The sequence below is a fragment of the Pseudundibacterium arcticum genome (assembly GCF_042646465.1).
Lineage (GTDB): Bacteria > Pseudomonadota > Gammaproteobacteria > Burkholderiales > Burkholderiaceae_D > Undibacterium_A > Undibacterium_A arcticum.
The window spans coordinates 57672-113756 of record NZ_JBHRTP010000054.1; the positions used below are offsets into that span (position 1 = coordinate 57672).

The window sequence follows — 56085 nt, forward strand, 5'->3', positions numbered from 1 at the left end:
AAAACCTGGGTGGGCAGCAATGAGTGAGAACGGAATTCAGAAGGCCGCGATCCTGATGCTCGCACTGGGCGAGGATGAGGCAGCCGAAGTAATGAAGTTCCTCGGCCCGCGCGAAGTACAAAAGCTCGGCTCGGCGATGGCCGGCATGAAGTCGATCCCGAACGAGCATGTCGAATCGGTGCTCGACAGTTTCCGTATCGAGGCGGCGAAGAGTTCCTCGGTCGGTCTCGATTCGGATGCCTATATACGTCAAGTGTTGACCAAGGCGCTGGGCGACGACAAGGCGGCGTCGCTGCTGAACCGCATCCTGGGTGGGCGCGATGCCAGTGGAATCGAGAGTCTGAAATGGATGGATTCGCAGTCGGTGGCCGAACTGATCCGCAATGAACATCCGCAAATCATTGCGACCATCCTGGTCCACCTGGAGCGCGACCAGGCCTGTGAAATTCTCGGCCACTTTACCGAACGCATGCGCAACGACGCGGTGTTGCGCATCGCCACGCTGGACGGTGTGCAGCCGGCCGCCTTGCGCGAATTGAACGATGTGTTGACCAAGCTGCTGTCGGGCAACGAGAGCCTCAAGAAACAGTCGATGGGCGGCATCCGCGCGGCTGCGGAAATCCTGAACTTCATGACCGGTGAACACGAGACCGCGATCATGGACAACCTGAAGAATTATGACGGTGAAATGGCCCAGAAGATCATGGACGAGATGTTCGTGTTCGACAATCTGCTCGAGATCGATGACCGGGGCATCCAGTTGCTGTTGCGAGAAGTGCAGTCAGAGATGCTGATCATTGCGCTCAAAGGCGCCGGTCAGGATCTGCGCGAAAAAATCTTCAAGAACATGTCTCAGCGCGCCGGTGAAATGATGCGCGAGGACCTCGATTCCAAGGGGCCGGTGCGCTTGTCGGAAGTCGAAGCCCAGCAAAAACAAATTCTACTGGTCGTGCGCCGTCTGGCCGATGAAGGCCAGATCATGTTGGGCGCAAAAGGCGAGGATGCCTATGTCTAACGCGGTGATCCCGAAGGAACGGCAGTCCGCTTACCAGCGCTGGGAAATGGCCTCGTTCGGCGACGACCAACGCTCGAGATCTGACATGGCAACACAGTCAGCACAGATGCTGAGCAACGAAGCGCTGGCCCAGATCCGCGAACAGGCGCGGCAGGAAGGCTACGCCGCCGGTTTCGCCGAGGGGCAAGCCGCCGGCCATGCAAGCGGATTGATCGAGGGCCAACACGAGATCGCTGCGGAAATTGCGCGGCTGAACGATATTGCACAAAATTTTTCTGCAGAAACGGCGCGCGCCGATGAATTAATCGCGCATGACATGCTGGACCTGTCGCTCGATTTGGCCAAGGCCATGCTCAAAACGGCGTTAGCGGTACGGCCGGAACTGGTGCTACCGATCGTCAGCGAAGCAATACGCTACCTGCCCAATGTGCAGCAGGCGACGTTGACGCTCAATCCGGATGACGCGCAGTTGGTACACAAGCATATGGGTGACGTGCTCGGCAAGGCCGACTGGCGCGTATCGGAAGACCCTCGTCTGGAACGCGGGGGCTGCCGCATCGACACCGCCAGTAACCAGATCGACGCATCGGCCACCAGCCAGTGGCAGCGACTGGCCAATGCCCTGGGCAAAGAATCGGATTGGCTGGCGCCATAATGAGCCCAACGCCCGCCGGCCAAGCGCACAGCACCCGCTGGCGCGCCTATCTGAAAGATTGCCGCGCGCTGGCGGCGATCGTCGAACCAATGCAGATATCGGGTCGCGTAACCCGTGTCGCCGGCCTCGTGATGGAAGCGGTTGGCCTGAAAATTCCGGTCGGCAGCGCCTGTACCATTCCGTTGCACAACGGTGCGCGCATTGAAGCCGAAGTGGTCGGCTTTGAAAACGATCGGCTATTCCTGATGCCGCAAAGCGATGTCGAAGGGATCACGCCCGGTACCCGCGTATTTCCGGTCGAAGTAGTGCACACCCTGCCCCGCCCCGGTCAGGTAGCACATCCGCGCCGCCGACCGAGCGACCGCGCCCGTCACCTACCGGTTGGCCACGAATTGCTGGGACGGGTACTCGATGGTGCCGGCCGTCCGCTCGACAAACTGGGGCCGCTGCACACCCAGCATTCCGCACCGATCAGCGTACGTCCATCCAATCCGTTATCGCGTGCGCCGATCACCGATACGCTCGACGTTGGCGTGCGTGCCATCAACAGCATGCTGACCGTCGGCCGCGGCCAGCGCATGGGCCTGTTCGCCGGTTCTGGCGTCGGTAAAAGCGTCTTGCTCGGCATGATGGCACGCTACACCAGCGCCGACGTGATCGTGGTCGGCCTGATCGGCGAACGAGGCCGCGAGGTCAAGGAATTCATCGAACAAATTCTCGGTACGGTCGGCCTGGCACGCGCGGTCGTCGTCGCGGCACCGGCCGATACCCCGCCGCTGATGCGTTTGCAAGGCGCCGCCTATGCCACCGCGATCGCCGAACATTTCCGCGATCAGGGAAAAAACGTTTTGTTGATCATGGATTCGCTGACCCGCTATGCAATGGCGCAACGCGAAATCGCGCTGGCGATCGGCGAACCGCCAGCGACCAAGGGCTATCCGCCATCGGTGTTCGCGAAACTGCCGGCCCTGGTCGAACGCGCCGGCAATGGTGAGGTCGGCGGCGGCTCGATCACCGCGTTCTATACAGTATTGACCGAGGGCGACGACCAACAGGATCCGATCGCCGACGCCGCACGCGCCATTCTGGACGGCCACATCGTGCTCGACCGCACCCTGGCCGAGTCGGGGCACTACCCAGCCATCGATATCGAACAGTCCATCAGCCGCGCGATGCACGGCATTACCACACCCGAACATCAGAAACTGACGCGTCGCCTGAAGCAGTTGTACTCGCGTTATGAACGCAGCCGCGACCTGATCAGCGTCGGCGCCTATAGCGCCGGTAGCGATCCCGTGTTGGACGAGGCAATCGCGTTGCACGCCAGGATCGAGGCATTTTTGCAACAGGATATTCCCGAGCGGGTTGGCATTGACGAAAGCTTGGGGCAACTTGCCGCTCTATTCTCCTGATTGAAGCAGGATTGCTGTTTCTATAATCAGGCCCTATGGCTAACCGCGCGCCCTTTGAAACCCTGATCGAACTTGCCGAAAAGGCGACGGATGACGCTGCCAAACGCCTGGGTGCTGCGATCCGGGCCGGCGCCGAAACTGAACAAAAGCTGAGTCTGTTAAATGAGTACCGCAATGACTATGCCGTTCGCTTCCAGGCAGGTCTGGCGGCCGGATTGACAGCGATCGGCTACCGCAATTTTCAGGCATTTCTGGAAAAGCTCGACAGCGCGGTCGCGGGGCAGGAAAAGATTGTGTTCGAAGCCAAACGCCGCATCGCCATCGAACGTGCCGGCTGGCAGGCGTGTGAACGGAAGCGGCTGTCATACACCACGCTATCGAACCGCGCTCAGCAGGAACTGCTGTTGCGGGAAACAAGGCTAGACCAGAAACAAACCGATGAACGCGCGGCCAGGCAGTTGGCGCATAAACGATAAACAGCATGCACCCACCGATCACATTGAATACTGTCAGCGCCTTGCAAAACCCGGCGCCGGTGCCGAAGCTCGGCAGCGGTGAGCCGCGCGACGGTCAATTTCAGCAATTATTGTCGCGTGAAGTCAGCGATCGGAACAATAACAACAACAGCGACAGCAGCCAGCACGTCAATCAGGGCAGCAATAAAGTCGCGGCCAAAGAAACCGATCGCAGAGCATCGCCGCCACAACCCGCACCTGCCGCGAAAACGGCAGCCAAGTCGTGCGACGGCGAAAAAGCCGGCAAAACGGCCGATGGCACCGACAAGGCCAGCGACGCCAAGGCTGACAAGAATACGAATGACGCCGCGGCAAGCGCTATTCCCCCGAATGCCGCGGCCGAACTGCTGGCGCTAGTGGCCAACCTGAATCAGGCGGCAGCCAGGACCGTGACCGCGGAAGCCAAGCCGGCAGACATGGACAGCACGGTCACGGCCCCCGCTGACGCCACCGCCTTCGCACGCCAAGGCAAAGACGCCCTATCCGACACCGCCGATGCACATGCAGGCGAAACCGATCTGCGCGGCAAAGCGGCAGCGGCCGATATTGCAGATCAGAAGAACAATGCGGCATCGATTGCCGGTCTGGGCGAGCGCAGTGCCGACCAGGTCCAGCAGACAGCTCTGAGCATCGCCGCAGCCGCCAAACACCAGGAAGCATTGCCGGCCGTCTCGTCCACAGCCATGGCTGCGGCACAGGCTGCGCCGTTCAATTTGGCCCAACTGACGCCGGCACTGCCGACAGCAAAACTGACGCCGCCAGTCGGCAGCTCGGCGTGGGATCAGGCACTTGGGCAAAAAATAGTCTGGATGGTCGGTGGATCGCACCAAACCGCATCGTTGACGCTTAATCCTCCCGATCTCGGCCCACTGCAGGTAGTGCTGCACGTTACCAACGAACAGACTAACGCGACTTTCATCGCAGCGCAGCCGGAAGTGCGCCAGGCCATCGAAGCGGCACTGCCGAAACTGCGCGACATGATGAGCGATGCCGGCATTCAGTTGGGCCAGACCAGCGTCAACGCCGGGTCCAGCAATCATGCCGGCAACCAGGCAGGTACGCCAGGCGAGCAGTCACGCCAGGCACAGTCCGCCGGCCACCAACAGGATGGCGCGACAGATATTGCACCGCGCAGCGTGCGCCCGAGAGTCATCACCAGTGGCTTGGGTGTGGTCGACACCTTCGCCTAAAACTACTCCCGGTTGCACTGCGTAGTTGAATCCGCCATTCAAAATCCGAGTCATTCCAGCCGAAGGGCGGGGACGACAAACCAATTAATAGAGATACCCTTAACGGGATATGCACCGATTTCCGCCCTCTTTTCATGGCATCCGATCTGGCGCTTTCGGCCAATAATATCCATCATCGACACACCGCGCCAATGCTGAACCAGAGGAAAAAATGGCGACTTCTGCCCCTAAAGCAAACCTGAAAGCCGCACCCAAGGCAGCCGCCAAGGAAGATGCGCCAGCAAGCCCGAAATCGAAAAAGAAGCTGTTCCTGATCATCGGCGCCGCGGTGCTGGTCGCTGGCGGCGCTGCCGGCGGCGGCTGGTACTACACTCATCAAGGCGACAGTCACAGGGCAGGCAAGGTCGAAGCCGCCAAAGTACCGATTTACATCACGCTCGAACCGTTTACCGTCAATCTGCAACCGGAAAACGGCGATCAATACCTGCAAATTGCGATGACCTTGCTGGTCCATGAGCAGAGCCAGGTCGAGCTGATCAAACTGCAGATGCCGCAGGTGCGCAATCGCCTGTTGATGGTATTGTCCAGCAAAAAGGCATCCGAGATTTCGAGTGTGGAAGGAAAGAACAAACTATCCGCCGACATCGTGACCCAGGCCAATCTGCCATTTGCGCCGCAAACGCCGCCGCAGCATGTGTCCGGCGTGTACTTCACCTCTTTCATCATCCAGTAAGATCATGGCCGATAATTTCCTTTCACAGGAAGAAGTCGATGCCCTTCTGAGGGGCGTCAACGGCGATCAGGACGAGGCGCCGACGCCGCAGGACTCTTCCGCGGTTCGTCCCTACAATCTGGCGACCCAGGAGCGCATCGTCCGCGGCCGGATGCCGACGCTGGAGATCATCAATGAACGCTTTGCCCGTCTGTTGCGGATCGGTCTGTTCAATTTTCTGCGCCGCAGCGCCGAAGTGTCGGTCGGCCCGGTGCGCGTTTCCAAATATAGCGAATTCATCCGCAACCTGGCGGTGCCGACCAATTTGAACCTGGTCCACATGAAGCCGCTGCGTGGTACCGCGCTGATCGTATTCGATCCGGGTCTGGTATTTCTGCTGGTCGACAACCTGTTCGGTGGCGACGGTCGTTTTCATACCCGCGTCGAAGGGCGCGATTTTACCCAGACCGAACAACGCATCATTCAGCGCGTGCTGAACATCGTGTTCGAGACCTACGCCAAGTCTTGGGAGCCGGTCTATCCGGTCGAGTTCGAGTTCATCCGCTCGGAGCTGAACACGCAGTTTGCCAACATTGCGACACCTAACGAAGTGGTGGTGACCACCACTTTCACCGTCGAGCTCGGCTCGGTCAGCGGCGAAATGCACTTCTGTACGCCGTATTCGATGATCGAACCGATCCGCGACACGCTGACCAGCAGCCTGCAGGGCGAAGCATTGGAAGTGGACAAGCGCTGGATCCGGCTGATGACCCAGCAGATCCAGGTGGCCGAAGTCGAAATTGTCACCAATCTCGGTCAAGTGAAGGTCACGCTCGGCGATATTTTGAACATGAAGGAAGGCGACGTGATCCCATTCACGGTGCCCGACAGGGTTTCTGCGACAGTGGACGACGTGCCGGTGATGGAATGCACGTACGGCGTCTTCAACGGCCAGTACGCGTTGCGTGTCGAGAAGCTGCTGACCTACGGAAATGGTGACGCAACGCAAGGAGACAAGCATGGATGACAACGCACAAAGCATCGCCGAGGACGATTGGGGCGCCGCAATTGCCGAACAGGCCAAGGCGGAAGCCGATGCGGCCTCGATGAAAGTGCAGCCGGCACAAACATCGATATTCAAGGAATTCGCCAGCAAGGGCCTGGGCGAAACCCATAACGACATCGATTTCATTCTCGATATTCCGGTGCAGTTGACGGTGGAACTGGGTCGCACCAAGATTGCGATCAAGAATTTGCTGCAGCTGGCACAAGGCTCGGTAGTCGAGCTCGACGGCCTGGCCGGTGAACCGATGGATGTGCTGGTCAACGGTTGTCTGATTGCACAAGGCGAAGTGGTGGTGGTCAATGACAAATTCGGTATCCGCCTGACCGACATCGTCACGCCGGCCGATCGCATCCGCAAATTGAATAAATGAACGGTGTCCGCGCCACCTTTGTGGCACTGCTGACGGCCGCCGCTAGCGGGGCGCAGGCCGCCGCTGCGCCATCACCAGCGGCATCGGCATCGGCTGGCAGCCTGTTCCAGGTGCTGCTCGGCTTGGTCGCAGTGCTGGCACTGATGGCAGGCGCCGCCTGGCTGTTGAAGCGCTTTGGCCTGGCCAAGAACGCCGGCAGCTCGACCGCCAGGATCGTCGGCGGCGTCAGCGTCGGCAGCCGCGAACGGGTCATCGTGGTGGAAGTGGCAGATCAATGGATCGTGGTCGGTGTCGCGCCTGGACGGGTCAATGCACTGGCCACATTGCCACGTCAGGAGAGCGCCGTCACACTGGAAGCCGACGCGCCACCCGCCAAGAACTTCGCGGCATGGCTGAAACAAACGATAGACAAACGCAATGCCGGCTAATTTTTCTTCCCCGCAATCCCATCCTGTCTGCAAGCTATTGGTGCGCCTGCTGCCGCTGACACTGCTGGCATTGCCGCTGATGGCGGCCGCACAGCAGGCCGGGTTGCCGGCGCTGACCAGCACGCCGACCGCCGGTGGTGGTCAGTCGTACTCCTTGAGTCTGCAAACATTGCTGTTGCTGACTTCGCTGTCCTTCCTGCCGGCGGCATTGATGATGATGACCAGTTTCACACGGATCATTATCGTGTTGTCACTGTTGCGGCAGGCGATCGGCACCCAGTCGGCGCCGCCCAATCAGGTAATGACCGGACTCGCGCTGTTTCTGACGCTGTTCGTGATGGGCCCGGTATTCGACAAGATTTACGTCGATGCCTGGCAGCCACTCTCCGAAAACAAGATCACGATGACCGCCGCGCTCGACAAGGGCGTGGCACCGCTCAAGACCTTCATGATGAAGCAGACCAGGCAGTCCGACCTGGCGCTGTATGTGAAGCTGTCCAACTCGCCCGCGCTGCAGGGGCCGGAAGACGTGCCATTGCGGGTGCTGGTGCCAGCCTTCGTCACCAGCGAGTTGAAGACCGCTTTCCAGATCAGCTTCGCGATCTTCATCCCGTTCCTCATCATCGACATGGTGGTGGCGAGCGTGCTGATGTCGATGGGTATGATGATGGTGTCCCCGGCGATCGTCTCGCTGCCGTTTAAGCTGATGCTGTTCGTGCTGGTCGATGGCTGGCAGCTGCTGATCGGCTCGCTGGCGCAAAGCTTTTATTAAGGAATCGCGATGAACCCGGAGAGCGTAATGACATTGGGCCGTCATGCCATGGAAATCACCTTGCTGATCGCGGCGCCCATGCTGCTGACCGCGTTGGCGATTGGTCTTCTGGTCAGCATCTTCCAGGCCGCGACGCAAATCAACGAGGCAACGCTGTCGTTCATCCCGAAGCTGGTCGGCATTTTCGTTGCCCTGGTGATCGCCGGGCCATGGATGTTGTCGGTCATGCTCGATTACATGCGCGAAGTGTTCGGCAGCATTCCCGGCATGGTGGGATAGCATGAACGTTGGAGCTGCCGCATTGAGTTCCCTCCCCCTTGAGCGGGTTAGGGGCGAAGCAGGGAATTCAGGAGGCGAGCCTCCTGCCTGCGTAGCGGTATCCGCTTGCAAGCGGATACGACTGGACGTGGGGGTAGTGCGGTCGATGAATGATGCACGTTGCCGATCGGCCGTCCTACCCCCATCCCAACCTTCCCCCTGCAAGGGGGAAGGGGCTAGAAGCCTTGTTCAGCAACGATCTTCGTGTGATTGTCCTGAACCATCCCTGCCCATCGCTTTCGCATTGAGACGACAAGCGTCGCCATGATCACTGTCACCAGCGCCCAACTCAATATCTGGATCGCAACCCTGATCTGGCCGCTGACGCGCATCCTGGGGTTGATCGCGGTCGCGCCACTATTTGGCAATAGCGCTGTCCCGCTACAGGTCAAAGTCGGACTGAGTATCTTGATTGCACTGATTGTGGCACCGATGGTACCGGCCTTGTCGGCACAGGATCCGATGTCGCTGACCGGCCTGTTAATCCTGGCGCAGCAGTTGGTGATCGGGCTGGCGATGGGATTTGCGATGCGGATGGTATTTGCCGCAGTGGAAATGGCGGGCGAGCTGACCGGCTTGACCATGGGTCTCGGTTTCGCCACTTTTTTCGATCCGCAGTCCCAGGGCAGATCGTCCGCCATCAGCCAGTTTCTGGCGCTGTTGATGACCCTGATTTTTCTGTCGGTGAACGGCCATTTGATGCTGCTGTCGGCGCTGGTGGAAAGCTTCACGACCTTGCCGATTTCCGCCGCGCCGTTCGGCTCTGGCGGACTGAATCAGCTGGTGATGCGGGGCAGCGGGATTTTCAGTGCAGGATTGCAGATCGCGCTTCCGATCATCGCCGCCCTGCTCATCACCAATCTGGCACTCGGCATCTTGACCCGGGCCGCGCCGCAACTCAACCTGTTTGGTATCGGGTTTCCGATTACCTTGACGGTGGGATTCGTGCTGATTGGACTCGCCCTGCCCTATATGACGACACCAATCGAACGGCTGCTGCAGGAAGGAATCGAGCTGGTCCGCAGCATGCCGGGCGCGTCGGTCGCGCCCCCGCTCCGGCAGTAAACCTGCGGGCCTACCCCGACGCAGTTGGCATCTGGCGCAGCATCTTGTGGCCCGCTTAGTCTGCGTTTGTATTACTTCAGGAAGTTGAGCAGCGACAGATTCGATACGCTGGCAAACGCCTTCTGCGCTGCCTGCAGCACGAACGATTGCTGATTGAGCGTGGAGATGGCCTGATTGTAGTCCACGTCCTGCAGCGTCGACAGCGTCTGGCTGTACTGCAGACCCTTGGCGCTGCCTAGGTCGTCCAGCGAATCGAGTTCCTTCAGGCGGCTGCCAACGGAAGAGCGCACCGTCAGCACGGTATCGAGCGACTGATCGACATTGCCATTGGCAAGTGCCAGCCCAGCGGCAAGCGCCGCACTGCTGCCGACAACCGGAGGCGGCGGTGGCGTACCGGCCGCCGCTGCGGCAGCGACCGCCGCTGCCTGCGCGGTGTTGGCGGTAACGGTTACCGGCGTCGACAGCAGGGTAATCATGTCGTTCATGGTTTTGAACAGGTCTTGCCCATTGGCCTGAAAAATGGCCTGGCCGGAATCGCTGGTGGCCATTTTGCGCGTTGAATCGACCTGCAGCATTTGCTGTCCCTGATCGCCGTTGTAGCTCACGGCACCGGTGGCCGGATTGGCGACAAACGGCTGCGTCGCGACCTGGAAACCGCTAAACAGATAATTGCCCGAGCCATCGGCCGCGTTGGCATAGCCCATTAATTCATCCAGGCGGCCGCGCAATTCAGTGGCGATATTGGCCCGCTCGGTATTTGAATAGCTGCCGTTACCGGCGCTAACAGTGCTCTCCTTGACGTCTTGCAGCAAAGTTGTGACGCTGGTCAACACGCTCTCGACCTGATTCAGCGAACTCTTGGCATTCTGACGGTTGGTGCCGTATTGCGTATTGACCGATTGCGATTGCGTCACGTCCAAGACACGGGCCGCCCCCACCGGATCGTCAGCCGGTGTCAGAATCCGGCGCTGGCTGGAGATTTGTTGCATGGTCTTGTCGACCCCGGCTTGCAGATCGGTCAGGCGCGCTGTTCCGCGCTGATAAAGCATGCTGGTGCTAATACGCATAATTAATCCTCACTAAGCCTAACTAAGCCTCAATGGCCCAAGCTAAGCAACACATCGAACATCGTGCTAGCCGTTTGCATCACTTTCGCCGCCGCCTGATATGCCTGCTGGTACCGGATCAGGTTGGCCGTCTCTTCATCGACGTTGACGCCGGATTCCGATTGCTGCGCCTGCGTTACGGTATCCAGGCGCGCGGTCTCGGCATCGCTGCTGACATTGATCTCGCGCGTCTTGTTGCCGACTGCGCTGACCAGTTGCGAATACGCGCCCTGAAACGAAGTGGTGCCATTGGCAACCGTGTTGGCGGTTTGCAGCGCGCCGAGCAACAACGCGTTGCGATTGTCGCCGACGCCATTTGTATTCGGGCCGATATTGAACGTGTCGCCGTCGGCCGGCACACCGCTGACCACAAAACTGGCACTGCCGACGCTGATGGTCGCTCCGGCCGTATAGGTGCCGTCGTAGGGGATTGCGGTCGTGCTGCCCGGGAGCGTCACGGTGGTGCCCGCCGGATATCCGGAAAACTTGTTGGTGGCCGCGCTATACGACAGCGTGACCGGGGACGTGTATGGTGCCGAACTGCTGAAATTCTTGTTGGTCACCGTTCCGCTGCTGATCGTAGCGCTACCCGTGTTACCGCTGCCGTCCGCTCTTGGCCCCGCCGCGGTGCGGATCGGTGCTGCCGCCGCAATGAGCGATGGGTTCTTGATCGCGAGATCGATCTGCGCAGCGCCATTGATGGTCGGGCGGACCAGAAAGCTGTCGCCGGCGGCCATCGCGGGACTACCTGTGGCGAGATCGAAAGTCACGCCATCGACGGTCTGCGGCAGAGTGGCATACGATACCGGTGCACCGTCGGGCAGTTGCGTGATCTTGTAATTGCTGCCGTCGTACTGCAACGTGTAATCACTGGTACTCAGGGCGCCGGCATTGGTGATGCTGGCCGCCAGTTTGGCACTCGACGGGTTCTTGCTGCTGGGGGTGATGAGAGGTGTCGCGACGGTGAAAAAATCGCCGCCTGGCGCGCCGTTCTGATCCTGGCCCAGCTGATGCTGCGCATTGAAACTGGTTGCCAAGACGATGGCAACCCGGCCCAGCGCATTTTGGCTCGGATCCAGCGTCTGTGACCGATAATCGAACAGACCTGACAGCCGGCCACCGGATAGACTGCCCTCTGGAAGGACGACCTTGTTGCCATTGATCTGATACGCAACCTGCAAGCGCTCGGGGTCGGTGACCGACGGCGCGGTCGCCAATTGGTTGACCTGCACGCCCATTACCAGCGGCTGGCCGTTGCCGATGAATACATTGTAGTTGCCGCCGTCTTCCTTGTTGACGGTGACCTTCACTTCCTTGTTCAGTTCGGCAATGACCTGGTCGCGTTGATCGAGCAAGTCGTTGGGCGGATTACCGCTGCCCTGCGCCTGCGAGATCGTCGCATTCAATTTGGCGATCTGCTGCGCATAGGCGTTGATCGCGGTGACGCTGGAACTGATCTGGCTATTGACGCCGGCGCGGCTTTCGCTGAGCTGGTCGTTCAGGCTTTGAAAACGCGCCACCAGCGATTGTGCCGACGACAATGTAGCCTGGCGTGATGCCGCGGCATTTGGATTGGCACTCAAATCCTGCAGGCCGGAAAAGAAATCCTGCAATGCGGGTGAAATGCCGGCGGACGCATCAGCAAGCAAATTGTCGACCTGGTTGATCTGACTGGAGTAGGTTTCCAACGCGCTTTTTGATGTTTGCGCGGCAAGCACCTGGCCGCTGACGAAATCATTGTAGACGCGCTTGATTTCCGTTATCTGGGTACCCTGACCAACAAAACCGTAGCCGAAATTCTGCGCGCCCGCGCTTCCCTGAATCACCAGCTGCCGGTTGTAGCCAGGCGTGGAAGCATTCGCGATGTTGTGTCCGGTCGTGCTCAGTCCCACTTGCGCTGCAATAAGGGCAGATTGACCGATGCCGAGGATGTTGGTGGACATGTTCTCTTTTTTCTATAGCGTGATATACGTTATCAACGGCAGCCGGCGAAAAAACTTTAACCGGCGGGCCGCTGCGCGGGTCCGACTGGCGCTGCGGCCATAGCTATGGTCGGGCCTACGATTGATGCTGGCTTGTCAACCGAGCGCCTTTCACAGCGTGATTTTGCACAATAATCAATCGTTAGACAGACAAGGTTTGCTTAATGATGCGGGTCAGCTTGGCCGCATATTGCGGATCGGTTGCATAGCCGGCCTTTTGCAATCCCTGCGCAAACCCAGTCACATCCTGCGCGTTGGCGATCACGTTCTGATAACGCGGATTATTGCTCAGCATCTTGCCGTAATCGCGAAACGCATCGGCATAATTGTCGTAGGCGCGGAATTTCTCCAGCCGTTTTTGCGGCACGCCGTCCAAGTATTCGGTCGTAACGGCAGTCACCACCCGGCCCTTCCAGCTGCTGTTGGCCTTGATGCCGAACAAGTTGTGGCTGGCGTTGCCGTCGCTGTCTTTGATTTCACGCTTGCCCCAACCACTCTCCAGCGCGGCCTGGCCGAGCATGAATTTGGCCGGGATGCCGGTGCTGCGGCTGGCCTCTTCGGCGTGCGCTTCCATCCGCGCGGTGAATGCACGCACATGCCCCATCTTGCTGCGATCGCCGCTGGCATCAATTTTTGCGTCGGATGGCGTGTGCAATGCGTCGGCACCGAGCGCATAGGCCGCCATGCCTTGCTGATTCAAGACCGTTGGTGCGCCGTCCTTGCCTGGCGAGGCCGCCGGTGCGGTGCCCACCACATTCGATAACTGGCGGATCAGTACATCGGCCAGCCCGACGCCGCGCTTGGCCAGATTCTGGCTCAATTGCTGGTCCATCATGGTCGTGTACATCTTGCTTTGCTCATTGTCGAACGGACCATCCTGCGGGCTGGCCTCGCGCATACTTTTCAGCATCATGTTCATGAACAGCGCCTCGAACTGCTTGGCGGCGGCCTTCAATGCTTCCGGCGAATTCTGCTTGGCCGCCTGGCGCAGGTCATTCAGACCAGTCGCGTCGATCGCAAGTTTTCCGGAGATGTCGGTCGGGCTGTTCATGATGTGACTTAAATGATTTCCAGCTCGGCGCGCAGCGCGCCCGCGGCCTTCATCGCCTGCAGGATCGCCAGCAGGTCTTGCGGTGTGGCGCCGATCGAATTGAGCGCCTTGACTACGTCGGCCAGCGAGACGCCGCTCTTGAGCAGCAGCACCTGGCCGGGTTCCTTGTTGATTTCGATTTGCGAGCGCTGCGCCACCACGGTCTGGCCATTCGACAGCGGCCCCGGCTGGCTGATCACCGGCTGGGTATTGATGACCACCGACAGATTGCCATGTGCCACCGCGCAGGCATCGAGCGTCACGCTCTGGTTCATCACCACCGAACCGGTGCGGGCGTTCATGATCACTTTCGCGGCCAGCTGGGCCGGATTGACGTTCAGGCTTTCCAGCGCACCCAGAAACGCGACCCGGCGGTCGCTGCCTTCCGGCGAACGCACCCGGATCACGCGGCCGTCGAGCGCGGCGGCGGTATCGGCGCCGAAGCGCTGGTTGACCGCATCCACCACCCGGCTGGCGGTCGAAAAATCGGTGTCGTGCAGTTCCAGATTGATGGTATTGCCCTGACCGAGTTGCGACGCCACCGCGCGCTCGACCGTGGCGCCGGCGGAAATGCGGCCGACGCTCAAGTGATTGACCTGTACCTTGCTGCCGCTGGCGGCCGCGCCGACGCCGCCGACCAGCACATTGCCCTGCGCCATCGCGTAGATCTGATTATCTGCGCCTTTTAGCGGCGTCATCAGCAAGGTGCCGCCGCGCAGGCTCTTCGCATTGCCCATCGACGACACGGTGATATCGAGCGTCTGCCCCGGTTGCGCAAATGCCGGCAGCGACGAGGTGACCATCACCGCGGCAACGTTTTTCAGCTGCAGACTAGTGCCGGGCGGCAGATTGACGCCCGAATTCTGCAGCATGCTGACCACGCTTTGCACCGTGAACGGCGTCTGCGTGGTTTGATCGCCACTGCCGTCCAGACCAACCACCAGACCATAGCCGAGCAACTGGTTCTCGCGCACGCCCTGGATGCTGGCCAGGTCCTTCAGCCGCTCGGCATGGCCGGCCGCGGGTGCGAATGCGCCGAGCAGTCCGGCAGCACACAACAGGACCGCAGCGGTCTTGCCGAGTACTGATTTGCCTGCGCTGCCGTTTGTCATTTCCGGACCTTTGAACTGTGGTTTGATAAAAATCATACTGGACGGTGTATTTTTTAAGACCGCCGTGTTATTAGCGGGTAATGGCACATTTATGGCTATACTCCCACTAAAACGTGCCTTACAGCGGCATCACGCTATAAAAAAACCGCGCCAGCCAGTTAAAGGCCTCGGCCTGATCGATCCGGCTATTGGTGCGGTATTCGACTCGCGCATCGGCGACCTGGGTCGACGACACCACATTGCCTTGCGCGATCGTGTCGGGACTGACTACGCCGGAAAAGCGGATGAATTCGGCGCCCTTGTCGAGCGCGACCTGCTTTTCGCCGCTCACCACCAGGTTACCGTTCGACAGCACCTCGACCACGGTGACCCCGATCATGCCGTTGAAATTGTTGCTGGCGCTGCCGTCACCCTTTTCGTCGTACTTGAACGAGGACGAGGCGGTCAGCGCGGTACCCTGCAGCGTCTTGAACGGCAGTCCCATCACGGTCGGGATCGCCACCGTGGCGCCACTGGTCTTGCTGGCCGAATTGCCGCCGCTCTTGGTCGCGCTGGTTTTTTCGTTGATCGCGATGGTCAGGATGTCGCCGACCAGGCGCGCACGGCGGTCTTCAAATAGCGGCCGGTAGGCCGTCGCCTGAAAGATCGCGCCATTGGCCGCTGCAGTAGCCGCCACCGGTTGCGGCCGGATCGAGGTTGGGTGCTGGACAATCGTGCTGGGCACATTGGTGCAGCCGGTCAACAACGCCGCCATGCCAGCCGCCGCAATCCAAGCAATGCACGCAATAATCCTGAATGGTGAAAGCTTCATGTCCGCGCTTACAACTGTGTCAGTTTCTGCAACATCTGATCCGAGGTCGTGATCGCCTTGCTGTTGATCTCGTAGGCGCGCTGGGTCTGGATCATGTTGACCAATTCTTCGACCACGTTGACGTTCGAGGTTTCGACGTAGCCTTGTGCCAGCGTGCCGGCGCCGTTGGTGCCGGGCGTATTGGTGTTGGCGCTGCCGGAAGCGGCGGTTTCCACGTACAAATTCTCGCCCATGCTTTGCAGCCCGGCCGGATTGACGAAGGTCGCCAGATGCAGCGTTCCGACTTGCACCGGAGTTGCGGAGCCTGCCTGTACCACCGAAATCGTGCCATCGCGTCCGACCGTCACGCTTTGTGCGTTGGCCGGGATCGTGATCGCGGGCTGAATCGCAAAACCGCTGGACGTGACCATCTGGCCCTGGCCATCGATCTGGAATGAGCCGTCGCGCGTGTAAGCGGTGGTGCCGTCCGGCATCAACACCTGAAAGAAACCCGTGCCCTGGATCGCGACATCCTTGTCATTGCTGGTCTGCTGCAGATTACCTTGGGAAAAAATCCGCTCGGTCGCGACCGGACGCACGCCGGTACCGAGTTGCAATCCAGACGGCAGTTGCGTCTGCTGCGAGGTCTGGGCACCGGGCTGACGCAAGGTTTGGTACAGCAAGTCCTCGAACACCGCGCGCGAGCGCTTGAAGCCGCTGGTGCTGACGTTGGCCAGGTTATTGGAAATCACGTCCATCTGCGTCTGCTGCGCATCCAGACCGGTTTTTGAAATCCACAAGGAACGAATCATTTTTGTCTCCCGTCACTGCATTCGAGCGATGGATGTTCGATGTCCATCTTCAATTACTTATATTCATATTTTGAAGCGGCCAAGCTTAGAAAGTAGGATGGGTGAAACCCATCTTTCTCCCTTGGCGCTCAATGATGGGTTTCACCCATCCTACGAAATTGTGCATTTTGCGTATGTCCCAACTTACATTGCGTATTCTGACCCGACCAACCCTAGCTCATACTGAGGATCTGGCTGGCTTTACTGGCGTTACTCTCGGCGTTCTTCAGCAAATTCATTTGCATTTCGAACTGGCGGCCGAGGTTGATCATGCTGACCATCGCATCAACCACATTGACGTTGCTGCCTTCCAGCGCGCCGCCAACCACGCTGACGGCGGCATCGGCATCTGCTTCGCCGCCACCCTTGACGCGGAACAGGCCATCGTCGCCGCGTTCCAGGCTAGCCTCTTCCGGGTTGACCAGTTTGATGCGGCCCAGCACATTGACCGCGTTCGACTTGCCGCCGGTCGGGATGGCCGACACGGTGCCGTCGCGGCCGATCGCCAGCGTGACATCGGGCGGCACGCTGATCGGGCCGCCGTCGCCCTGCACGCTGAGGCCGGCCTGGGTCTGCAATATACCGTTTTCGCTCAATTTCAGACTGCCATGGCGGGTGTAGGCTTCCGAACCATCGGCCGCCTGCACCGCGATCCAGCCCGCACCCTGTACCGCCACGTCCAGATCGCGTCCGGTCTGTTGCAATGGCCCCGGCGTAAAGTCGCTGCCGACCGTCGAATCGACCACGAACGCACGCGTTGGCAGGCCTTCTCCGATCACCGGCACCGCGCGGAAACTGTCGAGCTGCGCACGAAAACCGGCCGTGGTTGCATTGGCCAGATTGTGCGAAACCGTGGCCTGTTGTTCCAGGATATGTTTCGCGCCAGTCATGGCGGTATAGATGAGACGGTCCATCGTGTTTTCCCGTGATCAGCGGTTCAAAATCAAACCTGAATTACCGGAGGTTGACCAGCGTTTGCAATACCTGGTCCTGGGTCTTGATGGTCTGCGCATTGGCTTGATAAACCCGTTGCGCCGTAATCATGTTGACCAGTTCCGCGGTCAGGTCGACATTCGATTCTTCCACCGCAGACGATTGCAACAAGCCCAAGCCACCGGTATTTGGCGAGCCGACCAGCGGCGCACCGGAGGTGGCGCTTTCCGACCACAGGTTATTGCCTAACGGCTGCAACCCGTTCGGGTTCGCGAAATTGGCCAACACTACTTGTCCCAGCACCGACGACTGGCCGTTGGTATAGCTGCCTACGATGCTGCCGTCGGCGCCGATGTTGAAACCCGCCAGGCGACCGGATACATAGCCATCCTGAGTTTGCGCATTGACGCTGAAAGTAGAGCCAAACTGGGTGGTGCCGGTATAGTCCAGATTCACGTTGAACGGAGTCGCCGCGCCGGTAGTGACGGCAACCGGTACCGCAAATGGCAACGTGGTGGTGGCGGCATCGATCGAACCATCGGTCTTGAAATTGATACGTCCAACCGGTGCCGCGCCGACCGGCGCGCCGTCGGTCGACGCGAACACGCTCCATGCGCCAGGAGCGGTTTTTACATAAAAGGTCTGCAGCGCGTGGACATTGCCCAGGCTATCGAATACCGACACCGAGGTGGCGTTGTTGTAGGTGGTCGGGACCGTGGCATCGAAGCCGGCCTCCGTCAATGCAGGTGAACGCGAGTCCAGATTGACCAAAGCCCCCACTTTGCTGGTAACTTTGGGCGGGATATCGGCAGTGTTGATCTGCAGGTCGACCGGCGTGGCGGAATTGAGCACGCCGCTGGCATTGGCCGCAAAACCCGTCAGGTGAGCACCGACCGCATTGACGATAAAGCCGGATTTGTCGAGCTGGAACTGGCCGTTGCGACTATAGGTTGCAGCGCCATTTTGGCTCATGCGGAAAAATCCCTGGCCATTGATGGCGATGTCGAGCGGACTATTGGTGGCACTGATGCTGCCTTGCGTGAATTGTTGCTTCACATTGGACACGGTGACGCCGATCCCGACCGCCGATGCGCCGGCGCCATTCATCGAGTTGGCATACACGTCGGCAAATTGCGTTTGCGCCTGCTTGAAGCCGACCGTGCTGGCATTGGCCACATTATTGCCGATCACTTCCAGGCTCTTCGATGCCGCATTCAGACCGCTTAGACCTTGTTGAAAACCCATTTTGTTCTCCCAGTATTCGGTTGTAGTCGCTTGTTATGCAGCCAATTACAGAATTTGACGAATGTCGGCCATCACGACACTACCGATGTTTCGCACATTGAGGCTGACGCCTTGCGCGCCGGTCGACACGCTCAGGACCTGCCCCAGCGCCAGCGCGGTCGCTGCGACCGGGGCACTACCGGCGACGGCCGACACTGCAAAGGTATATTGGCCATCGGCCGCGGCCGCACCGGTGTCGGTAGTGCCGTCCCACACCAGCGGTTGCATGCCGGCCGGTTGGCTGCCGAGATCCATCTTGCGCACCGTATTGCCGGCTGCATCCTTGATCGTCACCGCGACCTTGTCGACAGCTGAGGCCAGATCGACGCCGAACACGCTCTTGCCGGAAGCGAGCTCCAGCCCCGATCCCGGCGCCAGCACGCTATGGCCGATCATGCCGGCCGCCTGCAACGACTGGCCGGACTGCATGCTGCTCATCAGCGACTGCAACGTGGTGTTGACCTTGTCGATGCCGGTCACGGTCGACAATTGCGCCAACTGGCTGGTCACCTGCGCGTTATCGAGCGGATTGAGCGGGTCCTGATTCTTCATCTGCGTGACCAGCAGCTTCATGAAGCGGTCCTGCGTGGCCGCAGTGCTATCGGTCGACGCCGCCGTCGTCGGGTTCATCGTATTTAGCAAGCTGGGGGAGACTGTATTGTTTTGGATGGTGGTCATGGCATTGCCTCTCTTATTGGCCGATCGTGAGTGTTTTCAACAGCAGCGTCTTGGCCGCGTTCATGGTGTCGACATTGGACTGATAGGCCCGGGTCGCGGACAACATATTGACCATTTCCTCGACCGGATTGACGTTCGGCATCGCCACATAGCCCTTGTCGTCGGCCAGCGGATGCTTTGGGTCGTACACCATTTTTGGCGCGCTCTGGTCCTCCACCACCTGCAGCACCTTGACGCCGGTCGCATCGACGCCGTTGACCGGCACCGCACTGAACACCACCTGTTTGGGCCGATACACCTGGCCACTGGAACTGGCGGCACTGTCGGCATTGGCCAGATTGCTGGCGACGGTATTGAGGCGCTGGGCTTGCGCGCTCATCGCGGACCCCGACACATTGAAAATATTAAATAGCGACATGATTACTATCCTCCCTGGATCGCAGCCAGCATGTTCTTGATCTGCGCGCTGATCATGGTCAATCCCGCTTCATAGCGGATCGCGTTATCGGCAAATTGGTTGCGTTCGACATCCATATCGACGCTGTTGCCGTCGATGCTGGCTTGCTGCACGGTGCGGTACAAGGTCTGCGCAGAACCGGCACCCACTGCGGCGTCACCGGACAAATGGCTGTCGGCAGTTTTTACCAGCGTCGCGCTGACCTGAGCACTGCCGGACATCGCGTTTTGCATCGCATTGGAAAAATCGATATCGCGCGCCTTGAAGTTGGGCGTATCGGCATTGGCAATATTGGAGGCGAGCAATTGCTGCCGCTGTGCGCGAAGCGACAGCGAGGTCTCGTGAAAACGTAGATAATCGTCAAGCTTTCCAGTCATGGCCGCCTCCGCAGTTACCGCCCAATACTCGATGTGCAATGTTAGATTTGTTCGGTCACGGCTAAAGTTTTCCCGCCGCAAGCCGATAAGACTTTTGATGACTGCCATCTTACAAATGGAAAAGCAAGCGTCATCGACCAATAAGACCCGGATTCGCAGGCCTTTTCGTCGCTTCAAACGCGCTGGCCTTGCCTAGAATGACTATGGAATTAATCCATCGGTCATCATGAAAATCCTCTTCAAAGCCTCGCTTGCGCTGTGTCTGATGCTGTTGTTACCGGCAGCGATCGCGCAAACATCCGCTTCAAGGCAGGATCCGGCCGCGATCCGACAGAGTGTCGAACAATTTCTGGCGGTCCAAACGGCCGGCTTGCCGGGGCAAGTCAGCGTCGTCGTCGGACCGATCGATAACCGTACCAACCTCGCGTCCTGCGCCGAGCCGCAACCGTTTCTGCCAAACGGTAGCCGCGCCTGGGGCAAAACCACGGTAGGCGTGCGTTGCACGGCACCGACACCGTGGATCATCTACGTCCAGGCCAAGGTGGCGGTCACCGGCGATTACTACGCAACCGCCGCGCCGTTGGCCCAGGGCCAGGTGATCGGCAACAATGACTTGATCAAGCAACGCGGCGAACTTAGCGCTTTGCCAACCGGCATCATTACCGATGCGACGCAGGCGATCGGCAAAAGCATGACGGTGTCACTCGCCGCCGGCACGCCGTTGCGCCTCGATGCGTTGCGCAGCCAACTCGCGATACAACAGGGACAAATGGTACGACTGGTGTCGTCCGGCGCCGGTTTTCAGGTGTCGGCCGAGGTACGGGCACTGACCAGCGCGACCGAAGGCCAGGTGGTACAGGTCAGAACCCAGTCCGGGCAACAAATCAGCGGTGTTGCCCGAAGCGGCGGCGTGGTTGAGGTGGCGTACTAAGCGCTGACGAGCATGACTTATCGACCTGCCACCAGCGACCAACGAGCGCCAAGCCCTCAGACCGCATTCAGCATGACCGAGGTTCTGCAGCAGCGGCAAAGGCGGTTGGAGCCTGAGCCGGAACGCGTCGTCGGACGAAGGTACGGCGAGCACCATCGGATTTCGGCCGGCCCGTGTACTCGCGCAGACGGAGGTCACCTAAAGTTTGTGGCAGAATTGCCGTTAATCTGGCATGACCAAGGGGCTTTATCCCTGACCAGATGAGGATGAATTCATGAAAATCTCTGACAGCATCAAAAAAGCCGCCGGTTTGCCGATCGGACCAGCGCAATCCGCGCCCAGCAAGGCCACCGAAAAGACCAATGCCGGCGCAACCCAGGCCAGCAGCGTCAAACTGTCGTCCCAAGTGCAATCCCTGGGCGGTCAGGCGAGCAGCGGCGCCGTGTTCGACGCCAAGAAAGTCGACGAAATCAAACTCGCCATCTCCGATGGCCAGTTCCAGGTCAATTCCGAAAAAGTCGCCGACGGCCTGCTGCAGACCGTCAAAGACCTGCTGCACCCTGCAAAAAGCTAGTAAAGGCAAACCCATGCGCTCTCCCGTGCCCAGTCCAATCGACCGTCTCGCCGAAGAGCATCAGGCGATTGTCGACCTGAACCAGATCCTGGAACAGGAACAGGCACACCTGATTCAGGCCGACATCGACGGGCTGAATAGTCTGGTCGACGAAAAAAACCGGATCGTCGCGCGGATGACAGCGTTGACAAATGCCCGCCACCAGTCACTCGCTGCTGCCGGATACGCTGCCAGCGATGCCGGAATGCAGAGCTGGCTGGACCACAAGGGGGACCATAGCGACCACTGGAAGACCCTGCTCTCGCTCGCAAAATCCGCCAAAGAAATCAACCGCACCAACGGCCTGCTGATCAACAAGCATATGACGCGCAACCAGCAGGCGCTCAATGTATTGCAAGGCACGGCACCCAGCAGTAACTTCTACGGCCCGAATGGGCAAGCTACTTCACAGGCGTCAACCCGGCGTCTGGTGGTTGGCTAAATCTCCATCGGTGTCGATGCGCTATTCGGCAAATAGAGCGCTCGGTCAGTAGTCCCGCTCTACCCAGTTGACGCCCCGACTAGTGTAGTGTTTCATTCTTGATGGAACAAATAAAAGCGATGGATTTTCGTGCCAGACTAGGCGCAAACCGCAGCGATAGCGAGCTATCGCGAGGATTTGCAACGACGTATGGCGCGAAAAGACGCGCTTTTATGTTACGGCAAGAGTGAAACACTACACTAGGAGCCTGCCGGACTTAGGGGGCGCATTGAGCAGGTAGGATGGGTGTAACCCATCATTGCGAACATGGATGATGGGTTACACCCATCCTACGGTGCTACCCCCAACCTTGCCTTGCCCTCTCCTGCAAGCATGTCCTGAGCTTGTCGAAGGGGGCGTAAGACCTCTTAGCCCGCGCGGCATTATTTCTGCGCCGGCACGCCAGTGGGTACTTCAATCACCGTATCGGGCAGCGCCGACAGGATCGTAATCGTCACGCGCCGGTTGCGGGCGCGTCCTTCCACGGTGTCGTTCTCGCGCACCGGCCGGTTGGGCCCGTTGCCCACTGCGGTCAGGCGGCTTTCAGCAATGCCATTTTCGATGAACAGCCGCACCACGCTGCTGGCGCGCACGGCGGACAGCTCCCAGTTGGATGGGAAGAAAGCGGTATTGATCGGCACATTGTCGGAATATCCCTCGACCTGCATCGCATTCGGCGCCGTCTTCAGGATCTGGGCGACGGCCTTCAGCGCCTGGCTCGATTCCGTCGTGAGTTTGGCGTCGCCCGGCGCGAACAGCACGCTGGCGTTGATTTCCAGGCTGACGCCGCGGCTGTTCTGGGTGACTCTGACCTTGCCTTCGCTGACCAGCGGCGCGAGTACCGTCAACAACTCGCGCGCGACGTTGGTCATGTATGCCCGTTCACGCCGCACCGCTTCCGATGCGCGTTGCTGCTGAGGCGTGATTTGTTTGGTGCGCAGCGCTGCCGGCTGCGGTGTTTCTTCGAGAAAGATCGGCGCGCTCTGACCGAAGGCGCTGCCGAGCGAGTTGGCGAGGATCCGGTATTTGCCTTCGTTCACCGACGAAATCGCGTACATCACCACGAAGAATGCAAACAGCAAGGTGATGAAGTCGGCATAGGAGACCAGCCAGCGCTCGTGATTCTCGTGCTCTTCTTCGTATTTTTTGCGGGCCATGGTGAACCGATAGACGTGGATTGGGTCGACTGCAATTGGCTGCGCCTATCTCAAATAGCCGGCTACGCGCTCTTCGATGATATGGGAATTGTCGCCGGTAGCGATGCCACAGAACACGTCGGCCAGCATTTCGCGCTTGTTTACTTCCCGCGATACGATCGCCTTCAACTTGTTTCCGATCGGCAGCAATACCAGATTGGCCAGACCGACACCGTAGATGGTCGCGACAAATGCGACCGCGATGCCGCCGCCGAGCTTGGCCGGTTCGGCCAGATTCTCCATCACGTGAATCAGTCCCAGCACGGCGCCGAGGATACCGACGGTCGGCGCATAGCCGCCGGCGGATTCCCAGATTTTGACGGCCTGTCGTTCCCTGGTTTCAAACATCGTGATGTCGACGTCGAGGATTTCCCGCAGCTTTTCTGCAGAAACACCGTCGATTATCATCCGCAAACCTTTGACCGTGAAGGGGTCGTTTGCGGCATCCATATGCGATTCGAGGCGCAAGAATCCATCACGCCGTGCGGTCTGGCTCCACAAGCCGATGTCGCGGGCGATCTCCAGACTGTTGTCGGGCGGCGGCGAAAATATCCAGCGGACCATGTCGACCCCGCGCAAAAAACTTTGCATATTGCTCTGCAATAGCACCGCACCGAGTGTGCCGGTCACGACCACCACGAAGGCCGTCGGCTGAATCAAGGACCCAAGATGGCCCCCCTCCAGCAGTTGTCCCAGAAGGACGCCGCCGAGCGCGAGCGCCAAACCTATCAGACTAGCCCAATCCATTCCTAATCCCTCAGTACTGAACGCAACCGGGCGATTGCCTGGCTGTGCAACTGACATACGCGCGACTCCGACACGCCCAGCACGGCACCGATCTCTTTCAGATTCAGCTCCTGCTCGTAATACAGCCCCATCAACAGCTTTTCACGTTCAGGCAGTCCTTCGATCGCATCGATCACCCCTTGACGGAAGTCGCCTTCCAGCAAACCGTGCAGCGGGTCGCCTGCATCATCGGAGCCGTAACGGTCGAGAAAATGCTCGTTGGCGTCGTTGACGTGAAAATCTTCGTAATACACCAGCTGGTGGCCGCCGCCGTCGGTCAGCATCCCCTGATAATCGTCGAGTGACAGCTTGAGCTGCTTGGCGACTTCCGATTCATTCGGTGCGCGGCCAAGGCGTTGCTGAAGAGCGCTCATCGCAACTTCAATCTTGCGCATGTTCTGGCGCACACTGCGCGGCAACCAGTCGCTGCTGCGCAGTTCATCGAGCATCGCGCCGCGAATGCGTAGCACCGCATAGGTTTCAAACTGGGCGCCGTGCTCTTCCTCATAGCGGTTGACCGCATCGAGCAGGCCTATCATGCCGGCCTGCACCAGATCGTCGACCTCGACATTGGGCGGCAGCTTGGCTTTCATGTGATGCGCGAGGCGCTTCACCAAAGGGGCGTGCTGCTCAAGGAGGTGCTCCTTGTCAGATTTTCCTTTGACTGTGTACATGGTCAGATTCCGAGATTGCTGCCGCTGCTGGTGGCCTTGACGCGCAAGCCAACGGTCGACAAGTCGGGCACGGCAAGGCGTCCGGCCAGCTGGCGGAACGCGACCGAGGCGCCAGCCAACGGGAAGGCATCGATCACGGCCCGGCCCAGATGCGCAGCCCGATTCAGGTGTTCATCCGCCGGTACCGAGCCGACCGAAATCAACTGGATCGCCAGATAACGGCTGGCCGCCTGCGCGATGTTGTCGTACACCCGCTTGGCTTCCACCTCACTGGCGCCGGTGACCAGCAAGCTGAAAGGCCGCCGGCCAAGGGTGTTACTGAGACGCTTGATCAGGCTATAAGCCGATTTGATCGATGCCGCACTGGTCGACACCTGGACCACGATCTCGCTGCTTGCCATCGCCGGAATCGGCAGGCTATCGTCGGCGCCAAGCTCCGCGTCGACCACCACGATGCCGGCTTGTTTGGCAAGCAGATCAAACACCTTGGCCAGACGCCGTGTCTCATCCTCGGTCGCCGCGCCGCGCGACTGGCTCTTGCCGCGTGTCAGGCTGACCAAATTGAAGCCTTCCGACATTTGCTGGAGCGCCTGATCCAGCGCGCATTCCTGACGGGCAACGTCCAGCAACGACGGTGCGCCGCTGCGACCAGCCACGCCGCGCGTCGCAGAGCGCGCATCGACCAGCAGCACGTCGCTGCCGGCACCCACCAGCGAGGCGCCGAGATTGACCAGCATGGCGCCCTTGTCGTCGTCCGCCACCGCCGACAGAAATGTGACGATGCGCGGCCGGGGTCCGGCCAGCATGCGCCGCAGACCTTCGGCCTGATCGAAGTCGAAATTAGCCAAGGCTCACCCCGCGCAGGCTGCTGTCGTTCATCGGATTGCCGGCGGCGGCCATCACCAGCGGCAATTCATCGTCCTGAAACTGGAACGGCGCCGTTTCCCGCTTCAGTTTGAATGCGCGGTCAACCAGATACAGCTTGTTGGCGAGATGCAGGTCTTCCGGCACGCGCTGGCCGTTCGACACATAGAATAAATTGAGCTTTTGGCGGATCATCAGGTCGAGCACACTGCCGATGGTGGCCGCCTCGTCCAGTTTGGTCATGATGCAGCCTGCCAGACCCGGACCTTTATATGCACGCACTACTTCATTGAGGGTCTCGCCGGTAGAGGTCGAATTCAGGCACAGCAGGCGCTTTACCTCGGTATCGGTGCCGGACAGCATTGCGATCTGTTCTGCCACCATCTGGTCACGCTGACTGACGCCGACGGTGTCGATCAGTACCGTATGCTTGTTCTTCAGTTCTTTCAGCGCGATCCTCAGATCGGCTTCGTCACGCACGGAATGCACCATGACACCAAGAATCTTGCCGTAGATGCGCAGCTGTTCGTGGCCGCCGATACGATAACCGTCGGTGGTAATCAGCGCCAGCTTGCCGGTGCCGTGCCGCATCACGCAACGCGCAGCCAGCTTGGCCGTGGTGGTGGTTTTGCCGACGCCGGTGGGTCCGACCAGCGCAAACACCCCGCCCTTTTCGAGGATTTCGTTTTCGTTGGTCAAGGTGTTCAGATTGCGTGCCAGGATCGACTTTATCCAGTTCAGGCCGCCTTCTGCGTCGCTTACCGATGGCAGCTTTTCAGTCAGATAACGCGACAGGCTGGCGCTGAAGCCGGCCGCCAGCATTTCACGCAGCACCTCGGCCTTATGCGGCTCGCGCTTTTGCAATGTGCCCCACGAAATTTCCGCCAGCTGACTTTCCATCATGCCGCGCATCGAGCGAATTTCGCTCATCACGGCCTTCAGCTCTTTGGCCGTATTGTCGGGCGCCAGTGTGATATCGCGCGCATTGTTGAGCGCTTCAGCCAGGCCCGAGGCCTGGTCCTTGTTCTGATCCTGATTGCGCGCGTAGTCGTGGTCGTAACGGCGCTGCTGGATAAACAGCGCGCTACCAGGCATGGCCGGCGATGCGACGCCTGGCGCTGGCGCCGACGTCGGCGCCGCTGCTACCTCATGCATGATCGCCGGTTTTTCGACCGCGGGCGCGGCCAAGGATGAAATATCATCGTTCGCCAGCGCCAGAATCTCGACCCCGCCCTCGACCGTGCGATTGGACAGGATGACCGCATCGGGACCGAGCAGCTCGCGCACTTTGCGCAGCGCATCGCGGGAATTCGCTGCGGTGAATTTTTTTACGTTCATACTTGGCCTCCAACCAGGCTGGTCACTCTAATGGTTTTTGAATCGGGAAGTTCGGCGTGCGATAGCACTTTCAGTTGTGGCAGTGCGCGGCGCAGGAAGCGCGCCAGCAACGCGCGCAGCGGCGCCGGCACCAGCAATACCGGAGTCAGGCCCAGCTGTTCCTGCTGACGGGTAGCCTGTTCGGCCTGCGCCACCAGCGTATCGGCCAGCCCCGGCTCGATGCCGGCGCCATCCGGGCCGCTGGCCTGCAGTGCCTGCATCAGCAAGCGCTCAAGACGGTTATCCAGCGTCATCACGGACAGCTCGCTGGTGGATTGGAAAATCTGCTGCACGATCGAGCGGCCCAGCGCAATCCTGACCTGTGCCGTCAACTCGTTGGGCTCCTGCGTCTGCGGTGCGAATTCGGCCAGAATTTCAATCACGGTACGCATGTCGCGGATATGTACGCCTTCGATCAGCAGGTTCTGCAACACCTTCTGCAGGCAGGACAACGAGATCAGTTTTGGCACCAGATCTTCGACCAGTTTGGGCGATTCCTTGCCCAGATGGTCCAGCAGTTGCTGCACTTCCTGCCGCCCCAGCAAGTCGGCCGCATGCATCGTGATCAGATGGTTCAAATGCGTCGCCACCACGGTGCCTGCATCGACCACGGTGTAACCCATGGTCTGCGCCTGTTCGCGCAGCGCCGCATCGATCCACGTGGCTGGCAAGCCGAATGCCGGGTCGCTGGTCACCGGGCCCGGCAGGACGCCGTTGGCCATGCCCGGATTGATCGCCAGGAACTGGCCGGTCAGAGCCTCGCCGCTGCCGACTTCGACACCTTTTAACGTGATGCGATAGGCCGATGGCTTCAGTTCCAGATTGTCGCGGATGTGTACCGGCGGTGCCAGGAAGCCAACCTCCTGTGCGAATTTTTTGCGGATGCCCTTGATCCGGCGCAGCAGCTCTCCGCCCTGCGTTTTGTCGACCAAGGGGATCAGGCGGTGGCCGACTTCCAGACCCAGGGTATCGACCGGCACGATGTCCTGCCAGGTCGCCTCTTCCGATTCCGGCGCTGCCACTGGCGCAGGTGCTTGCGCTTCCAGTGCCGCTGCCTGTTCGGCGCGCTGTGTCAGGACATAAGCTGCACCGCCCAGCACGGCGGCCAGCAACAGAAAGGCGATATGCGGCATGCCGGGAATCAGGCCCATGCCGCCGACGATGCCGGCGGTGATGTACAGCACCTGCGGCTTCGCAAACAGCTGGCCGATCAGCTGCGTGCCGATATCCTGGTCGCTGGCAACGCGGGACACCACGATGCCGGCCGCGGTGGAAATGATCAGTGACGGAATTTGCGCGACCAGGCCATCGCCGATGGCCAGCAGCGTGTAATTCTTGAGCGCGGTCGAGAAATCCAGATCGTGCTGCAACATGCCGACCACCAGACCACCGACGATGTTGATCACGGTGACCATGATGCCGGCCACGGCATCGCCGCGCACATATTTGCTGGCACCGTCCATCGCACCGTAGAACTCGGCTTCCTGCGCGACTTCAGTACGGCGGCGGCGGGCATCCTGCTCACCGATCAGGCCGGCGTTCAGGTCGGCGTCGATCGCCATCTGCTTGCCAGGCATCGCGTCCAGGGCGAAGCGCGCACCGACCTCGGCGATGCGACCAGCACCCTTGGTGACGACGGTGAAATTGATGATGGTCAGGATCACGAACACCACAATACCGACCGTGTAATTACCACCGATCAGGAAGTGGCCGAACGCTTCGATCACCTTGCCGGCCGCATCCGGACCGGTATGGCCTTCGGTCAGCACAACCCGCGTAGACGCCACATTGAGCGACAGGCGCAACATGGTACTCACCAACAGAATCGTCGGAAAAGCCATGAAATCGAGCGGCTTGACCGTGTACAGGCTGGTCAGCAGCACGATGATCGCCAGCGCGATATTGAAACTGAAGAATACGTCCAGCACGAAGGCCGGCAATGGCAGCACCATCATCGCCAGCAGCATGATGATGATGATCGGAGCGACTAGCGAGCGGCTGCCGTCATTACTGAGCCAGGCCGGCAGTTTCAGACTATTCATTGGATCGCACCATTATTCGACTGCGGCGCTCTGGTCGCGTTCGCTGGGTTCGTTGCTTTTGTTGGATTTGCAGCGGGGTTGTGCGGATCGAGTTGCGGCGGCACGTCAAAGTCGGCGGGCGCTTGCGGACGCACGCCGCCATGCTGGCGGTAGGCGCGCAACTGGAACACATAGGCCAGTACTTCGGCTACTGCGGTATACAAGCCTTCCGGAATTTCGTCGCCCAGTTCCGCATGCTGATACAGCGCGCGCGCCAATGGCGGTGCCTCCAGCAACGGCACATTGTTTTCGGAAGCGAGCGCGCGAATTTTGGCGGCAACCTCGTCGGCGCCCTTGGCCACCACTTTCGGTGCGCGCATCTTGCCGTCGGCATATTTGAGCGCGACCGCATAGTGCGTCGGGTTGGTGACCACGACGTCGGCGGTCGGCACTTCGGACATCATGCGGCGTCGTGCCATCTCGCGTTGCTGGGCACGGATTTTTGCCTTGATCTGCGGATTGCCGTCGGATTCTTTGGCCTCTTCCATCAATTCATGGCGGCTCATCTTCAGCTTGTTGGCGTAGTGCCACATCTGATACGGCGCATCGATGCAGGCGACCAGCACAAGCGCGCAGACGATTGCGATGAAGCTGCCCATCAACAGGCTGGCAAGATGGGCGCTGCCGGCCTTCAGCGGCTCGACCGCCAAGCCGAGCACCGCTTCCTTTTGATGCATCATCACCAGCCACGCCACGGTGCCGACCAGGGCCGCCTTGCCGATGGCCTTGCCCAGTTCCACCAAGGCGCGCGAAGAAATCATGTTGCCCAGCCCCTTGATCGGGCTGATCCGGCCAAAATCCGGTTGCAAGGCTTTTGCGCTGAACAGCCAGCCGCCGATCAGCAGCGGCGACAGCACTGCGACCAGCATCAGCATGAGGCCGAACGGTGCGAGCGCGATCAGCACATCGACGAAATTGGCGCTGATACGGTGTAACAGCACATCAAAATCGAACGCCTGTGCCCGGTCAAAGGCCAGGCCCGAGACCAGCGTGCTGGTCAGCTTGCGCACCAAGCCCTCGCCGAAGATCCAGAAGCCGCAGCCGGCCGCCAGCAAGATCGTGCACGTCGCCAGCTCGCGCGAACGTGGAACGTCACCCTCCTCGCGCGCCTTTTCAAGGCGTCGCGCGGAGGCTGGTTCTGTACGTTCCTGATCGCTATCTTCGGCCATCGCCGACTCCCGTTCCGGCGCCACCCACGTTCAAACGACGGGATGGCGCAGCTTACAGAGTCGATTATTGATGCAAAGCAAGAAAGATCATCGGGGGAACAGGTGGCAAAACTGCCCGTATTTCGCGATTGAGGCTGCGGCATGGCGCCAACGATGGCGGAACGTTGGTAGGCGCTTGGTTTGGTCACGCGGCTGGGTCGACGCGACCCGCAGCCTACCTGAGGCGCTCGGCGAGTCTAACCAAGTCGCGCCGCCGCTGCATATACTCGTTAACGAGATGCGCCAACGCCGCAATAAAACCAAGGACAAACAACCCATACTCCGCAGACCGGATCGCCATTGAAGAAGTTATGGTGCAAACAGGGTGATCACTGCAGGCGCTCTCGCCGCCACCTTATGCCTTCATTCGCAACATGGATATCGATCTGCCAACAAGAGCGCCACCCGCTCGGCCAATAATGGCCGGGATGACTGACGCCCTCATCACAGCGATAAATCAGGCCCCGATGTTTTGCGACCAGGCCAGCGCGGCCAGATGCGCTTTGTTGACATCAGACGGACTAATATCGAGCGGAGCGGCCAAGCTGCCGATCAGTGAGGAATTGAGCTCACAGGCCTCGGCCAGCGCCAGATATGGCCCATACATGCCGCCACGCGTCAGCAACGCCTCAGATACCGCCTCGGACAATTGCACCTTGTCCAGCACCTCGGCCATCGGGACGCCGAGCAACCGGTCTAGCAACGAGAACATGCCGGCGACGAACAAATTTTCCGCTTCGCCACGCGGCAGGAAAGCCTGTCCCAGCAATTCGGTCAGGCGCCCGCGGATCACTGCGGTCTCGAGCAGGACGGGAGAATATCCGGTGGTACTGGCGGTCGCCAGCAGCAGCGACAGCCAGCGATACAGCGGCTGATAACCGAGCATGGCGAGGGCCTGACGCAGTGATTGAATCTCGCGACCGAGGCCAAAACCGGCCGAGTTGATATAGCGCAGCAGCCTGTACGACAGGGTCGCATCCCGTTTCAGCACCGCCTCGATCTGCGGCAGGTCGGCATTTTTGCGGACCATGTCCATCAGCTGCAGGATAACGGCCTGCGCCGGATTGATACCCGTGGATTCCTTGCCTGGGCGCGGCGTCAGATGCAGCTTGCCGACGAAGGCGTCGAGGCCGAGCTGCGCACAAGCGTCAAAATCCTGCCAGGTCGTGACTGGCCGGCCAACCATGCGCATCGAGGCCTGCTTTAGCGCCGCATAAGTCCTGGCCTGGGTCGCGAAATCGCTGCCGGAAAAACGGACTTCGACACAGCTGACATCGGACAGCAGTTTGCCCTGGGTCTTCAAATCGGCGCCACGCAACGAAATGCCGAAACCTTCGGCGCGCACGGCACGGACCTGCGCGAGCGTGGCTGGATCGGCGAAATCGTTGACATTGAGCGTTAATACGGTACTCTTGGCCGGCAACAGCGGCAGCATCTCGTTCGACAGCATGGCTGGCGACATTTCCAGAAACAGAATTTTGTCGCCCAGTAGCCAGCCCCCGTCATCATCGTTGAACTGCTGCGCCGCAAGGTGCAGCAGTGCTTCCAGCTCATCTTCGGTCGGCCTTGCGTTATTTTCGACCTGCTGCCAGCTCAGCTCATAGCCCACGACACGCTGTTTTGGGTCCAGCAATGGCTCCCTGACGATGAAATTCATCTGTTCCATGTGCGCCTCAAAAAATACTTAGTATTAAATTTGTGAGCGAATAAGCAACCGGCTGTATCGACCAGACGCGCGCTTTAAAAACCGAGGCTATCAAGCAGATCGTCGACCTGGCCCTGGTCGGCTACCACGTCGCCGTTGCCGACCGGCTTGATCTGGGGACCATTGAGCAAGGCGTTGCCATTGATGCCACCATCAATGCGACGCCGCGCATCGGCTGGTGAGTAATCCAGCAACATCTGCACCAACTGCTGCTCCAGGTTTTGCGCCAGTTCGGTCACCTTTTTGATGACTTGACCGGTCAGATCCTGAAAATCCTGCGCCATCATGATGTCCATCAGTTGCGCCCTGGTCGCGCCTGCATTGCCGCGCGTCTGGTTCAGGTACTGCAGGGTCTGGCCGGCCAGATGCTGGTACTGGGTCGGTGCAAACGGCGCGCCGATCGCAGCCTGCCAGTCCGCGGCGAGCCTGGCTGCGCCGCTGTCGATCTGGTCTTGCAATGGTGCTGCGGCGTCGGTCGCGTTGAGTACGCGCTGCGCCGCCTGCTCGCTCATGCGCGCCACATAATCGAGCCGATCGCGTGCCTCAGGCATCCGGTCCGCCGCTTTTTCGAGTAGCTTGTCGAGACCGAGACCACGCAGGCTGTCGTGCAAGGTGCGTGTCATCTGACCGATGCGCGCCAGTACCTCGTCAGTCGGACCGGCGTCCGAGGCAGCTATCGCAGCCTGGTCCGGTAGCGCTGCATTGCGCGCGGACGTCACCTCAGGCCCCCGCCTTTTCGAGTTTTTCGAAGATCTTGGCCAGTTTTTCGTCCAGCGTGGCGGCCGTGAACGGCTTCACCACGTAGCCGCTGGCACCGGCTTGAGCGGCTGCGATGATGTTTTCCTTCTTCGCTTCGGCGGTGACCATCAGCACTGGCAGTTTGCTCAGCGCCGGATCGGCGCGGATTTGTTGCAACATTGTCAGTCCGTCCATGTTCGGCATGTTCCAGTCGGACACGACAAAATCGAATTGTTCGCTCCTGAGCTTGGCCATCGCCATGACGCCGTCTTCCGCCTCGTCGACATTGGTGTAACCGAGTTCCTTCAACAAATTGCGGACGATGCGACGCATCGTTGAGAAATCATCTACTACTAAAAACTTCGTCTTTGGATCAGCCATGAATTACTCCGTTGTTTCCTAAATCCGGTTATCTGTATTGTCGGCAGTGCGGGCGTGAACTTGAATCGGGACTCGGCTGGCAGAATAGCGCCGCGTGCTATACGCGCAATGCACGGCTGCCATGCGTTGCCAGATGGGCCATCACCTTGCCAGGGAGTTCGTTCAACGGTGCCACTTCGTCGGTCGCGCCGACCGCGATTGCCTCGCGCGGCATACCGAACACGACGCAGCTCGCCTCATCCTGCGCAAAATTATAAGCGCCGGCATTTTTCATTTCCAACATGCCGAGTGCGCCGTCCTTGCCCATGCCAGTCAGTATAACGCCGACCGCGTTTTTTCCGGCTGCTACAGCGGCCGAGCGGAACAGCACGTCGACCGAGGGTCGATGGCGGTTGACCGCCGGCCCCTGATCGAGTTGCGTCACGTAGTTGGCACCGCTGCGCGTCAGCAACAAATGCGAATGGCCCGGTGCGATATAGGCATGCCCGGGCAGGATACGCTCGCCGCCTTCGGCCTCGTTGACAGAAATCTTGCACAGACTGTCGAGCCGGCGGGCAAACGATCGTGTAAAGCCTTCCGGCATGTGCTGGGTGATCAGGATGCCGGGGCAGTCGGACGGCATTTGCATCAGAAACTGCTTGATCGCTTCGGTCCCGCCGGTCGATGCGCCGACCATGATCAGCTTTTCACTACTGGCCAGCGGGTTGCGCATCGGCGGCAACTGCTCCCCCGGCGCTCTGGCCGCATCAGTGGTCGCATGCGGACGTGCCCGAATCCGCGCTTTCGCGGCGGAGCGTATCTTGTCGGCGATCATCTCGGTGTATTCGAGCATGCCGTGCTGGATCGAAATCTTCGGTTTGGTGACGAAATCGACGGCGCCCAGTTCGAGCGCACGCATCGTGATTTCCGATCCGCGCTCGGTCAACGACGACACCATGAGGACCGGCATCGGCCGCAAGCGCATCAGCTTTTCAAGGAAATCGAGGCCGTCCATCTTCGGCATTTCGACGTCCAGCGTCAGCACATCAGGATTGGTGCGTTTGATCAGCTCGCGCGCGACGATCGGGTCAGGCGCGGCGCCCACCACTTCCATGTCCGGCTGACTGCCGATAATTTCGGTCATCACACTGCGGATCAGGGCGGAATCGTCCACGATCAGCACTTTAATTTTCATGCAGCCTGCCTTCCGGGCGTAACCCTTTGTCTGTCTTCAATCATGTCAGAACAGCTCGATCTCGCCGCCAATCGGCGTCGTCTTCAGTCGGCTGGCGTAATCCTGCTCGCGCTTGACCAACACCTCGTTGTGCGTCTGCATCAACTTCTTGACCAGCACCCTGCCGGTGCGCGGAAAAAAATACACCTTGCGCGGGTGAATGTCGTTCAGGTCTTCGGCGGTGATCCTCATTTTTTCCGCGCGCAAATAATCGCGTACGAAATCGGCATTGCGTTCGCCCACGTTCATCGCGGTAAACCCGCGTAGCACGTTGCCACCGCCGAACACCTTGGCCTCCAAGTTTTCGCGCCGCGCGCCAGCCTTCAGCAGCTGGTTGATCAGCATCTCCATCGCGTAGGTGCCATAACGCATCGACGCCGATACCGGACTGTCACGATCGCCCGCCCCGCCGTCGGGCAGCATGAAATGATTCATGCCGCCGATACCGGAGACGCGATCGAAAATACAGGCCGATACGCATGAGCCGAGCACGGTAACGATCAGCATGTCCTCGCCGGTGTAATAGTATTCACCCGGCAAAATTTTTGCGGCATCGCAATCGAAGGTCCGGTCGAAATAGACGTTGGTTGCGAACTGGCCCTGAATGGTTTGACTCATAGGTGTGTTCTCATGCCCGACGTGGGGTCAGTGGCGCCGTCAGATGTCTGCCGACCAGCTCATACACCGTCTTGCCGCGCAGCCGCAACGCCTCCGACACGTACAGGAAATTTTCCGAATGTCCGGCAAACAGCAGCGCATCCGGTTTCATCAGCGGAATAAAGCGCGACAGGATCCTGCCCTGGGTCGGCTTGTCAAAATAAATCATCACATTGCGGCAGAAAATAATATCGAAAGGCCCCGCTATCGGCCAGCTGTCCGCCAGCAAATTGAGTTGCTTGAAGGTCACCATCTGGCGTAATTCCGGGCGCACTCGCACCAACCCCGCCTGCTCGCCTTTGCCCCGCAAGAAAAACCGCTTGGCACGGTCCGCCGGCATCTTGTCCAGCCGGTCCATCGCATACACACCGTTGGCTGCGGTCGTCAGTACATTGGTATCGATATCGGTGGCGATGATCTGGACCGGCGGCGTCAGCGTGTTGAATGCCTCGCACAGCGTCATCGCAATCGAATACGGTTCCTCTCCGGTCGAACTGGCAGAGCACCAGACCGTGATCGGGCCTTTCAGGTCGCGCACATGTTCGGCCAGAATCGGGAAATGATGGGATTCGCGGAAAAAAGACGTCAGATTGGTCGTCAGTGCATTGGTAAAGGCTTCCCATTCACCGTCATTGCGTCCTGACTCCAGATCCGCCAGATAGGTCGAAAATGAGATGATCCCGGTAGCGCGCAAGCGCCGCGCCAGCCGGCTGTAGACCATTTCCTGCTTGCTGGCGGCAAGCGAGATCCCTGCGCGCTGATAGATCAGCGTCCGGACCCGGTCAAAGTCTTGCGCGGTGAACGCGAATTCCTTGACATTGTCCGGTTTGGATGACGACATGGAGCGCTCGCGCAGATGGTCTTGTGTATTCACAGGCATTCGACTTTTCAGGCCTGTGCCGTCGCATCAGCGACGAGCGGTTGCCGCGAGCGATACCCGATCCTGAAAGCGCCCCAATGCTTTCCGGCCACAGAGATCGGTACCGAAAGATCGTGCATCACTTCGCCGGTGTCGCGCTTATAAGTCTGCAACAGGAAGGGCGCGGTATTGGCGCCGCAACGGGCGCCGGTGCGGTCGTTAAAGATGCGCTTGATACGATTGTTGACCAGGTCAACATCGTGGCTACCGGTCAGTGGCTGCGAAAACTTCTTGTTATGCGTCGGGAAATAGCCATTGTTATCGACGGCGCCGGCATAAGCGATTTCCCCGGCCGCGTGCACGTCGTGCTCGACTTTTTTCTTGACGCTATCGACAAAAAACGAGGTCTCGGCGGCGCCGATCATGATGCGATCGAGATCCTTGCCTACTCGGACAGAGAATCGCGCCGCGCCTGCATCGCGGGACCGATGCAGGACAACGATTGCGACCGCAGCCGCCATGCTGGCAATAGCGGCCACGCTCTGCACGCAAAACGCCGTCAGCGTCCCGACTACCAGCGCGACGCAGACTGGCGCCAGATACCGTAACGATTTCCCCAGCGTCTTCATGACCTACCCTAAAAAATTCCTGCCTGCCCGACTGATCTGCTTGTGAATCTCATGAAGATTGTTGCTGGCTTAGGCTTTTTACCCCTTCCCCCGTGCAGAGGGAAGGTTGGGATGGGGGTAGGACGGTCGATCGGCAACGTGCATCATTCATCGACCGCACTACCCCCACCCTAACCCTCCCCCTGCAAGGGGGAGGGAACTCAACCCGGCAGCACCAAGATTCACGCGGATCTTCATGCGATTTACCCTGACCGCAAGCCATGTGCCGACCAGCGACCACTTTACCAATCAATACGACATTTCCGCACACTCCAACACAAAATTACATGGAGTATATGAGCATTTCACTCTATTTATTTGCGGATAATTGACTATGCCATATGGAGTATAGGAACATGCGAGGCCCGCCTCAAAACTCTTCCCACTCATCGGCGCCGACCTCTGCCGCTGCCAACTTTTGATGTTTGTTCGACAAACTGGCTGGCACAAACTTCGGTTTCGACGCGACCTGCGTGATTTCCCGCGCTTCATGCAACACCGGAATCCGGGGTTGCAGCGCCGGCATCGACTGCCCTTGGTCGCCCAGGTTGAACGCGCTCACCGCCTGCGACAATTTCAACGCCTGCTCCTGCATGCTCTCGGCAGCAGCCGCGGCCTGTTCGACCAGTGCAGCATTCTGCTGCGTCATCTCGTCCATCTGCGTGATCGCGTTATTGACTTCTTCAATGCCGACGCTCTGCTCCTGGCTGGCGGCCGTGATCTCGGCCATGATGTCGGCGACGCGTTGGACCGACAGTACCAACTCCTGCATGGTGTTTCCGGCATCGTCGACCAGCTTGCTGCCGGCATCGACCTTGTCGACCGAGTCGCCGATCAGCGCCTTGATTTCCTTCGCGGCACCGGCCGAGCGTTGCGCCAGATTGCGCACTTCCGATGCCACCACCGCAAAGCCGCGGCCCTGCTCGCCGGCACGTGCAGCTTCGACCGCAGCATTCAACGCCAGGATATTGGTCTGGAACGCGATGCCGTCGATCACACCAATAATATCGACGATCTTGCGCGAACTTTCCTTGATCGAACCCATGGTATTGACGACCTGGCCGACCACTTTGCCCCCTTTGACGGCGACGGTCGATGCCGACACCGCCAGTTGATTTGCCTGACGGGCATTGTCGGCATTTTGCTTGACAGTCGAAGTCAGCTGTTCCATCGCACTGGCGGTTTCTTCCAGGCTGGAGGCCTGCGACTCGGTGCGCGAGGACAGGTTGGCGTTACCGGAAGCGATCTCGCGCGAGGCGACCGTGATGGTTTCGGTCCCGAGCCGCACTTGGCCGACGGTTTTGGCCAGACTGTCGTTCATGTCGCTGAGCGCTTGCTGCAGTTCGCTGATCTCGTCCTTGCCAACCACGGTGACGTGAGAGCTGAGATCACCGAGCGCGACCTTCTTTGCGACCGCAACCGCGCCCTGCAGCCGAGAGGTAAGGCTGCGTGTGATGCGCCACGCGCAAAATATGCCGAACGCCAGTGCCGCCACGCCGGCCAGTATCAGCAGGTTCATCATTTGCTTGCCGGCGGCCGCGGTAGTTTCAAAAATGGCGGCCGATGCCGTGCGCTGACTATCGACCAGCTGGTTAAGCTCCACCATGATTTTTTCGCTAATCGGATCGATCTTGGTGGTCATCAATTCGGCCGCGCCTTCGGCGTTGAATGCATGCGCCATGGTCAGCGCCTGCTTGAACGGTTCGTCAAAGTCTTTGTCGAGCCGGCTGATTTCATCGATGGCTTTTTTCTCGGCATCCGTCAAACCGAGCGCAGTCAGCTTGTCGCGCAAGGCTGCGTAGCGCTTGCGTTGGTCATTGACCTTGGCTTCTTCTTTCGCCATCAAGGCGACTTCAGATTGAATGCGCATGTTGCGAATCGCGATGCTCGTTTCCAGCATCGCGCTCTTCATGCCGTTGGCCAGTTCCGCTTTCGAATTGGCAAAATTGAGCCCTTCCATCATCTGCTCGCGATTTTTCGTGCCTACCATGCTACTGGCAACCAGGATGGCAATCATCAGTGTCAGCACGATGCCGAAAGCAAGGCTCAATCTTGCGCCAATACGTAAATTATTCGTGTCCATCATGCTTCCCCTGTCGCTTAGCTTTTTTAGTTTGAATAGCGCATTACGCTTGCCACATTCACCAACTACCATTTTCACGGGGTATCGATATCACACCCACCAAGCTCGTTTTGCGAGTATTGATTTCCCAACATCATTACTGGCCGGAGGAAGCATTACTTCCATCACACCTGGCTTCGTGCCGCCTCAGGTCGCCAGTTTTTCGATCAAACCCATTTCCGCACTCGACATCAGCTTGTCGATATCGATCAGGATCAGCATCCGCTCTTCCAGCGTGCCAAGGCCGATCAGGTAATCGGTATTGAACGCAGCGCCCATCTCCGGCGCCGGCTTGATCTGTTCCGGCGTCAGTGTCGTTACGTCCGATACGCTGTCGACCACCATACCCATCACCCGACCGCTGATATTGAGGATGATGACGACGGTGAACTGGTCGTACACCGGGGTGCCGAGATTGAATTTGATGCGCATGTCGGCGATCGGCACGATGATGCCGCGCAGATTGACCACGCCCTTGACAAACTCGGGCGCATTCGCGATCCGCGTCACTGCGTCGTAGCCGCGGATTTCCTGCACCTTCAGGATGTCGATACCGTATTCTTCCTGGCCCAGGGTGAAGGCGAGGAATTCGCTGCCGGCGCCGTCCTTGCCGGCGATCGCGTTGACTGCTGCGTTACTGGATTGTGCTCGTTCTTGTACATGCGTCATGGCGTGAGATCCCATCAGATAATCAGGTGAAGGCGGATTCAAGGCCAAGCTGTTGGCTTGACCGTAATAGTGCAGAAACATCGAGGATCAGCGACACGCCGCCGTCGCCGAGAATGGTGGCGCCCGAGATACCGGCCACCTTGCGGTAATTCGACTCCAGATTCTTGACCACCACCTGCTGCTGGCCGACCAGTTCATCGACCAACAGGCCTGCCTTCTTGCCGTCGGCTTCGAGGATCACGATGATCCCCGCCGACGGGTCGGTGTAGCGCGGTGCAATGTCGAACATCTGGTATAGCGGGATCAGCGGCAGATAGTCGCCGCGCACTTTCACCACGCAACCCTTACCGCTGATCTGCTTGATATCGTGCGGCGCGGGTTGCAGCGATTCAGTCACAAAACCGAGAGGCAGGATGTAGATTTCATCGCCGACCTTGACCGACATCCCATCGAGGATCGCGAGGGTCAGCGGCAATGAAATCGAAATCGTGGTGCCAAATCCCTTGGCCGAGCGAATGTCGACAGTACCGCCCATCGCGGTGATGTTGCGTTTGACCACGTCCATCCCGACCCCGCGGCCAGACACATCGGTGACCGCCTCTGCCGTCGAAAAGCCGGGTGCGAAAATCAGCTGCCAGACCTCACTGTCACTCATCGCATCCGATGCCGGCAACCCTTGCTGCACGGCCTTGGCCAGAATCCGCTCGCGGTTCAGACCGCCACCGTCGTCACTGACCTCGATCACGATATTGCCACCCTGGTGGCAAGCCGACAAAAACAGCCGGCCCGATTCGCTCTTGCCGGCCGCCGCGCGGGCCGCCGGCATCTCGATGCCGTGGTCGATGCTGTTGCGCACCAGGTGCGTCAGCGGATCGACGATCCGCTCGATCAGGCCCTTGTCGAGTTCGGTCGCCGCGCCATGCGTGATGAAATCGACCTTTTTTCCGAGCTTGCCGGCCAGATCGCGCACCATGCGCGGAAAGCGCGAAAACACATAATCCATCGGCATCATGCGGATCGACATCACCGCTTCCTGCAGGTCGCGGGTGTTGCGTGTCAGCTGACTGACGCTAGCCAGCAGCCGCTCGTGCAGCATCGGATCGAGCCCATCGCTGCGCTGCTCGATCATTGCCTGCGTGATCACCAGTTCGCCGACCAGGTTGATCAACTGATCAACTTTTTCGATGCTGACGCGGATTGATGATGATTCCGAAGCGCCGGCCCTGTCGCTCTCGCGCCTGGAGGGCGTTTTCTTATCGTTGGCGTTGACTTCCAGTACCTCGATCGGCGGCGCATGACGCAATTCGTCCGCAGCCGGTCCGGCTGGCTCGGCGGGGGCCCCAGTCTGTCCGCCGCCGTCAGGGACGAAGGGATCGAAGAAACCGTAACCGCGCTGTTCATCGGTTTTGGCATTGTTCCGGATGTATTCCAACGGCTCGAAGAAACCATAGCCACGCTCTTCGTCACTGCGGTCACCCGTCGCGCACTCTGACGGCATCGCTTGTTCGGTAATTTTCAGATCGTCGGGGTCGAGCACAAATGAACAGATCGCCTCGATATCGCTGACAGTTTCGGTCGTCACCAGCATAAGCACGAATCGTTTGCCATCCAGCGCCGCAGTGCTGATGTTGCCCAGCAGGCCCAGTTCTGTCGCCAACGCGTCCACATCGCGTTGCGCCACTTCCGGCATTTCGATCCGGAAGCAATGCTCGGCGCCTGCCTTTTCCTTCCCCGTCGCGATGCGGACGGATGATAACGGCACCACGACCCTGCTCAGCGAGTCCTGCAGCAAGGATTGCAGCAGCATGCGCACGTCGGCCACCGCATCCTGAGCGACCGCTGCGCCATGGCGATGACCGTCAAGCTGCATCTTCAAGATGTCCTTGGATGACAGGAAGGCATCCACATGTTGCGCCGTCAGCGCCAGCTCGCCGTTGCGGATTGCGTCCAGCAGCGATTCCAGAATATGGGTCACCTCGGTCATGTCGTTCAGGCCAAAGGTGGCCGCGCCGCCCTTGATCGAATGCGCCGAGCGGAAGATCGCATGCAGATCTTCGGCATCCGGTGCCGCGACATCGACTGCCAACAGCAATCTCTCCATTTCGGCCAGCAGTTCTTCGGCTTCATCGAAGAACACCTGGAAGAACTGGCTCATATCGATGGTCATTCTTGCACTCCGTCACTTGCTCGTGGTCTTGCTTTTTGATTTGTTCTCTGTCTTGCTCGCCGCCGTAACCGGTACCCGACGTCGCAGGGCAGTTCCCCGCTAGCCGATGACCTTCTTGACTACCTCGATCAGGCGCTGCGGATCGAAAGGCTTGACCAGCCAGCCATTAGCGCCGGCGGACCTGCCCTGCGCCTTCATCTCATCGCCGGACTCGGTGGTCAGCATCAGGATCGGCACCTTTTGATAATTGGCCATGCCGCGCAACTGCCTGATCAGCGACAGTCCATCCATGCGCGGCATGTTCTGATCGGTCAGCACCAGATCGACGGTCTGATTTCTGGCCTTCTCCAGCCCATCCTGGCCGTCGACCGCTTCAATTACCTGATAACCAGCCGCCTTCAGGCTGAACGCCACCATCTGCCGCAGCGAGCTTGAATCATCCACCGCGAGTATTGTCTTGGCCATCGTTGCTCCACTATTTCCGGTTTCGGGCTGGATGCCCATTCTTAATTATTTCGCTACCACTCACGGCCTGGCATCATGCGCGCCTGTCAGAACAACTCGATGGCGCCGCTGCCCATGTCATTCTGCTGCACCGCCTTGTGCAAAACGCCTTTCAGTTGCAGATGCTGTACTGCCAATGCCTCATTGATCCGGCTGAGCAGTTGCGTGACCTGTTCGCTGTCGCTGTCCTCGAACATGCCGGCACCGCCCGAGCCGAGGGTGCCGAGAAATTCGCGCAAGCCGGCGACCCGTCGCACGGTTCGGTCGATCAGCTGACTGGTCAGGTCCTGAAACTGCAATCCGGTCACGGCGGCATTGACATGATTGCCGATCTCGCCTTGTACCTTCTTCAGTTTTGCCTCGTAGTCGGCAGCCGGGGTCTGGCCCGACAGCAGCAGGTCTATCGTTTCGTGCTGGGCCGTTACGGCGGCATGAATCGCGATAAAACTGGCGCCGAGTTTTTCGATTGCCTCGCCCAGCAACAACGCCGTTTGAACCAGGTCGGTTTCGACCTCGGCCAGGTGCTGCAAGCCATGATCCGAGACGCCGGATAACAAATGTTTTACCTGCGACCCGAGCAATTTTTTGCCTGGCATGGAAGACATCCTCTTGCTGGTCAAGTCACAATGAAAAACGAGTGCATGCGATTATTTCTTGATCGCCCCAACTGCACCAACCACTTCCTGCCTGATCTCCGATTCGCCCGACACGGCGACCGTGCCGGCATCGTTGACGGCGGATTCTTCCGCCTTCTTGTTCATCACAATGATGCTGATGCGACGATTGACCGGATTGAGCGGATCCTGCTCGTCAAACAGCACCGCGGAAGAGAGGCCAACCACGCGCAATACCTTGGCCTCGCTCATGCCGCCGGCGACCAGTTCGCGACGGCAGGCGTTGCCACGGTCCGCCGACAGTTCCCAATTGCTATAACCCTTGTCGCCATTGGAATAGCTGGCAGAATCGGTATGACCGGAGATGCTGATCCGGTTCGGCACATCATTCAGCGCCACCCCGATCTCGTGCAAAATCTCTTTGGTGTAAGGCTGCAATTCGGCCTTGGCCAGCGCAAACATCGGCCGATTCTGTTCATCGACAATCTGGACGCGCAGGCCTTCACTAGTGATATCGAGCAGCAGCTGCTTCTTGTACAACCTGAGCGTCGGGTTACCGTCGATCGCGCCTTCGATCCTCGTTTTCAGCGTCTTCAGGCGGCTTGCTTCGGCCCGTTCCAGCTCCGCCTGTGCCGCCTTCAGGTCATAGCTCTTTTTTTTCTGAACGTCATCGCCCTTTTTCTGCTGACCGTCCTTGCGGGTCAGATCGCGGCCGCCGCCTGGGATGACGCTCGAACTGTCGCCGCTACCGGAACCGCCCGACATCGCGACCTTCAGTGGCGTCTGGAAATACTCGGCAATACCGTTCAGATCGCCTTTCGAGGTCGAGCCGAGCAGCCACATCAACAGAAAAAACGCCATCATGGCCGTCACGAAATCAGCGTAGGCGATCTTCCACGCGCCACCATGATGAGCACCAGCGTTCTTCTTGATGCGTTTGACGATTATTGGGCGCAGCCCTTCATCAGCCATGTCGTTCCTGCTTATCCGCTTATCTGCTTATCTGTTTACATGCCTGGGTGGCGCCGATTTATCTGGCCTTCGATTGCTTGATGTGATCTTCCAGCTCGCCAAACGTCGGCCGTTCGGTCGAATACAAAACCTTGCGGCCGAATTCGACTGCCAGTGCCGGCGCATAGCCGTTCAGGCTGGCCAGCAGCGTGACCTTGACGCATTGAAACATCTTGGTGGACTCCTGCAGTTTTTGCTCCAGCAAGCTGGCCAAGGGTCCGACGAAGCCATACGCCAGAAGAATGCCAAGGAAGGTGCCGACCAGCGCGTTCGCGATCAGGATACCCAGCTCCGCCGGCGGAATGCCGACCGACGCCATGGTATGCACTACCCCCATCACGGCCGCGACGATACCGAAAGCCGGCATCGCATCGCCCAGTTTGGCAATGCAGTGCACAGGCACCTCACCTTCATGGTGATGGGTTTCAATTTCGTTATCCATCAGGTTTTCGATCTGGAAGGCGTCCATGTTGCCGGATACCATCAGGCGCAGATAGTCGGTCATGAATTCGACCACGTGATGGTTCGCCAGTACGCCGGGATATTTGCTGAACAGCGGGCTTTCTTTAGGCGCTTCGATATCGCCTTCGATCGACATCAGACCTTCCTTGCGCACCTTGCCCAATACCTCGAACAGCAGCGACATCAATTCCATGTACAGGGCCTTGCTGTACTTCGAACCGTGCAGGAGCGTCGGCATTGCCTTCAGCGTGGCCCGGATGGCCTTGCCGTTATTGCCAACCAGAAAAGCCCCAGCTGCCGCACCGCCGATCATCAGCAACTCAACTGGCTGCAACAACGACCCCAAATGCCCACCGCCGAGCGCGAAGCCGCCAAAAACCGAGCCAATGACGACCAGATATCCAAAAATGACTAACAAGATTACAACTCCGGTTGTAATGATGGGATGCGGGTGCAATCCCAGCGTGAATGGGCAGGGCCAAACTGTCCCTAGGGTAATACACAACCAGATATGCAAATGGCCGAATACAGTGCGAAAAGCCGGCCTTCAAAACAAAATGGGAAGTGCATTCGACGCCGGTAACAATAACGTGAGAATTACCTTGGGGCAAGTGATTAAACGCACTATGCACATCACCGTGCGTCGCCTGGCGCACCCGGCAACACTTAGAAGCGCCAGCCGTAGAGCACTGGTCCACCGTCCCCTGGCCTGACACACATGTCAGGCACGACGCCATCCACCACAAATTCACAACTTAAGAGCAAGCTGCCGGGCTGCATCTGCGCACGTGCCTGGTCCCACAACGCGGGCATCGCGGCCGGCGACAGGTATGCAAAAACCACATCGTATTGGCCAAAGTCGAGCGCCCCATAGTCGCCTCGCAGGAACTCGGCGCGGCTGCTGGCGATCCGTCGCCGCAAGACGCTGACTAGCCATGGCAACGGAGCCAATTCGATTCCGGTGACCTCATTGTCCGGACGTACGGCAGCGAGATACAGCACCAGCCCGCCGAGACCGCTGCCGACGTCGACGACGCGCACCGGCCGGTCAGGCGGCAACAAGCCGGCCACGCCCTGCCAGGTCGCTGCGCCGGATGGATAAAATGGGACTTGGGTCTGGAAGATGGTCCAGTACACGCCGAGCAACAACAAGAAGGCCGCGAGAAAAATCCAGGATGGTATCTGCAGTGCGAGAGTCGCCAGCAAGGCGATCGGGAACAGTAACTGAATCCACAACCACCATGGCGCCAGGCGGCGCCAACGCGCGAGCGACGCCGCAATCGCGCCCTGCAGCACGGCGCCGATGACTACGACAACGGCAGCATGCCAGTCGATGAACGCCATCACGCCTTTGACCACCAGCAAAGTCAGCGGCAGCGTCACCAACTGGATCAGCAATGCCTGAACGGCCGGTTGTTGCAACATGGAGCGTGACCGAAACGGTTGTTTGGCCGGATTAACTGGAGACACGTGCAGTGGCAGCGGTGGATTGACGCGATGTCAGGCAGCAGCCTTGGACATGGATGCAGCTGGCGTGATCAGGCGATTACCGCTTCTGCGGCGACGGCCAGTGCATCCCTGCTTTTCTTGGTCTTGCCGGCGCGCGAAGGCATATGGCACAAGCCACAGACATAGTCATGATGCAGATCGAAGCTATGCACCACAAAATGACCGCGGCATTTGCTGCAAGACGCCGTCGTTAGCATCTTGCTGTCGAAAAACCGCACCAGGGTCCAGGCACGGGTCAGTGACAGGACCGGTTCGTCGTTGACCACCGGCGGCACCTGTTCCAGATACAGCTTGTAAGCCTTTATGATCGCTTCGATGCCCGAAATGCCAGCATGCTCGACCAGGTATTTATGGATGTCGATGAACACCGAAGAATGGATATTCGGCTGCCAGGTAACGAACCAGTCCGTCGAAAACGGCAGCATTCCCTTCGGAGGCGACACGCCCTTGAGTTCCTTGTACAGCTTCAGCAATCGTTCGCGTGATAACGAGGTTTCAGTTTCCAGCAACTGCAAACGCGCACCCAGATTGATCAGTTCGATGGCAAGCCGAATTTCCTGGGCTTCCGTCACCACGCTTTTCTTCGCCATGCGCTTACCTCTTACCGACTGATTATTTACGGGTGTGACTTGACGAGTATTTTTTGACGGAGCTGGCTGCCAATTACACGATTTCTTCGACCGGCTGACCGGCCATCAGGATCGCCGCGTGCGACTGGGCCAAAGCGCGATCCTTGTTATTATTTGTCAGAATGCCAAGTATCGCGCTGTCGTCGAAGCGGAAACGCGTCAGCATCATGTTGCCGCCGGCCAGCTTCAGAATCTGGGCCGTGCTCATCCCGCCGATCAGGTCGACAATGTCTTTGCTGAGGCCGAGGCGGAAGATGGCAGTCGCCTTATCGGAACGGATCATCTGCTGCGCCAGCATCAGGTAACTCAAGTTGGCGTCGCGTATTTCGGCCATCATATCGCTCGCAGTCATGTCTCTCTCCATCTCGTTGTATCTGGCGCGATATTCGCGTTGCCAGTGAGATAGATTCTGAAGCTCGCCGCAAATGAAAGAAATAGGCAGGAATCTGTATTTTTTGTCCGGCATAGGGACGACACAAGCGTAGGCGTTTGTCTTACAAACGCCTAACGTGTGCTGGCACGCACCAAGAATGGCGCGCAATGGGATCAAGCCGGTAACTAATGAAATGGCAATATTGGCCATTGCCTGCATTTTTACCGGCGAAGCTGCAGGAACTTTGGTGCATATTCGGCAATAAAATTGGCGAGTATGGGTGCTATCGATGCGTCTACATCAGGTAACGAACGCAGTTTGCAGAACTTTAGGGGGGGTGCAAAATAAATTTACAAATTATTGCAAATCCGCGTCTGCCCCTAATTAGCGACCGGAAACGAGAGAACTTTAGGGTGTTCGCAAAAAAATGTGGAAATAATTTGCGACCGCATCTATCAATTCAGCAGCCGGCTCGTGCCAGCGGACGCTGGAACCCAGCGCCTTTCGTCACGCACCGTTAGTGGGACATTGCAGGAAACACGTCGTTATAGGGCTAAACGAAGGACAAGGTGCGTCTTGGCGCAAATAAAGTGCGATGCCCCTCGCACGGGCCCAGCGTGGCCGTAGGCCAGTTTATCCTGAGCTTGACGAAGGGCTGGGACGACAAATTAGCTTATAGAGATGCCCCTGAAATCAGGATCGATGCAGCAATCGCCTGCCCTGCCGCACGATTCGGTGATGATTAAACAGCTTCCGGCCCGGTCTCGCCGGTGCGAATCCGGATCACCTGTTCGATATTCTGTACGAAGATCTTGCCGTCGCCGATCTTGCCGGTGCGTGCCGCCTTGATGATCGCTTCGACCGCGAGTTCGGCCACATTGTCATCGATCACCACCTCGATCCTGACCTTCGGCAGGAAATCGACCACATATTCGGCGCCGCGATACAACTCGGTATGACCTTTTTGGCGGCCGAAGCCCTTGACCTCGGTCACGGTCAGGCCGGTAACGTTAACTTCGGCCAAGGCTTCACGAACTTCGTCGAGCTTGAACGGTTTGATGATGGCGGTCACTTGTTTCATGGAAATTCCCCTCTAGGTTGAATCTGTACAGCGTGTGTCGGCGGAGGCCCAATCGGCTTGGCCATTATTATCTGTGTCCGGCAAGCTATTCGCGAAACTTCGACGTAATCGGATAACGCCAGTCACGCCCGAAACCGCGATGCGTGACACGGATACCGACTGGCGACTGGCGGCGCTTGTATTCGTTGATCTTGATCAGGCGGGTCACGCGCTCCACGTCTTCCGGCCGATATCCGGCGGCCAGAATCTCGGCGATGCCCTGATTTTCTTCCATATACCTCTGCATGATCGCGTCCAGCACCTCGTAGGGCGGCAAGGAGTCCTGGTCAGTCTGATCCGGCCGCAGCTCGGCCGATGGTGCGCGGGTCAGGATACGCTCCGGGATCACCGGCGAAATCTGGTTGCGGTAAGCGCAAAGGCGGTATACCAATGTCTTGGCAATGTCCTTGATCACCGCGAAACCGCCGGCCATGTCGCCGTACAGCGTACAGTAGCCGACCGCCATCTCGCTCTTGTTGCCGGTGGTCAGTACGATAGCGCCGTGCTTGTTCGACAGCGCCATCAGGATGGTGCCCCGGATCCGGGCTTGAATATTTTCTTCGGTTGCGTCTTCCGGCAGGCCGGCAAAGTCGGCCGCCAGCGTAGTGCGAAACGCCTGGAAACAATCGCTGATCGGGATTTCATCATAGCGGACGCCGACCCGCTTCACCATGTCGCGCGAATCGACCCATGAGATCTCGGCGGTGTAAGGCGACGGCATCATCACCGCCCTGACCCGGTCCGCGCCGAGCGCATCGACCGCCACCGCCAGCGTCAGCGCCGAGTCGACGCCACCGGACAGGCCGATCAGCACGCTGGGAAAACCGTTTTTGCCGATGTAATCGCGCACCCCCAACACCAGGGCCTGATATACCTGCGCCTCGATCGGCAATTCGTCGCCGAGCGCGATGCGGCGTGGTGTACCGGCGTCAAATTCGACGACCTGCAAATCCTCTTCACAATGCTTCAAGTGCGCACAAATATCGCCATCCTGGTCCATCACAAATGAATTGCCGTCAAAGATCAGCTCATCCTGACCGCCGACCAGATTCGCATACACCACCGACATGCCCTGCGCGGTCACGTTGTCGCGCATCGTGTTGAAGCGCAGATACAGCTTGTTCATGTGGTACGGCGAGCCATTCGGCACCAGCAACACCTGTGCCCCAGCGGCGCGCGCACGGGCTGGCGCGTGCGGGAACCAGGTATCTTCGCAGATATTGAGGCCGAATCTGACGCCTTTGACGTCGAATACCAAGGGCTGGTCCGCCGACGAAAAATAGCGTTTCTCGTCGAATACCGTGTCGTTCGGCAATTCGTGCTTGCAATAGGTGCCCAGCAGCTTGCCGTTGACGATCACCGAACTGGCATTGAAGCGCTTGCCGTCGCGCAGGATCGGATGGCCGACTACCACGTGCAGGTCTCGCAGTTCGGGCAACGCGGCCAGATCCGCCATGAGCGCGTCAAACGTGTGTGCGGTTTTTGCGTAAAATGCCTGACGCAGCAGCAAATCTTCCGGCGGATAGCCGACCAGCGACAATTCCGGCGTCAATACGACATCGGCGCCCTGCGCTGCGGCGCGGCGGGCGTAGTCCAGGATTTTTGCGCGGTTGCCGGCGAGATCACCGACGGTACTGTTGATTTGAGCGATGGCGACTTTGACTGTCATGGCGGCGTCTTTTGTTTGAAGAATCTACTGAATGAATTATCGCACGCGAATCGACTCTTCTCTGTCACAGATCGGCCAGTCCGCATGGGATGCGCTGCTGGCCACGCAAGCCGATGCCAATCCGTTTTTGTCGTTTGCGTTTTTGCATGCGCTACACGAATCGGGCAGCGCGGCAGCGGACACCGGCTGGCAGCCGCAGTTCCTGACGCTTTGGCGCGACAGCGGCGCTGGCGAACCCGAAAGCCTGGAAGCGGCGCTGCCCTTGTATGTCAAATCCCATTCGTATGGCGAATACGTGTTCGACTGGGCCTGGGCCGACGCCTACCAGCGCAACGGCCTCGAATACTATCCAAAACTGCTGTCGGCGATCCCGTTCACACCGGTCAGCGGCGCGCGCCTGCTGGCGCGCAACGATGCGGCACGGCGCGCGCTGATCAAGGCACTGACGGCGCTGCAACAGGGCAACGAATTTTCATCGACCCACATCCTGTATCCACCGGAACAGGAGGCCCAAGCCTTGCAGGCGGCCGGCTTCATGCTGCGCAGCGGCGTGCAGTTCCACTGGCTCAATGCCGGCTACGCCAGCTTCGACAATTTTCTGGCGACGCTGGAACACAAGAAGCGCAAAAATATCCGCGCCGAACGGCGCAAGGTGCAACAAGCCGGGGTGTCGTTTCGGCATGTGCGCGGCTTTGATGCGACTGACGCCGACTGGCGCTTCTTTTACCGCTGCTACGCCGACACCTATGCGGCCCATCATTCGACGCCCTACCTGAACCTCGACTTCTTCCAGCGTATCGGCCGCGCCATGCCGCAGAATATCTTGTTGATCATCGCCGAGCGCGCAGGCAAGCCGATCGCTTCCTCGCTACTGATCCATACCGACCAGGTGCTGTACGGGCGCTATTGGGGCGCGCAGGAATATCTGCCCTGCCTTCATTTCGAAACCGCCTACTATCAGCCGCTGGAATTTTGTATCGCCAACCAGATTCAATGCTTCGAAGGCGGCGCCCAGGGTGAACACAAGATGGCGCGCGGCTTTCTGCCGCAAAAGACCTGGTCGGCCCACTGGCTGGCCCATCCGGCATTCGCCGATGCGATCGAGCGCTTCCTGGAGCGCGAAAGCGGCGGCATCGCCGCCTATATCGACGAGCTGAACGAACGCAACCCGTTCAAGAGCCGAGACTGAACCTTCGCATGTCTCGACCACATCCAATACTCATCCCCAGTATGGTAAAAAATGAGCCCAACTCGGCTTATTTTATTGCGGCTTTGAAAATACTCTCAAGTATTGGCCTTTACGCCCTTACCGCTGTCGATACCCAATCCCACTCATTCGTCACGCTCCGATTGGTCCCCCATCCATGAAACCCACCGATATCCTGATCGCTCTGTGCGTCGTCTGCATCTGGGGCTTCAATTTCGTCGTCATCAAGCTTGGCCTGCAGGGCTTGCCACCGATCTTGTTTACCGCATTACGCTTCGTGTTCGCCGCCCTGCCGCTGGTGTTCTTCATCAAACGCCCGCAGATCCCATGGAAGCTGCTGATCGGCTACAGCATGTTCCAGTTTGCGCTGCAGTTCACCTTGCTGTTTACCGGCATGAAGCTCGGTTTTCCGGCCGGCCTGGCGTCGCTGGTGATCCAGCTGCAGGCCTTCTTCACGATCGGGCTGGCGGTGCTGGTGCTGGGCGAGCGGCCGGTGGTCACCCAGTTGATCGGCGCACTGATCGCCTTGTGTGGCATGGCGCTGGTGGCGATGCATCTGGAAGCGAAAGCGACCGTGATCGGTTTCTTGCTGGTGGTGGCCGGCGGCTTCTGCTGGGGCGTAGCGAATATCTTCACCAAGCGCATGATCAAGGTCAATCCGCTGGCGCTGGTGGTATGGGCCTCGTTGATCGCGTCGCCACCGCTGATCCTGGCGTCACTGCTGGTTGAGGGACCGGCGAGTTGGGTCGCCGCCGCCGCGCAGATGAACTGGTTGTCGGTCGCCACCGTGCTGTTCCAGTCGTATCCGAACACGATCCTCGGATTCGGCATCTGGTCGATGCTGATGCGCCGCTATCCCACCGCCACCATCGCTCCGTTCTCGCTGCTGGTGCCGGTGGCGGGCATGGTCAGCGCCGCGATCGTGCTGGGCGAACCGCTGCAGTGGTGGAAAATCGCGGCCGGCATGCTGGTGCTGAGCGGCCTGCTGCTGAACCAGTTCGGCGCGCGCATCGCGCTGGTCCGGCGCTGGGCGGTCAAGTGACGGGGCGGATGTGGGCTCAAACTCGGTGACAATTTGGGCTACACCCCTGAGCTTGCAACCCGTTGGCCGTCTCAGGTGAAACACCTGGGATGGAACCGGATTAAATCAATGCCGGGCGTTCTCGCCATCTCCGGGCGTTAACCGGATAACCGAATCCTGGCTGCCGTTGGACCAGCATCCAAGGTTGCCCAGCTGCATGCATAATTTCATAGATAATTTGGCGAACCCGTAAGGTCCAAACCAAGGTTCGCCCCGGGGTTACTTAGGCACAATCACGACGGTGTCGCCGGATGTGGTTCCTTTTGCGCCCGTGTTTCCTTTTGGACCTGTGCTACCGGTTGCGCCGGTGCCTCCGGTCGCGCCGGTGTATCCAGTTGCGCCGGTATCTCCGGTTGCGCCGGTGCCTCCGGTTGCGCCGGTGGTACCGGTCGCGCCGGTGTGACCGGTTGCGCCGGTGTATCCGGTCGCGCCGGTGTCACCGGTTGCGCCGGTGCCGCCGGCCGCGCCTTGCGGTCCGGCCGGACCCGCGGGAAGCGTAAGGCATCCACCCAATGCAAGCGTCGCCAGTACTGCTGCAAACAGTTTCGAATTCTTCATGGTGATTTCCTTTATGTTACTAACGAGAACTACCCACGTTATTGTGAGCAGTCACCCAGATTTGATCAGTTTCTGGCGACAATGTTCAGCGTCGGCAGATCAGGCCATCGCTACGGCAAGGTCGCATCCGCCGCTGACCCGCACCATTAACCACGGGCGTACCTGCTGTCGGCGGGTGACGATTACCGATGAGGCTACGCGAACTGCTCGGCCGATTCAGTACGCTGGCGCACATAGCGAGGTTTATCTGCAGGGTGTATGGGGTGCGCGCGGCAGATGGCGTGCGCATCACACTGCGGGCCGCACAAGAGGGTGGCGCAAGACTACGGAAAACGCTGCAGCAATATCGGGTCGCGCAGGCAAGGAGCAATGCTGGCCCCACTGTGAGCCTGCCCCATGCACAGGAAGGTTCGTACATTGGTCATTGGACATTGGCCAGGAATAAGAAAAGGCGCACCGTGGTGCGCCTTTTTCATGCATTCGTTGCAAAACCGATCTTAGAAGCTGGGCTTTTCAGCTGCCTTGGCATAGGCGTCCACCCCGGCCAGAATCTCGGCGCGCGCGGCATCGGGACCTTCCCAGCCTTCCACCTTGACCCATTTGTTCGGCTCCAGATCTTTGTAATGCTCAAAAAAATGCTGGATCTGACGCAGGCGCAATTCGTTCATGTCTTCCGGCTTTTGCCAGTGGCTGTAGATCGACAGGATCTTGTCGACCGGCACTGCCAGCACCTTGGCATCTTCGCCAGCCTCGTCGGTCATCTTCAGCACGCCGATCGGGCGGCAGCGCACCACCACACCGGGCAACAGCGCGAACGGTGTAATCACCAGCACGTCGACCGGATCGCCATCGCCGGCGATGGTGTGCGGCACATAACCGTAGTTGCACGGATAGTGCATCGCGGTGCTCATGAAGCGATCGACGAAAATCGCGCCGGATTCCTTGTCGACTTCATACTTGATCGGATCGGCGTTCATCGGGATCTCGATGATCACATTGAAATCGTTCGGCAGGTCGCGGCCGGAAGGGACTTTATTTAAGCTCATGGTGTTTTCTCAGTTTGCTTGGAATTTTTTCGTGACGCGCAATTATAGCGATTTTCGGCCTCAAATTGCGCAGTGCAGCATAATCTCGGATCGATGGTGGTGCTATCGTCCGTGCCCCGGCCTATAATATCGTGGCAAGCGCGCATTGGCGGTAGTGTGCGGCAGCTGCTTCATGCTGGTTCAGCGCATCGTGCAGTTGCGCCAACTTCAGGTGGACTTCGCGCACCGTGGCCGGCTCGATCGCATCGGACAGCGCCTGTTCCAGGTGGCGCTGCGCCTTGCCCCATAATTTTTGTTTCAGGCACAGGCTGCCCAGTGTCAGCGCCAGTTCGGCATCGGTCGGGCGCTGTCTGGACCAGACTTCGCAATGCTCGATCTGGGCCAGCAGCGCCGCCGATCCTTCGGCACCGGCCGATTCGCGATACGCCCTGACCAAGCGCTCATCCCAATCGGCAATCAGCGCTGTCTCCACGACCGTCCGCGCCTCGTCATGCAGACCGCGCGAGTTGAATGCGACTGCGGCATGGTTGGCGACAAACGGTCGGACCCGGTCTTCGGTCGGGATGGTTTGCCAGACCCGACGGATCGATTCGGCGTCGTGCTCGCGTCCTGCCAGCAAGTCCTCGTATGCCAGCTCGCGCAGGCGACGTGACAGCGCCGGATGCAGTGCGCGATGGTTGTCGAGCGACTTCACCAGACGTAGCACTTCGGTCCAGTTCTTGGCTTGCTGATTGGCTTTCAGCGCCCAGCGCAGCACATGGATGTGCCGGGTACCGCTGGCGTTCAATTCCTTGACCGCGTCCAGCGCTTGCTCGGACTGGTGGTCGTCGACCAGCAATTCGGTTTGCGTAATCAGCCTGGCGGTTTTCAAGCTGAGGTCGGCCTGCACCTTGGACAGCCAGCCGTCGCGCCGGTCCAGTTGCCGCATCGCATGCGCGGCGCGGGCACCGATCAATCCGGCCAGCCCGGCGTTTTCCGGCAGGTCGGTGGCGCGTTTGGCGGCCTTTTCGGCATGACCGAAACGACCTTCGAACAGCGCCTTCAAGGACTCACGCAATGCCTTGTTGCCTTCGCGCTCGCGCTTTTGCTGGCGATAGGCGGCGACCCGCGCCGGCATTCTGCGGGTGGTGCGGACCGCACGAACCACGACATACACCAGCACGAACAGCAGGACCAGCAACAACAGGAAGAAATTGAGCGACAGGTCGACCCGGTATGGCGGGTAGAACAGCACCACGTTGCCGGGGTTGAAGCGGGCCGACACTGCGGTGCCGATGGCAGCGGCGAACAAGGCGAACAGCCAGAGAAAAATGCGCATGGTGATTAGTTGGGATGTGACAGTTTAAGGCTTCGCTTTGTAGTTGCGCACCGCATTCAGGCTGTCGTTCAGCGTCGGCATCTCGATCGACAGATTGCTGGCCTGAACCTGCTTGAGCAGCGCCTGCGCCGTTTGCGTTTGTTTGGCGCGGGTGTCGAAATACTTCGAAATCGCATCCTGCGCCGCGATCATGTCGCTGCGGAACGCCGATTCGTTGCGTGACAATAGACCCAGCCGTGCGTTCAGCAGCCGCAGCTTCAGGTTCTCGCGCGCATAGTAAGCCTGCGATGGCGACAGTAACAGCGCATCCGGCGTGTCGACGGTGCGCACACGGATCAGCTGCCGAACCTCATTCCACATCTCGCTCGAGATGCTCTGCCATTTATCTTCCAGTTTGCTTTGCCAGTCCGGTGTCGACGCCTCCGCTGCGCTGGCGACCGAAGCCGGCTTGCTGCCTTTTTTCTGCAGAATGCGCAGCGGCGCCTTCGGCTGGGTCGCCGGCAAGGTCGGTTTTTCATCCGACAGCAGCGGCAGCGTGTCGATCTGACTGATCACGCTATCCAGACGCAGCGCGATGCCGGTCAAATCCAGGGTCGGCAAGGCCTTCAGCTTATCGGTGTCCTTGGCGATCGCGCGCCGGATCGTGATGAATTGCGGCTTGTCCGAACGCGACAGGCTGCGGTCGGCATTTTGCAATGCGATCAGCGCGCCCTGCACGTTGCCGGCCAGTTGCAGCTGCTGGCTGGCGGTCGACAGCACTTGTTCGATCTCGGCCAGCGCCCATTCGTCGCGATTTTTCGACAGGTCCTGATATAGCTGCTCGAGCGCCAGCTGCTGGCTCTGCGCTTCCGTCTGCTTGTTTTCGAGCACGCTGACCTTGGCCTGCAGCTCCTTGTTGCCCTCCTGTACCGCCTTCGCCAGTACCTTGGTTTCGGTATTGCTGGCGTCGCCGTTCTGCAGGCGCCGCGCCATTTCTTCGCGCAGCGAGCTGATTTCGGAGCGGGACGTCCACCATTGGCCGGCCAGCAGCGCGGCCAGCACGACCACCGCCAGCATCAGCGGTTTTTGCAGGGATTGGCTCATCGGTTCATTCGATTTGATATAAGCGGGAGGATAAGCGGGCGCAGTCGGTGCGGCAGACTGCTGCGCCGGGCGGACAGCCGGGCTGATCGGCCCATTGCTGTCGGGGGATGTTGGCGACGATGTTGGCAATTCATTCATGTGTCGGATTGTAACGCGGCAAGTAGTGATTCGTCGCCCGAAGCACTGCGCGTGATATGTTGAAAACCCAACTGTTGCGCGGTTTCTGCAATGCGGGCGTGGGGCACGATCAATTGTTGCTGTTGCAATTTTGCCACGCTGTCGGCGCCGCAATATCGCTCCGTCATCTGGTGCAGGATGCGCAGCGCTTCGGAA

Annotated in this window: 59 protein-coding genes and 1 pseudogene (2 of these 60 running past the window's edge); 18 read left to right on the forward strand and 42 right to left on the reverse strand. The window is 59.2% G+C overall.

Annotated features, from left to right (window positions below; genetic code table 11):
* The 13 genes from fliF to fliR all read left to right on the forward strand — a co-directional run.
* On the forward strand, nt 1-27 hold the 3' end of the coding sequence (gene fliF / locus ACFOFO_RS16710) for a flagellar basal-body MS-ring/collar protein FliF (protein WP_390332083.1). Its footprint begins 1629 nt before the window's first position; the window shows 27 of its 1656 coding nt (coding positions 1630-1656); its start codon lies off the left edge, out of view; it ends in the stop codon at nt 25-27.
* On the forward strand, nt 20-1015 hold the full coding sequence (fliG, locus tag ACFOFO_RS16715; protein WP_390332085.1) for a flagellar motor switch protein FliG: 996 nt from the start codon (nt 20-22) through the stop codon (nt 1013-1015). The genes fliF and fliG overlap by 8 nt, the downstream gene beginning before the upstream one ends.
* A complete protein-coding gene (locus ACFOFO_RS16720; protein ID WP_390325431.1) occupies nt 1008-1670 on the forward strand; it encodes a flagellar assembly protein FliH in 663 nt (220 codons plus the stop codon). The genes fliG and ACFOFO_RS16720 overlap by 8 nt, the downstream gene beginning before the upstream one ends.
* Nucleotides 1670-3082 carry a flagellar protein export ATPase FliI gene (gene fliI / locus ACFOFO_RS16725; protein WP_390332088.1) on the forward strand — a complete coding sequence of 471 codons (1413 nt, stop codon included), beginning with the start codon at nt 1670-1672 and terminating at the stop codon, nt 3080-3082. Before ACFOFO_RS16720 ends, fliI begins: the two co-directional genes overlap by 1 nt.
* A gap of 35 nt (nt 3083-3117) precedes the next feature.
* The gene (gene fliJ, locus ACFOFO_RS16730) at nt 3118-3558 is read left to right on the forward strand and encodes a flagellar export protein FliJ (RefSeq protein WP_390325434.1); all 441 of its coding nucleotides are present in this window, start codon (nt 3118-3120) and stop codon (nt 3556-3558) included.
* Nucleotides 3559-3563: 5 nt separating this feature from the next.
* A complete protein-coding gene (locus ACFOFO_RS16735) occupies nt 3564-4787 on the forward strand; it encodes a flagellar hook-length control protein FliK (RefSeq protein ID WP_390325436.1) in 1224 nt (407 codons plus the stop codon).
* 211 nt (nt 4788-4998) lie between these two features.
* Nucleotides 4999-5520 (forward strand): flagellar basal body-associated protein FliL, encoded by a 522-nt coding sequence (gene fliL / locus ACFOFO_RS16740; protein WP_390325438.1) that lies wholly within the window; start codon nt 4999-5001, stop codon nt 5518-5520.
* Nucleotides 5521-5524: 4 nt separating this feature from the next.
* A complete protein-coding gene (gene fliM / locus ACFOFO_RS16745) occupies nt 5525-6526 on the forward strand; it encodes a flagellar motor switch protein FliM (RefSeq protein WP_390325440.1) in 1002 nt (333 codons plus the stop codon).
* Nucleotides 6519-6935, forward strand: a complete 417-nt coding sequence (gene fliN / locus ACFOFO_RS16750) for a flagellar motor switch protein FliN (protein WP_390325442.1) — start codon at nt 6519-6521, stop codon at nt 6933-6935. The genes fliM and fliN overlap by 8 nt, the downstream gene beginning before the upstream one ends.
* A complete protein-coding gene (gene fliO, locus ACFOFO_RS16755; protein ID WP_390325443.1) occupies nt 6932-7363 on the forward strand; it encodes a flagellar biosynthetic protein FliO in 432 nt (143 codons plus the stop codon). Before fliN ends, fliO begins: the two co-directional genes overlap by 4 nt.
* Complete coding sequence (gene fliP / locus ACFOFO_RS16760; RefSeq protein ID WP_390325445.1) at nt 7353-8135, forward strand: flagellar type III secretion system pore protein FliP; 783 nt, start codon at nt 7353-7355, stop codon at nt 8133-8135. Before fliO ends, fliP begins: the two co-directional genes overlap by 11 nt.
* Before the next feature lie 9 nt (nt 8136-8144).
* Nucleotides 8145-8414, forward strand: a complete 270-nt coding sequence (gene fliQ / locus ACFOFO_RS16765) for a flagellar biosynthesis protein FliQ (protein ID WP_390325446.1) — start codon at nt 8145-8147, stop codon at nt 8412-8414.
* Nucleotides 8415-8717: 303 nt separating this feature from the next.
* A complete protein-coding gene (gene fliR, locus ACFOFO_RS16770; RefSeq protein WP_390325447.1) occupies nt 8718-9518 on the forward strand; it encodes a flagellar biosynthetic protein FliR in 801 nt (266 codons plus the stop codon).
* Between the two features lie 71 nt (nt 9519-9589).
* On the opposite strand, the gene flgL is transcribed toward fliR, so the two are convergent.
* From flgL to flgB, 11 genes are all read right to left on the reverse strand, one after another.
* Nucleotides 9590-10585: a flagellar hook-associated protein FlgL gene (gene flgL / locus ACFOFO_RS16775; protein ID WP_390325448.1), complete on the reverse strand. Its 996-nt coding sequence runs from the start codon at nt 10583-10585 to the stop codon at nt 9590-9592.
* A 29-nt stretch (nt 10586-10614) separates the two neighbouring features.
* Nucleotides 10615-12567: a flagellar hook-associated protein FlgK gene (gene flgK, locus ACFOFO_RS16780; RefSeq protein WP_390332090.1), complete on the reverse strand. Its 1953-nt coding sequence runs from the start codon at nt 12565-12567 to the stop codon at nt 10615-10617.
* Nucleotides 12568-12748: 181 nt separating this feature from the next.
* Nucleotides 12749-13657, reverse strand: coding sequence for a flagellar assembly peptidoglycan hydrolase FlgJ (gene flgJ, locus ACFOFO_RS16785; protein WP_390332092.1), 909 nt, complete (start codon nt 13655-13657; stop codon nt 12749-12751).
* 8 nt (nt 13658-13665) lie between these two features.
* Nucleotides 13666-14808, reverse strand: a complete 1143-nt coding sequence (locus ACFOFO_RS16790) for a flagellar basal body P-ring protein FlgI (protein WP_390325455.1) — start codon at nt 14806-14808, stop codon at nt 13666-13668.
* A 118-nt stretch (nt 14809-14926) separates the two neighbouring features.
* The gene (locus ACFOFO_RS16795; RefSeq protein WP_390332094.1) at nt 14927-15619 is read right to left on the reverse strand and encodes a flagellar basal body L-ring protein FlgH; all 693 of its coding nucleotides are present in this window, start codon (nt 15617-15619) and stop codon (nt 14927-14929) included.
* A gap of 8 nt (nt 15620-15627) precedes the next feature.
* Nucleotides 15628-16410: a flagellar basal-body rod protein FlgG gene (flgG, locus tag ACFOFO_RS16800; RefSeq protein WP_390332095.1), complete on the reverse strand. Its 783-nt coding sequence runs from the start codon at nt 16408-16410 to the stop codon at nt 15628-15630.
* Nucleotides 16411-16622: 212 nt separating this feature from the next.
* Nucleotides 16623-17363, reverse strand: a complete 741-nt coding sequence (gene flgF / locus ACFOFO_RS16805; protein WP_390325458.1) for a flagellar basal-body rod protein FlgF — start codon at nt 17361-17363, stop codon at nt 16623-16625.
* A gap of 40 nt (nt 17364-17403) precedes the next feature.
* Entirely contained in the window at nt 17404-18627 is a 1224-nt protein-coding gene (gene flgE / locus ACFOFO_RS16810) for a flagellar hook protein FlgE (protein ID WP_390332096.1), read from the reverse strand.
* A gap of 45 nt (nt 18628-18672) precedes the next feature.
* A complete protein-coding gene (locus ACFOFO_RS16815; RefSeq protein WP_390332098.1) occupies nt 18673-19344 on the reverse strand; it encodes a flagellar hook assembly protein FlgD in 672 nt (223 codons plus the stop codon).
* Nucleotides 19345-19357: 13 nt separating this feature from the next.
* On the reverse strand, nt 19358-19762 hold the full coding sequence (gene flgC, locus ACFOFO_RS16820; protein WP_390325463.1) for a flagellar basal body rod protein FlgC: 405 nt from the start codon (nt 19760-19762) through the stop codon (nt 19358-19360).
* Nucleotides 19763-19767: 5 nt separating this feature from the next.
* Nucleotides 19768-20178, reverse strand: a complete 411-nt coding sequence (flgB, locus tag ACFOFO_RS16825; RefSeq protein ID WP_390332101.1) for a flagellar basal body rod protein FlgB — start codon at nt 20176-20178, stop codon at nt 19768-19770.
* 226 nt (nt 20179-20404) lie between these two features.
* Here flgB and flgA point away from each other — a divergent pair, with 226 nt between their 5' ends.
* From flgA to ACFOFO_RS16840, 3 genes are all read left to right on the forward strand, one after another.
* Nucleotides 20405-21109, forward strand: coding sequence for a flagellar basal body P-ring formation chaperone FlgA (flgA, locus tag ACFOFO_RS16830; protein WP_390325465.1), 705 nt, complete (start codon nt 20405-20407; stop codon nt 21107-21109).
* A gap of 274 nt (nt 21110-21383) precedes the next feature.
* Nucleotides 21384-21683: a flagellar biosynthesis anti-sigma factor FlgM gene (gene flgM, locus ACFOFO_RS16835; protein WP_390332104.1), complete on the forward strand. Its 300-nt coding sequence runs from the start codon at nt 21384-21386 to the stop codon at nt 21681-21683.
* A 13-nt stretch (nt 21684-21696) separates the two neighbouring features.
* Nucleotides 21697-22164 (forward strand): flagella synthesis protein FlgN, encoded by a 468-nt coding sequence (locus ACFOFO_RS16840; protein WP_390332107.1) that lies wholly within the window; start codon nt 21697-21699, stop codon nt 22162-22164.
* A 422-nt stretch (nt 22165-22586) separates the two neighbouring features.
* On the opposite strand, the gene motD is transcribed toward ACFOFO_RS16840, so the two are convergent.
* From motD to ACFOFO_RS16970, 26 genes and pseudogenes are all read right to left on the reverse strand, one after another.
* Nucleotides 22587-23360: a flagellar motor protein MotD gene (motD, locus tag ACFOFO_RS16845; protein ID WP_390325468.1), complete on the reverse strand. Its 774-nt coding sequence runs from the start codon at nt 23358-23360 to the stop codon at nt 22587-22589.
* Between the two features lie 45 nt (nt 23361-23405).
* The gene (locus tag ACFOFO_RS16850) at nt 23406-24146 is read right to left on the reverse strand and encodes a flagellar motor protein (RefSeq protein ID WP_390332109.1); all 741 of its coding nucleotides are present in this window, start codon (nt 24144-24146) and stop codon (nt 23406-23408) included.
* Between the two features lie 2 nt (nt 24147-24148).
* A complete protein-coding gene (locus ACFOFO_RS16855; RefSeq protein WP_390325470.1) occupies nt 24149-24859 on the reverse strand; it encodes an RNA polymerase sigma factor FliA in 711 nt (236 codons plus the stop codon).
* Between the two features lie 2 nt (nt 24860-24861).
* Nucleotides 24862-25707: a MinD/ParA family ATP-binding protein gene (locus ACFOFO_RS16860; protein ID WP_390325472.1), complete on the reverse strand. Its 846-nt coding sequence runs from the start codon at nt 25705-25707 to the stop codon at nt 24862-24864.
* Nucleotides 25700-27061: a flagellar biosynthesis protein FlhF gene (gene flhF / locus ACFOFO_RS16865; RefSeq protein WP_390325473.1), complete on the reverse strand. Its 1362-nt coding sequence runs from the start codon at nt 27059-27061 to the stop codon at nt 25700-25702. Before flhF ends, ACFOFO_RS16860 begins: the two co-directional genes overlap by 8 nt.
* Complete coding sequence (gene flhA / locus ACFOFO_RS16870; RefSeq protein WP_390325474.1) at nt 27058-29142, reverse strand: flagellar biosynthesis protein FlhA; 2085 nt, start codon at nt 29140-29142, stop codon at nt 27058-27060. The genes flhF and flhA overlap by 4 nt, the downstream gene beginning before the upstream one ends.
* Entirely contained in the window at nt 29139-30350 is a 1212-nt protein-coding gene (gene flhB, locus ACFOFO_RS16875; RefSeq protein ID WP_390325477.1) for a flagellar biosynthesis protein FlhB, read from the reverse strand. The genes flhA and flhB overlap by 4 nt, the downstream gene beginning before the upstream one ends.
* 496 nt (nt 30351-30846) lie before the next feature.
* Nucleotides 30847-32055: an EAL and HDOD domain-containing protein gene (locus ACFOFO_RS16880; protein ID WP_390332112.1), complete on the reverse strand. Its 1209-nt coding sequence runs from the start codon at nt 32053-32055 to the stop codon at nt 30847-30849.
* A 74-nt stretch (nt 32056-32129) separates the two neighbouring features.
* Complete coding sequence (gene cheZ, locus ACFOFO_RS16885) at nt 32130-32813, reverse strand: protein phosphatase CheZ (protein WP_390325481.1); 684 nt, start codon at nt 32811-32813, stop codon at nt 32130-32132.
* Between the two features lies 1 nt (nt 32814).
* Nucleotides 32815-33213: a chemotaxis response regulator CheY gene (gene cheY / locus ACFOFO_RS16890; protein WP_390325482.1), complete on the reverse strand. Its 399-nt coding sequence runs from the start codon at nt 33211-33213 to the stop codon at nt 32815-32817.
* Nucleotides 33214-33310: 97 nt separating this feature from the next.
* Complete coding sequence (locus tag ACFOFO_RS16895) at nt 33311-34387, reverse strand: protein-glutamate methylesterase/protein-glutamine glutaminase (protein ID WP_390325484.1); 1077 nt, start codon at nt 34385-34387, stop codon at nt 33311-33313.
* Between the two features lie 45 nt (nt 34388-34432).
* Nucleotides 34433-35044, reverse strand: coding sequence for a chemoreceptor glutamine deamidase CheD (cheD, locus tag ACFOFO_RS16900; RefSeq protein WP_390332114.1), 612 nt, complete (start codon nt 35042-35044; stop codon nt 34433-34435).
* A gap of 10 nt (nt 35045-35054) precedes the next feature.
* Nucleotides 35055-35924, reverse strand: coding sequence for a CheR family methyltransferase (locus tag ACFOFO_RS16905; protein ID WP_390332217.1), 870 nt, complete (start codon nt 35922-35924; stop codon nt 35055-35057).
* A 47-nt stretch (nt 35925-35971) separates the two neighbouring features.
* A pseudogene (locus ACFOFO_RS16910) lies at nt 35972-36289 on the reverse strand (methyl-accepting chemotaxis protein); the annotation flags it as partial.
* A 691-nt stretch (nt 36290-36980) separates the two neighbouring features.
* Nucleotides 36981-38693, reverse strand: a complete 1713-nt coding sequence (locus ACFOFO_RS16915; RefSeq protein WP_390332218.1) for a methyl-accepting chemotaxis protein — start codon at nt 38691-38693, stop codon at nt 36981-36983.
* A gap of 186 nt (nt 38694-38879) precedes the next feature.
* Nucleotides 38880-39401, reverse strand: coding sequence for a chemotaxis protein CheW (locus tag ACFOFO_RS16920; RefSeq protein ID WP_390325489.1), 522 nt, complete (start codon nt 39399-39401; stop codon nt 38880-38882).
* Nucleotides 39402-39423: 22 nt separating this feature from the next.
* The gene (cheA, locus tag ACFOFO_RS16925) at nt 39424-41568 is read right to left on the reverse strand and encodes a chemotaxis protein CheA (protein ID WP_390332117.1); all 2145 of its coding nucleotides are present in this window, start codon (nt 41566-41568) and stop codon (nt 39424-39426) included.
* Nucleotides 41569-41667: 99 nt separating this feature from the next.
* Nucleotides 41668-42033: a response regulator gene (locus ACFOFO_RS16930; RefSeq protein ID WP_390325491.1), complete on the reverse strand. Its 366-nt coding sequence runs from the start codon at nt 42031-42033 to the stop codon at nt 41668-41670.
* An 86-nt stretch (nt 42034-42119) separates the two neighbouring features.
* The gene (locus ACFOFO_RS16935) at nt 42120-42668 is read right to left on the reverse strand and encodes a chemotaxis protein (protein ID WP_390332120.1); all 549 of its coding nucleotides are present in this window, start codon (nt 42666-42668) and stop codon (nt 42120-42122) included.
* Between the two features lie 51 nt (nt 42669-42719).
* Nucleotides 42720-43658, reverse strand: coding sequence for a flagellar motor protein MotB (gene motB, locus ACFOFO_RS16940; RefSeq protein ID WP_390332123.1), 939 nt, complete (start codon nt 43656-43658; stop codon nt 42720-42722).
* Nucleotides 43659-43716: 58 nt separating this feature from the next.
* The gene (motA, locus tag ACFOFO_RS16945) at nt 43717-44577 is read right to left on the reverse strand and encodes a flagellar motor stator protein MotA (RefSeq protein WP_390325496.1); all 861 of its coding nucleotides are present in this window, start codon (nt 44575-44577) and stop codon (nt 43717-43719) included.
* A gap of 248 nt (nt 44578-44825) precedes the next feature.
* Nucleotides 44826-45584 (reverse strand): SAM-dependent methyltransferase, encoded by a 759-nt coding sequence (locus ACFOFO_RS16950; protein WP_390325497.1) that lies wholly within the window; start codon nt 45582-45584, stop codon nt 44826-44828.
* Between the two features lie 113 nt (nt 45585-45697).
* The gene (flhC, locus tag ACFOFO_RS16955; protein WP_390325500.1) at nt 45698-46258 is read right to left on the reverse strand and encodes a flagellar transcriptional regulator FlhC; all 561 of its coding nucleotides are present in this window, start codon (nt 46256-46258) and stop codon (nt 45698-45700) included.
* Nucleotides 46259-46331: 73 nt separating this feature from the next.
* On the reverse strand, nt 46332-46649 hold the full coding sequence (flhD, locus tag ACFOFO_RS16960) for a flagellar transcriptional regulator FlhD (protein WP_390325501.1): 318 nt from the start codon (nt 46647-46649) through the stop codon (nt 46332-46334).
* A 763-nt stretch (nt 46650-47412) separates the two neighbouring features.
* On the reverse strand, nt 47413-47751 hold the full coding sequence (locus tag ACFOFO_RS16965; protein WP_390325503.1) for a P-II family nitrogen regulator: 339 nt from the start codon (nt 47749-47751) through the stop codon (nt 47413-47415).
* A gap of 85 nt (nt 47752-47836) precedes the next feature.
* A complete protein-coding gene (locus ACFOFO_RS16970; RefSeq protein ID WP_390332125.1) occupies nt 47837-49459 on the reverse strand; it encodes an NAD+ synthase in 1623 nt (540 codons plus the stop codon).
* A gap of 31 nt (nt 49460-49490) precedes the next feature.
* On the opposite strand from ACFOFO_RS16970, the gene ACFOFO_RS16975 reads away from it, so the two are divergent.
* Both ACFOFO_RS16975 and ACFOFO_RS16980 read left to right on the forward strand, forming a co-directional pair.
* Complete coding sequence (locus tag ACFOFO_RS16975) at nt 49491-50648, forward strand: GNAT family N-acetyltransferase (RefSeq protein ID WP_390325505.1); 1158 nt, start codon at nt 49491-49493, stop codon at nt 50646-50648.
* A 175-nt stretch (nt 50649-50823) separates the two neighbouring features.
* Nucleotides 50824-51708, forward strand: a complete 885-nt coding sequence (locus tag ACFOFO_RS16980) for an EamA family transporter (RefSeq protein ID WP_390325506.1) — start codon at nt 50824-50826, stop codon at nt 51706-51708.
* A gap of 258 nt (nt 51709-51966) precedes the next feature.
* Here the strand turns inward: ACFOFO_RS16980 and ACFOFO_RS16985 are convergent, their stop codons facing one another.
* From ACFOFO_RS16985 to ACFOFO_RS17005, 5 genes are all read right to left on the reverse strand, one after another.
* On the reverse strand, nt 51967-52305 hold the full coding sequence (locus tag ACFOFO_RS16985) for a collagen-like protein (RefSeq protein ID WP_390325509.1): 339 nt from the start codon (nt 52303-52305) through the stop codon (nt 51967-51969).
* Between the two features lie 497 nt (nt 52306-52802).
* Complete coding sequence (ppa, locus tag ACFOFO_RS16990) at nt 52803-53351, reverse strand: inorganic diphosphatase (protein ID WP_390325511.1); 549 nt, start codon at nt 53349-53351, stop codon at nt 52803-52805.
* A gap of 121 nt (nt 53352-53472) precedes the next feature.
* A complete protein-coding gene (locus ACFOFO_RS16995; RefSeq protein ID WP_390325513.1) occupies nt 53473-54669 on the reverse strand; it encodes a heme biosynthesis HemY N-terminal domain-containing protein in 1197 nt (398 codons plus the stop codon).
* Nucleotides 54670-54693: 24 nt separating this feature from the next.
* Nucleotides 54694-55890, reverse strand: a complete 1197-nt coding sequence (locus tag ACFOFO_RS17000) for a uroporphyrinogen-III C-methyltransferase (protein ID WP_390332129.1) — start codon at nt 55888-55890, stop codon at nt 54694-54696.
* Nucleotides 55887-56085, reverse strand: the 3' end of a protein-coding gene (locus tag ACFOFO_RS17005; RefSeq protein ID WP_390325515.1) for a uroporphyrinogen-III synthase. It continues 581 nt past the right edge of the window; only the last 199 of its 780 coding nucleotides appear in the window; its start codon lies off the right edge, out of view; it ends in the stop codon at nt 55887-55889. Before ACFOFO_RS17005 ends, ACFOFO_RS17000 begins: the two co-directional genes overlap by 4 nt.

Coding starts and splice junctions, on each gene's coding strand:
- fliM (WP_390325440.1), top strand. CDS start 5,525: ATGGCCGATAATTTCCTTTCACAGGAAGAAGTCGATGCCCTTCTGAGG.
- cheY (WP_390325482.1), bottom strand. CDS start 33,213: ATGGCTGATCCAAAGACGAAGTTTTTAGTAGTAGATGATTTCTCAACG.
- ACFOFO_RS16930 (WP_390325491.1), bottom strand. CDS start 42,033: ATGGCCAAGACAATACTCGCGGTGGATGATTCAAGCTCGCTGCGGCAG.
- fliN (WP_390325442.1), top strand. CDS start 6,519: ATGGATGACAACGCACAAAGCATCGCCGAGGACGATTGGGGCGCCGCA.
- flgL (WP_390325448.1), bottom strand. CDS start 10,585: ATGCGTATTAGCACCAGCATGCTTTATCAGCGCGGAACAGCGCGCCTG.
- flhF (WP_390325473.1), bottom strand. CDS start 27,061: ATGAACGTAAAAAAATTCACCGCAGCGAATTCCCGCGATGCGCTGCGC.
- ACFOFO_RS16935 (WP_390332120.1), bottom strand. CDS start 42,668: ATGCCAGGCAAAAAATTGCTCGGGTCGCAGGTAAAACATTTGTTATCC.
- ACFOFO_RS16980 (WP_390325506.1), top strand. CDS start 50,824: ATGAAACCCACCGATATCCTGATCGCTCTGTGCGTCGTCTGCATCTGG.
- ppa (WP_390325511.1), bottom strand. CDS start 53,351: ATGAGCTTAAATAAAGTCCCTTCCGGCCGCGACCTGCCGAACGATTTC.
- flhB (WP_390325477.1), bottom strand. CDS start 30,350: ATGGCCGAAGATAGCGATCAGGAACGTACAGAACCAGCCTCCGCGCGA.
- ACFOFO_RS16735 (WP_390325436.1), top strand. CDS start 3,564: ATGCACCCACCGATCACATTGAATACTGTCAGCGCCTTGCAAAACCCG.
- flgF (WP_390325458.1), bottom strand. CDS start 17,363: ATGGACCGTCTCATCTATACCGCCATGACTGGCGCGAAACATATCCTG.
- ACFOFO_RS16970 (WP_390332125.1), bottom strand. CDS start 49,459: ATGACAGTCAAAGTCGCCATCGCTCAAATCAACAGTACCGTCGGTGAT.
- motB (WP_390332123.1), bottom strand. CDS start 43,658: ATGGCTGATGAAGGGCTGCGCCCAATAATCGTCAAACGCATCAAGAAG.
- flgE (WP_390332096.1), bottom strand. CDS start 18,627: ATGGGTTTTCAACAAGGTCTAAGCGGTCTGAATGCGGCATCGAAGAGC.
- cheA (WP_390332117.1), bottom strand. CDS start 41,568: ATGACCATCGATATGAGCCAGTTCTTCCAGGTGTTCTTCGATGAAGCC.
- ACFOFO_RS16840 (WP_390332107.1), top strand. CDS start 21,697: ATGCGCTCTCCCGTGCCCAGTCCAATCGACCGTCTCGCCGAAGAGCAT.
- fliG (WP_390332085.1), top strand. CDS start 20: ATGAGTGAGAACGGAATTCAGAAGGCCGCGATCCTGATGCTCGCACTG.
- flgM (WP_390332104.1), top strand. CDS start 21,384: ATGAAAATCTCTGACAGCATCAAAAAAGCCGCCGGTTTGCCGATCGGA.
- motD (WP_390325468.1), bottom strand. CDS start 23,360: ATGGCCCGCAAAAAATACGAAGAAGAGCACGAGAATCACGAGCGCTGG.
- fliQ (WP_390325446.1), top strand. CDS start 8,145: ATGAACCCGGAGAGCGTAATGACATTGGGCCGTCATGCCATGGAAATC.
- flgK (WP_390332090.1), bottom strand. CDS start 12,567: ATGTCCACCAACATCCTCGGCATCGGTCAATCTGCCCTTATTGCAGCG.
- ACFOFO_RS16790 (WP_390325455.1), bottom strand. CDS start 14,808: ATGACAAACGGCAGCGCAGGCAAATCAGTACTCGGCAAGACCGCTGCG.
- ACFOFO_RS16920 (WP_390325489.1), bottom strand. CDS start 39,401: ATGACGCATGTACAAGAACGAGCACAATCCAGTAACGCAGCAGTCAAC.
- cheD (WP_390332114.1), bottom strand. CDS start 35,044: ATGAGTCAAACCATTCAGGGCCAGTTCGCAACCAACGTCTATTTCGAC.
- ACFOFO_RS16720 (WP_390325431.1), top strand. CDS start 1,008: ATGTCTAACGCGGTGATCCCGAAGGAACGGCAGTCCGCTTACCAGCGC.
- flgB (WP_390332101.1), bottom strand. CDS start 20,178: ATGACTGGAAAGCTTGACGATTATCTACGTTTTCACGAGACCTCGCTG.
- ACFOFO_RS16975 (WP_390325505.1), top strand. CDS start 49,491: ATGAATTATCGCACGCGAATCGACTCTTCTCTGTCACAGATCGGCCAG.
- ACFOFO_RS16815 (WP_390332098.1), bottom strand. CDS start 19,344: ATGACCACCATCCAAAACAATACAGTCTCCCCCAGCTTGCTAAATACG.
- fliL (WP_390325438.1), top strand. CDS start 4,999: ATGGCGACTTCTGCCCCTAAAGCAAACCTGAAAGCCGCACCCAAGGCA.
- ACFOFO_RS17000 (WP_390332129.1), bottom strand. CDS start 55,890: ATGAATGAATTGCCAACATCGTCGCCAACATCCCCCGACAGCAATGGG.
- fliO (WP_390325443.1), top strand. CDS start 6,932: ATGAACGGTGTCCGCGCCACCTTTGTGGCACTGCTGACGGCCGCCGCT.
- ACFOFO_RS16880 (WP_390332112.1), bottom strand. CDS start 32,055: ATGGAACAGATGAATTTCATCGTCAGGGAGCCATTGCTGGACCCAAAA.
- ACFOFO_RS16915 (WP_390332218.1), bottom strand. CDS start 38,693: ATGGACACGAATAATTTACGTATTGGCGCAAGATTGAGCCTTGCTTTC.
- ACFOFO_RS16985 (WP_390325509.1), bottom strand. CDS start 52,305: ATGAAGAATTCGAAACTGTTTGCAGCAGTACTGGCGACGCTTGCATTG.
- flhA (WP_390325474.1), bottom strand. CDS start 29,142: ATGAATAGTCTGAAACTGCCGGCCTGGCTCAGTAATGACGGCAGCCGC.
- ACFOFO_RS16905 (WP_390332217.1), bottom strand. CDS start 35,924: ATGTCGTCATCCAAACCGGACAATGTCAAGGAATTCGCGTTCACCGCG.
- ACFOFO_RS16855 (WP_390325470.1), bottom strand. CDS start 24,859: ATGTACACAGTCAAAGGAAAATCTGACAAGGAGCACCTCCTTGAGCAG.
- flgC (WP_390325463.1), bottom strand. CDS start 19,762: ATGTCGCTATTTAATATTTTCAATGTGTCGGGGTCCGCGATGAGCGCG.
- ACFOFO_RS16850 (WP_390332109.1), bottom strand. CDS start 24,146: ATGGATTGGGCTAGTCTGATAGGTTTGGCGCTCGCGCTCGGCGGCGTC.
- fliJ (WP_390325434.1), top strand. CDS start 3,118: ATGGCTAACCGCGCGCCCTTTGAAACCCTGATCGAACTTGCCGAAAAG.
- ACFOFO_RS16965 (WP_390325503.1), bottom strand. CDS start 47,751: ATGAAACAAGTGACCGCCATCATCAAACCGTTCAAGCTCGACGAAGTT.
- flgG (WP_390332095.1), bottom strand. CDS start 16,410: ATGATTCGTTCCTTGTGGATTTCAAAAACCGGTCTGGATGCGCAGCAG.
- ACFOFO_RS16895 (WP_390325484.1), bottom strand. CDS start 34,387: ATGAAAATTAAAGTGCTGATCGTGGACGATTCCGCCCTGATCCGCAGT.
- flhC (WP_390325500.1), bottom strand. CDS start 46,258: ATGGCGAAGAAAAGCGTGGTGACGGAAGCCCAGGAAATTCGGCTTGCC.
- ACFOFO_RS16795 (WP_390332094.1), bottom strand. CDS start 15,619: ATGAAGCTTTCACCATTCAGGATTATTGCGTGCATTGCTTGGATTGCG.
- flhD (WP_390325501.1), bottom strand. CDS start 46,649: ATGACTGCGAGCGATATGATGGCCGAAATACGCGACGCCAACTTGAGT.
- ACFOFO_RS16950 (WP_390325497.1), bottom strand. CDS start 45,584: ATGTTGCAACAACCGGCCGTTCAGGCATTGCTGATCCAGTTGGTGACG.
- flgA (WP_390325465.1), top strand. CDS start 20,405: ATGAAAATCCTCTTCAAAGCCTCGCTTGCGCTGTGTCTGATGCTGTTG.
- flgJ (WP_390332092.1), bottom strand. CDS start 13,657: ATGAACAGCCCGACCGACATCTCCGGAAAACTTGCGATCGACGCGACT.
- ACFOFO_RS16995 (WP_390325513.1), bottom strand. CDS start 54,669: ATGCGCATTTTTCTCTGGCTGTTCGCCTTGTTCGCCGCTGCCATCGGC.
- fliP (WP_390325445.1), top strand. CDS start 7,353: ATGCCGGCTAATTTTTCTTCCCCGCAATCCCATCCTGTCTGCAAGCTA.
- fliR (WP_390325447.1), top strand. CDS start 8,718: ATGATCACTGTCACCAGCGCCCAACTCAATATCTGGATCGCAACCCTG.
- fliI (WP_390332088.1), top strand. CDS start 1,670: ATGAGCCCAACGCCCGCCGGCCAAGCGCACAGCACCCGCTGGCGCGCC.